A 57671-nucleotide genomic window follows, 5' to 3' on the forward strand; every position below is an offset into this window, starting at 1 on the left:
CAGTCTCCCTTGGAAAAGATGGCCACCGCCTTTTTTAAGATAGCGTTCTCTAATTCTGCATCCCGTAATCTCCTCTTTAGTTCCCTGATTTCTTGCTCTTCAGGACTCAATTTGTCGTTTTTAGGCAATACGGTACCACCATTATATCTGGGATCCATGCGCCATTTACTTAATCTACTGGCATCCATGTCCAGTTCTTTTGCTGCTTCTAATACCGACCCTTTGCTGTAAGAAAGCTCTACTGCCATTTTCTTAAAGGAATCGTCAAATACTCTTTTCATCTGTTAACAAATTTAAATCTATTTTTCAAATCTGTCTCCACTCAAAGGTAGCAACTCCACTCGGTATAAACTGGACCCTGCACGTATTGGTTTCATGGGGTTTTCCGCTGGCGGCACCCTTGCCCTAGCTGTCGGGCTCGCTTGTGACAAGGATGCCCGTCCGGATTTTCTGGCAGCCATTTACCCCTATATCGGAAACATAAAACAGGATACTGTAAGGGAAGATGCCCCGCCTATTTTTATCTGTGTTGCTACCGATGATGATCTGGCGCTCGCACCTCAGTGTGCTGCCCTGTACTCCTCATGGACAAATGCAAAAAGACCGGCAGAATTTCACGGCTATGCCAGGGGCGGACATGGGTTCGGAATGGTGAACAGTCATTTTCCGGTAAACAACTGGATCGAACGTTTCTATGACTGGCTGCAACAACTTCACAAAGTATAGCACCATCGATGCCAGTGGTACTAATTTCGACGATGCGGACCAAAATTTATGTCCAGCTACATTAGGCTGAGAAAATGTTTTAACTGGTTCGTTATCAGGTATCTTGACGTAAGAAGAACCGGAACATCAAGAATATTACCATGGGAGGTTTTGTATTTGCGCTGGTATTACCTGCGATTTTAACCGGTTACTGGGACAGGAAAGAAGTGGTGGACGGAAATGAGGTTCTCATCAGCTGTGCCATGTGCGGATCGATTTAAAAACAGTATTAACTAAAAAAAAATAATCATGAGACTGAAAAACAAAGTAGCCATCGTTACGGGAGCGGCTTCGGGCATTGGGGAGGCCATTGCCTATACTTTTGCCAGAGAAGGTGCGAAAGTGATCGCTACCGACATCCAGGGAGATAAGCTGGCTGAAATTATTGACAACATCCAGGCCGAAGGGCATGAAGCAATAGGATTGGTACATGACGTATCCAGCAGGGAAAACTGGTTCGGGCATGTTGTGGCAACAGTAGTGGGCACATTCGGAAAAATAGATATCCTGGTCAACAATGCCGGAATTTCCGCCAGCCAGCCCTTTGAACTGCAGAGCGAAGAGCTATGGAGAAAGGTCTATGCCATCAACCTGAACAGCGTGATGCTGGGCATGCAGGCGGTACTGCCACATATGCCGGAAACCGGGGGCAGTATCATCAACCTGTCCTCCATTGCTGCCATAACGGGAACTGCCGGAGCAGGAGCATATACGGCCTCCAAGGGGGCGGTATCGGCCATTTCAAGAGCTGCGGCAGTCGATTATGCTGTTCGCAAGATCAGGGTAAATGCCCTTGTTCCCGGAAATATCCTGACCGCAATGAGTGAACCCTTCCTGACCTCACCGGAATATCAGCCCTATTTTTTGGGAAGGATCCCCATGGGGACCTATGGATCATCGCAGGATATTGCCAATGCAGCACTTTTCCTTGCTTCCGATGAGTCCTCCTACATTACCGGTATCGAACTGCCCGTAGATGGGGGCTGGACAGCAAAATAGGATACCGGAAATACACCCGGATGATCTACAGACCCTTTAACCGGAAGTTCGTTCCATCAATTTTTACAACATGAAAAAAAATAGTTCCAATCTATACCTGATAGCCATCATATGCACGCTTACACTCTCCTGCTCGGTGCGGGAGAAAAAGGATGGCATCGGGTCAAAACACTCTTTCGACAGCGCGTGGCGCTTTATCAAAGCGGATCCCGCGAATGCCCAGGATCCCGATTTTGATGATTCCGGATGGAGAAGCCTGGACCTTCCCCATGACTGGAGCATCGAAAAGCTTACCGACAAGAATTCGGATAGTCTGATCGGTCCGTTTTCCGGCAGTTCTGTGGGTAAAACAGGCACCGGATTTACCGTTGGCGGTACGGGATGGTACCGTAAAAATTTTACCCTGGACAGATCTTCCAGTAATAAAATCGCCTACCTGCAGTTTGACGGGGTCTATATGGATGCCGATGTATGGGTAAACGGAAAGCATGTCGGCAATCATCCCAACGGATATACCTCTTTTTGGTATGACATTTCAGCTTATTTAAATCCGGCAGGGCAACCCAATATGGTCGCTGTAAGGGTTAGCAACGAAGGATTCACTGCCCGCTGGTATTCCGGTTCGGGTATTTACAGGCATACCTGGCTTACCCTTGCCGATCCGGTCCATATAGCACCCAAAAGTGTATTTGTAAACCCTTCGGTGGTAGACGGGGAAAAGGCGGTTGTCGACATAACGGCCACCCTGCTCAACAGGGGCAAGGAAAATAAGGAAGTCGATTGTTCGGTGACGATACTTGACAGTTCGGGACAGAAAGTCGGATATTCACGCACGAACCTTCAGGTGTCCACAGGCCATCCGGCCGCTCTCCGCCAATCCATAGAAATTGAACGCCCGCAATTATGGTCACCCGACCGGCCTTATCGCTATACGGCCCTTATTGCCATCAATGCCGAGGATGAAAATGAAGACCGTATCGAGCAGGCGTTCGGGATCCGTACCATCCAGATCGATGCGCAAAGTGGTTTTAGGATCAACGGAAAGAAGATAAAGCTCAAAGGCGGATCCATCCACCACGACAATGGTCTGTTGGGAGCTGTCGCACTGGACCGGGCAGAAGAACGTAAGATCGAGCTTCTTAAGGCAAACGGCTACAATGCCATCCGTCTAAGCCACAATCCCTCTTCCCCTTACCTGCTGGAAGTGTGCGACAGGCTGGGCATGCTGGTTATTGATGAACTCTACGATGTCTGGGAGCGTGAAAAGTTCATGCCACAGGGCTATCACCTGTTTTTTAGGGACCACTGGGAAAAAGATGTTGAGGAATGGATCTCAACGAACCGCAACCACCCCTCCGTCGTCATGTGGAGTATAGGTAATGAGATCATGGAAGCTGCAGATACCTCGGGATTCCGTATCGCCCAAAACCTTGCGGCCAAGGTACGCTCCCTGGACCCCTCAAGGCCGGTGACCGAAGGCATGAACGACATGAAAGGGATATTCAGCGGCAAAGACCACTGGGATGAGCAGGCGGGGCATATGGGACTGCTGGACGTGGTAGGATATAATTATAAAAGCCATAAGTATGAATCCGACCACAAAAAATACCCTCAACGAGTGATGTACGGGAGTGAATCCTACCCATTGAAAGCTTATCAGTACTGGGAGAAAGCCGACCGGCTACCCTATGTGATCGGGGACTTCGTCTGGACGGCGATGGATTATCTAGGGGAGGCCAATGCCGGGAATACCAAATACGTATCTATCAATGCGCCGAAGGAAAAAAGTATTACCGATATGGTAAACGAAGGTGTTCCGATGGATGTCATCGCTAGCTTCGCGGCCGCCCCCGTAAAGTTGCCTGCGGTATTTGTCTCGGGAAGCGGCGATCTGGATATCACCGGTGAGAAAAAACCGCCAATGTACTACAGGGATGTCCTGTGGGACAATAGTCCTGTCGAAATGCTTGTACATGCTCCCATTGCGGATGGTATGGTGGAACAGACCACCGACTGGGGATGGCCGGATGAATGGCCGAGCTGGACGTGGCAGGGCAGCGAAGGAAAAAAACTTCAGGTCAGGGTCTTTACAAAGGGCGACCGGGTGAAGCTGGAGCTGAACGGCAAGCTCATTGGGGAAAGTCCTGTATCAGACAGATCAGAGTTCATTGCTGCATTTCAGGTCCCTTATCAGGCCGGAGAGCTCAAGGCAACCGCCTATTCAAAAGGTAAGGAAATAGGAAGCAGAACGCTCAGGTCGGCGGGACGGCCTGTAGCCGTCAGGCTGACAGCTGATAGGAGCGAGATCAGGCCGGACCGGAATGATCTCTCATTTATAAAGGTTGAGGTAGTGGATCAGAATGGGCTTTTGGTGCCTACAGATGGCATCAAGTTCAAATTTTCATTGAGTGGTGAGGGTGAACTGGCTGCAACGGGCAACGGCAATCCGGTGGACATGGAAAGTGTGAACAGCACTACCGTTGCAAGCTGGAAAGGACGGGCCCAGGCGATCATACGTCCCAATGGAAAGAAAGGATTGGTCACATTAAAAGCTTCCGCAGACAATATCAGCGAGGGACGCATACAGATATTGATCAAAGAGTAACAGTTATGCCCATCTGTCTAGTGTCCCGCAGATGGGCATTAAATAAAAACAAATAACCTAAACTAAAGATATGGGTAAGCCCCGCAGACCTACGGTCTATTCAAAAATCATATTGGGACTTGTGGGAATAATATGTATTACACTGATCCTATACTATGGACAAAATATATTGATCCCCCTGCTCATGGCACTTCTATTCTCGATTTTATTGCAGCCCGTTGCTATCTTTTTCAAAAACAGGTTAAAGTTTCCCAACCTGCTTTCCATCGGAATGACAGTTGCACTTTTTGTACTGGCCGGGATCGGTGTGTTTTATTTTATTTATCTTCAGGTAACCGATATGGTTAACGACATCGATGCGATAAAACGCAATCTGATGGTTCACTACAGCAACATACAGGATAAACTAAGTGTTTACCTGAACATCAGCAGGATACGGCAGGACGAGATTGTGGCGCACACGGCAACGGACCTGGCGGAAAGCGGAAAACAGATTTTAGGTAACGTACTGAGCTCTTTTACCGATTCTCTTATGAATTTTTTTCTCGTACCGGTTTATGTATTCCTGTTCCTGTTATACAGGGTTCATCTGGTGAAATTTTTATCCAAACTTTTTAGGTCACGGGAGCAGCAAAGACTAAAAGAAATCTTATCGATGATAAAGCGCTCGGTTCAGGGCTACATTTGGGGCCTTCTGCTGGAGATGATCGGCGTATCGGCTCTTTCGGCCATTGGTTTTGCTATCATAGGACTTGAATATGCGCTGATGCTTGGCCTTATAACGGGTCTCCTTAACCTGATACCCTATGTGGGGGTCATGATCGCACTGGTGATAAGCATCCTGGTCGCATTGACAGGCAATGTGGACCTGTCGATTATTATCTATGTTATAGCCATTAACCTGATTGTCCAGCTTATCGATAACAATATACTCTGTCCCATGATAGTCAATTCAAAGGTTCAGATCAATGCGATAGTGTCCATTGTCGGCATTATTATCGGAGGTACGCTGGCAGGAATTTCGGGGATGTTTCTGGCTATACCCCTCATTGCGATCATGAAAGTGATTTTTGACCGTATAGACAGGTTGGAACCCTGGGGATATCTCATGGGGGATGAGCTGCCGGAAAATTTTGAATGGCTAGAGAGGATGGGAAATCAGGTCCCTAGTTCCGACACACTACAACCGCACAAAGACAGTACCTCTTCTGATGACGTTTCATCATTAGTTAAAGACAATTCCAAGTGACAACTTTTGAGTTAGAACGTGTTAGGTTAAGTTTCACAAATCTTCGTTTAATACAATTTACGTTTGCTGTCTTTTAGATATTTTGTGGATTTGGTATAATAATAAATAGGGTTGGTATAAAACCAAAAAAAGGTATTCCTAAAATTCATTCATTTGCTGAAAGTTATATACAAATGAATTTAAGATACGACCTCTCCTTGGTAAAAAAAATGGAAACATCATCTTCCGACGGACAAATTCAGGAAGATAAGCTTATGCAGGCGGTAGATGTAAACCGCTTTGCCGAATGTTATGAAAAGTGTTTGAATATGGTTAAACACTTTCATTACAAAATAAACTTTTTAATGGATGAGAACGGTTATAGAATAGGCGTTCTTTTCTGTAGTACCAAAATAATTCAAAGTGCATTTTTCAGTGGGTTGGCAGATAATACAGTTATCGCTTCACCTCAGACATTCAGAGCAGAGTGGCATCTTGATAAACCTTGGTTAGTATTTATTAAAGAAAAAGTACTGATTTGCCTTCAATCAACATCTTTATAAAAAACGTGACCATTCTTCATTAAATCATGAGATTTTTCATTTTATTTTTTTCAAAGACAAATAACGAACATAATCAGATATGTATAGATATCAAAGAATAGCCCTTTTAATAATACTCCTTGGTTGGTCAGCTTCATCCTTCGCTCAGACGAAGGACGACAGTATCCCTCAGAAGGTGGTGCAATATGCAACGGATAAATTCCCCTCTATTAGGGCATTCAACATTGAATATAACTATCAGGCACCTTATCAGTATTCATCAAAACTAAGGGGCAACAAAATGCCCGACAACAAAGTTAAGGGGCTAAACCAACTAAGGGTAAATGCCAATACAACTTTGTTTACAAAAAACAGTTGGATTTTCGGATCTACGATCAACTACCGTTACAGTTCGTTTTCATCAGCAGGTACAAATCCATTTTCCGGCAACCAGGACAATGACAATGATTATCATTATTACTCTGTGGGACTGAATGTGGCCAGAGTTTCAATGTTGTTTGGGAAACCCTTTATTTATTCAGGTAGCATTTTAGGAGAAGGCAGCGAAAAGAATTTTGAACGGTTGAAAGGAGTTGCCACTGGAACATTGGTGTTAAAAGCAAATGCCCAGACCAAAGTGACGGTTGGATTGGTTGCCATGATAGACCCTACAGCAATCATTCCTGTGCTCCCTTCATTTTCTTATGAACATAAGTTCAAAAATGGATGGATGGCCGATATTATCCTGCCGCAAAGAGTTTATATGCGGAAGGGAATGCTTAAAAATGGACGGTTCTCTATCGGGAGTGAACTGGACGGGACTACTTTTTATCTTTATGATCTGTATGGAGACTCCCAAAGATTTCAATATCAGCAGATCGAGATCAACTCAGGCATGATGTATGAACATAACTTTGGGGCATCGTTTATAGGGACGATAAAATCAGGTATAAAAAGCATCCCAACCGGCAGGGTTTTTGAAAAGAATGAGAATTTTAATAATTATGCTCTAGATATCAGACCGCAGTCATCTTTCTATTTGAACCTTGGGTTGTCATTCAATCCGTTTAGAATGAAATAAAGTAAGTATCCCTCAAAACGATTATAATACAACTTTAAAAAATGGGCCTATTTTATCTTCCAAAGGACAAGCGATTATATTCGGCAGCACTCATAGGTATATATGCGGTAGGTATGGTCCTTTTTGTTTTTGTAAAAACAGCAGGAATGAAAGAGTTCACGCATCTCGATGAGGAAACTAGGAGCGCGATTTGGCCGATGTCTATTTATATGGGGATTTTTATCGCTATCGGATTCGCGTTTCTTGATTTTAGGATTTTTCCGCGGCTACAACGTTTAGCATTTGGCAAGTTTATATTCTTTAAATACACCTTAATCTCACTGGTGATTGTAATTGTTGCAATATCTGTTTTTTTAGTATTTGCCTTATTTATAATACACAAACGTAATCCAGAATCGCTTATGCGGCAACTCATGTTCTTTTTGACATCACCTTCATTTCTTTCCCTCTATTTGTACAGTATGGGGTTTAGCATTTTTATGAATATGGCTAAAACCGTTGCAGATTATTTGGGACCGAAAGCGATTACAGGCGCCTTATTTGGAAAATATCACAGACCTGTAGAAGAAGACCTTACATTTATTTTTATTGATATGGCTTCTTCGACTCAGATAGCTGAAAAGATAGGCCATCTAAAGTATAGTCATTTAATACAGAAGTGCTTTCAGATACTTTCAGAGAGTATGGTCAGCTATGATGCGCAGGTCTATCAGTTTGTAGGTGATGAGGCTGTTCTTTTCTGGAGTTCGGAAAAGGCAAAAAAATCATTGGCACCTATATACCTTTTCTTTGATTTTATGAACGGATTGAAAAAGAATGAAGCAGATTTCACAGAAGAATTTGGTATGATGCCGTCATTCAGGGCGTCTATACATACAGGCACCGTAACTGCAACTGAAATTCATACAGTAAAAAAAGATATTGTATATCATGGTGATATACTCAACACATGCGCAAGGATACTGGATCAATGCAGTAAAGTTCGGAAGAATCTTTTAGTATCCGTAAATATCGCAGAATGGATAATGCGTAACAATAGTTTTTATGTGGAAATAATCGACAGCATTTTTCTGAAGGGAAAAAATGAAAAAACTGAAATCTATTGTGTAGAAATGTGAGATACAAACTATTAATGCAAATATTTCAATTGATGATTTACTATCTCTATTTAATACAACAAACAGATTGGTTATTTCATCATATTTTTAAATTTAACAGATTAATACATATGATAGCAGTTTTTAAAACAAATATATTAAATAAGGACAATGCGGAAGAAGTAATTAAAGCCTTACTGAAAAATTATCAAAACTTTATAATTACTGTTGACCTAGAAGACTGTGATAAAGTTTTAAGAGTAGAAGGGAGTCAGTTTGAAAAAACTGATGTTTTAAATATCGTTATTGGGTTAGGGTTTCATTGCGAAGAAATGCAATATTGATTTCTGTGATAATGATTTTCAGTTACGAGGTTAAGAATGTATCCTATAAAGTCGCTAGCCTTACCAAATTCTAATATTATGAAAAATGATCAAAAATGCCTCTTGAACGGGTAAAGCGTTATGAGACTGCAGGTAAACCAGGGAGTATATCCTTAAGATATGGTAATGTCTATTTCCTAAAGTTTGTTATAAAGGAGAGTTACAACCCTATATGTTAAGAAAAACTATTTTTTTTAACATTTTATGAATTTATTATAATTGTAACCAGTAACAAATGAGTCAAAAAAAGTGCACGTTTAAATTTTAAAAATTATTGTTATTATGTCATTCTTGGATCATGTACTCCAGCCTCCTTCTTACGGGTGGAAAGATACAAAAGGAGAACTTATCAAACCAACACGTAGAGAGATACTCCGTGAATTTTTTAAACGATTAAATGTTTTTAAAGATCGTAAAAATTGGCTCCCCTTCTTTAGCTGGTTACAGCTTTCTATTCGATTCCGGGTATCAGGCTGGTTCAGAAATTGAAAGAATTAATCCTTTCTCGGCCTAAGCCTCAACGTATCCTAACCGACAACGGACCAGAGTTTCTCTCAAAAGTTTTTGTTGATTTTTGCAAAGAAAATGACGTCGAACTACAATTTATACAACCCGGTAAGCCTTCGCTGAATGTTTATATTGAAAGACTAAATCGAACCTTTAAAGAGGATGTCTTGGATGCGTACCTGTTTGGATCACTACCGGAAGTCAATGCCATTTCCTACGAATGGCAAATAGATATAACAGTAATCACCCACACAAATCATTAAACGGACTAAGTCCGTGGTTATGTATGAAGGAATCTTTGATTACTTAAAGCACGCTATTATATTTATTCTCTGTTTGAAAAATGGTAAGGCTTCATATTAACGTCTATGTCTTTTTGAATTCGTAGTAGTCCATATAAATATAAACCATATACCAAAAGCGACCGCAAACCCTACCCATGGAGTTTTCATAGATAAAGCTGCAAAGAACCCAATCGTTGCAATGATGCAGGTAATAAAAAACCACATTACATTTTTCATGGTCTAACAAATTTAAGTGTTTAAATATTTATAAAGAATTACATGAGAAAATTATTCCCATGTAATCCATTCTATTTTATTAAGCGGCGATTTTTTTTGTTTCGTTCTCCTTTTGTACTTTCTTCGTCACCTTAATTTCGATTTTTCTTAACAGCGAAATGACATTCCGTTGTACGTCATCCACAATTTTCCAATCTTTGGCAATGTAAATATCTGTTGTGCGATTGCCCTCGTCAACGTGATTGAGAGCAAGAGCTACGTCGTCTTTGGACATACGGCAATCATTCCTTGCTGTATTAGCAAATGTATGTCTCGCCCAATACAAAGTAAGTTCGGGTATGCCAGTCAATTTACGTAATTGCTCCATGCCTTTACACAACGCCCAATTTAAGCAGTCGCTACTTGAATATCGAATTGATAATTGACCTAAATATTTTTCTAATAAAGGTTTTGCTTCATCAATGATCTTGATACTGATAAATGCATTGTCTTTGCGCTTATCCTCTGTTTTAGACCGATTATAGTCCACACGACCATTTCTAATTTCACGATCTGTCAGTTGGTAAAGGTCTACTGCATTTATTCCGCATAAGTAGAATGAAAGCATATAAAGTTCCTTTGCCAACTCCGCACGGCTTCCGGGTTTGGTGACACAATCCCTAATAATCAATACTTGTTCAAGTGTATTGTTCCTTTTCTTAGTAAGGGGTGGTGAACCAACCTTATATTTCTTGAATGGGTAATGATTGATGCGATAAATGCCGAGGTCTTCATTATTATAAAGTTCTCGTGCAGCATTGAATAAAGTGCGTAAATCTCTCATGTGGTTATGAAGTCCACTATCTTTTAAGCCTTTTTTTGTAGTGGTAACAGCTTTACCCAATTGATTGTAACGTGTCATTGTCCGTTCTGATCGTAGGTATCGTTCATACGCTACCAGCATATTGGAGTTGATTTCCTTAATGGATACAACTGGACGTTTGAAATAATCTATCAAACTGTTGAGAACAGTGCTTTGATTTTTTGCCGTTCCTTTTTCTTTTTTTCCTCCTTTTTTTAGGCGTTCGATGTGTTGGGTACAAAACTTAATAAAGTCGATGTTCTCATCCTTATCACGCAGGTAATCCCGCAGTGATTCGGCGGTAAAGTAGTCAAGACGGTCGTCCAAATCACTAATCGTTTTCCGGTGCTCTTTGAGCTCGTCATTGACCTTTTCCAGAATGAAAGGGTCTTTGATCTTTAAATCTTTCGTGAGTTGTTTCTTGACTACATAATGTGCGGTGTCAATAAACTTTCTTTCGCCTTTGTGATAGACACAGATTTTCACGTTGTAAGTGTCATCGGCTTTCTTGTGGTGGGCATAAACTTTTGCGCTTACGGTTGCCATAATTTTTCCAATTGCCACGCAAAATGCTGTTACATATTTGTTACATTTTTGCGTGAAGTTTAACAAAAAACTATGTAAAACCAGCCTACAGGGCGGTTTGCCCGTGACCGCTTCGCCGATGAAATCGGCTCAGAGAAATGAAAAAAAAACCGCTTCAAAATTTCTTCTGAAACGGCTTTTTGTGCGCCCAGCTGGGCTCGAACCAGCGACCAAGAGATTATGAGTCTCCTACTCTAACCAACTGAGCTATAGGCGCTTATGTTATTTTATTTGTCAAAAATTGACAAATATGCTCAAAATTTTTGAGTTTTCACCTTTCTGAAATTTCCTCTACCTTTAGGAGAGGTTTTCAGTACTAAAAAACTCTTTTTTAGTGCCTTAGCCCATGAGATTATGAGTCTTCTACTCTAACCGACTGAGCTATAGGAGCAGGTCTTTTGTTTTGTCAATTTAAACAGCTGTTGTGCCGTTTTGACGATGCAATTATCGATATTTGTATCGATATTTCAAAATAATTCGATGGAAAAAATTAAAAATATTGTTCTTGATTATGGGAATGTGATCTTTATGATCGACTTTGTAAAATTGAAAGATGCTTTTACTCAGTTAGGTATAGAAAATGTTGATGCCGTATTTGGACATCATGGTCAAAGTGCACTTTTTGATAATTTTGATAAAGGAAAAATTGATTCGACGCAATTTCGTGAGGGGATAAGAGAATTAACCCAAAATCCAGCACTGACGGACGCACAGATTGATACGGCCTGGAACAGTTTACTGATCGGTGTACCACAGGGAAATCATGAGATTTTAGTCCAGTTGAAAGATCGATACCGTACCTTTTTGTTAAGTAACAACAATGCAATTCATTATGCCTATTGTATGAATGATATTCATGAGAAATATGGTGTTGCCGACAATGAAGGTTTTTTTGAAAAGACCTATTACTCTCATTTGGTAGGGATGCGCAAACCTGATGCGGAGATTTTTGAATTAGTCATGCAAGAGCAACAATTGGATCCGGCGGAGACTTTATTTATTGATGATAGTCCTCAACATCTGGCGACAGCAAAACAATTGGGTTGGCATACGGCATTGTGTACGAAGGAGAAACCGCTAAGAATTTTGTTGGAAGAATTCGAATTGTTATAAAAAATAATTTTGTTTTCCTTTTTAAAAATAAATAGCTTACCTTTGTCCCACTTTAAATTTAAAAGCGGCGAAAGGAGGTATATATAACGCATGATTATCGTAAATGTAAAAGAAGGAGAATCTTTAGATAGAGCATTGAAACGTTTCAAAAAGAAATTCGAAAAAACTGGAGTTTTAAGAGAGTTGCGTTCACGTCAAGCTTACGAAAAGAGATCTGTAACTCGTCGCATTCAAGTGAAAAAAGCGATTTACAAACAATCTTTGAATCAAGATGTAGCTAACTAATTGATTCGCTGAGAATTTTAAAATATAAAGGGAAAAGCAATGCTTTTCCCTTTTTTTTGTGCTTTTAAGTTTGTAATTTAAGCTATATAGCAAGGGAAAATATGTTGGAAAAGGAGTTTATTCGGTTTTTGCAGATTGAAAAAAGGTATTCAGAACATACGGTTATTGCCTATAAGCATGAGCTGGAGATGTTCCAGTCTTTTTTGGATCGTGAGGGACTGACTGTGCAGGATATCGTATACCGTGATTTACGTCATTATTTCGCGCAAATGGTAGAGTCCGGAAAAAATGCAAGTTCAGTCAACCGGAGTATGTCTTCAATGCGAACTTATTTTAAATTTTTGCAAAGAGAAGAGTGTATCGCGAAAAATCCCATGACGCTCATTAAAGCGTTAAAAACTGCTAAAAAACTACCTGTAGTCGTTGAAAAGGAAAAGCTGGTGCGTTTATTGGATCAAATGGAACAGGAGCAGGATGGATTTGAATCCTGTCGCGATTATATGGTTATGGAATTGTTGTTCGGTACCGGGATTCGTTTGGCCGAATTGTTGAAAATTAAGGAGCAGGATATCGATTTTTTTAATAAAAATATTCTTATATTAGGTAAAAGGAACAAAGAACGCTTGGTTCCGATCAATAATCTTTTATTGAAAGAATTGAAAAACTATTTGCAACAAAAGGCGACGCAATTTGTTGATACTAATAACAGCTTACTAATCGTTACGAAAGAAGGAAAGCCGGCATATGCCAAGCTGATCTATGATATTGTACATCGGCAATTGACGCTGATTTCTACTCAAGGTAAGAGAAGTCCTCATATTTTGAGACATACTTTCGCAACGGCCCTGTTGGACAATGGGGCGGATTTAAATGCAATTAAAGAGCTGCTGGGGCATGCAGGGCTTGCGGCAACACAAGTGTACACGCATAACTCAGCAGAACGATTGAAGTCAATTTATAAACAAGCTCATCCAAAAGCTTAAAAAAAGGAGGAAAAATGAACATTACTGTGCAATCCATTCGATTTACTGCTGATCAAAAGCTAATCGAGTTTATCAAAAAGAAAACAGGAAAATTGGAGCAGTTTTTGGATTCCATTATTGGGGGCGAATGCTACCTGCGATTGGAAAATGTCGATGATGAGGCAAATAAAATTTCAGAAATTAAATTGAATATCCCGGGAAGCCAGCTTTTTGCGAAAGGGCAAGCGAAAAGCTTTGAGGAGGCGACAGATATTGCTGTAGAATCCTTGCGTAGACAGATTAACAAACATAAAACAAAGACGAAAAATACAGTTATCAATGGGCGTAATGAAGTTCTTGCCGTAGAGGAAGAAGAAGAGGAAGAAGAATACGATTAATAACTATTAAAATATAGAAATACATACAGGAGGTCAGTTGCTACTGACCTCCTTTTTTTTACCCGTCTATTGCAATTGGCTAGTAAGAACCTTGCGTGGATTTTCAGGTCTGTTGATCCATGCGAAATTAGGAAGGATTTATTTTGCATGAGTTGTTGGTAGGCTTATTTATATTAAATCAAAATAATCTTCTGTTTTACTTGGATTGATTATAAATAATATTTATTTTTGATCGATTTAAATGATAAGGGAAATAGAAATGTCAGAATTGGTTTGTCCGTTAGCAAATGTTGAGGAAGTTTTTTCAACCACAGCGGGTACAGTCTATCAATGTAGCCGCAAAAATTGTTTCTGGTTGGAATATAATAATGAAACAACCTCTTTCTCGGTATCGGATTTTTTGAAGTTTAAGAAACGTATCGATGCGATTGATGTTGAGCACATGCTTCACGATACAACACGTTCATCGGATTTTGAAATCATCATGCCTTTCCGTACGGAAAGATGTTTCATCTTAGCTGTAGAGGAAGTACTTCAGTTGCGCGAATTGTTAGATGGCGCTAAATTTATGATGGAACTGAATAGCGTCGTTAGAACTTGTTTGCAGGTTTCGCCATTTGCAGTTTTTGCATAAGGCTATACATATAAACGAATTGAAAAAAGCGGTGTACGTCTGTGATGTACACCGCTTTTTGTTTGGAAAGACCTTATTTAATTTTAATTTAAATAAGTGTCAATGAGGCCGCCCGCTGGTTTTATTGACATTCAATGATTTTTAGGCCTTTAAGCCACTTATTGTTTTAATTTATCGCTTATTGAAAGTATCAATATTACGTATTTGTAATTGTATTGATTCTAAACAAGTTGCGGTTTCCATGTCTAATTTAGACTGAATTTGTATTGCATATTCTTGATACAGATTTTGAAGATCTACTGTATCTTTGTAGTGTAATCAGGTGATAATGTGTTTCACCTGTTGATATTTTAGAAATTAAACTTAAGGTAAATATGAAAGATTTATTGAAATTAAAATCTTCTTTGAAAGAAGAGATCGAAAATATATTGAATGCACAGATTAAAGTTGAAGCTCATTCTTCAGCCTTATATTTGGCAATGTCTTCATGGTGTGATGATCAAGGTTTGGAAAATGCTTCAGAATTTTTTGCAAAGCAGTCCAACGAAGAGCGCGAGCACATGTTGAAGCTTTTCAATTATATCAACAACCGCGGTGGTCGTGCAATTTCTCCGGAAGTTACAGGTATCCCTCAAGATTTTGAATCGTTCCGTGGCGTTTTTGAACAAACATTGGAACAAGAGATGTTTGTTACTGAACAGTTCAACAACATCGCCGATAAATGTGCTAAAGCGAAGGATTATGTTACTTTTAATTTTGTACAATGGTTCTTGGAAGAGCAAGTAGAAGAGGAGTTTGTTGCAAGACGTATCCTTGAGTTGTTCGATGTGATTGGTGAAGACGGTACTGGTCGTTGGGAAATTGACAAACACCTCGTTAAGGTTACCTTTGCGGGTGAATAATAAATTGTAAAAAATAGTGTAAAAAACGAGCTGTTGAGAAAACAGCTCGTTTTTTTATATACAAAATCACAACTTTTTACGTTAATAGCTTAAGAATTCTTATATTGAATTGTATTATTGCAAAGTCTATTTGATGGAACTAAGGGGCGGGAATATTATCCGGTTAGTACTTTTTTTAGCTATAACGAACTTGTTTTTTTTACCCAAAAGCGCTTTAGGGCAGGTGTCAAAAAAAGAAGTTTATGGAATTGTTGTAGATACTGCAGGAAGGCCCTTAAATGGCGTCAGTGTTCATCTGACGAGTTCTCGCGATACCTTGTTCTCATCCACTTCCGCAACAGGTTATTTTCATTTTAGTCGTGTACTCGGTAATGATATTCGTATTAGCTGTAGCCAGCTGGGCTTAAGTATATTGGAGCGTAGTTATCCGTTATATAATAGCACGACAGCTAAATTGGATGTCGGAAAATTGACCATGTTTCCCCATGTATCTCTTTTAAAAGAAGTTGTTGTATTGAAATATAAACCCATTGTATATAAGCAGGATACTGTTCAATTTAACCTAGATGCCTTTCAATTTGATCGTCGGGCACTCTTAGAAGAGGCTCTTAAAGCATTGCCCAATATACAGGTGTCCCGTGATGGTTCTGTCTATGCCTTCGGTAAGCCCATATCCTCTGTTAAGGTGGATGGAAAAAAATTTTTTGGTGGCGATGTGCTCACCGCTACACGTAACCTTCCTGCAGATTTTGTGAAAAGTGTACAGGTTATTGATTTTTATGGTGATGAGGCGACCGCAAAAGGAATTAAAAGTGCTGAATCCGAAAAAGTCCTGAATATCGTGCTCAAAGATGATAAGAAGAAAATTACTTTTGGTCAAGCTACGCTTGGCGGTGGTTCGGTAGATCGTTATTTGGGGAGTGCTGGGCTGAATCGTTTCAATGACGGTAAAGAGTACTCTGTTATCGCATCGGTGAATAATACGAATACCAATCTCTTTTCTTTCGGCTCTCCCAATGGAGGGGAGCGGGAACGGGAAATGGGCGAGCTAGCCGACTTTGCGGATCCAACGGATGGGGTCAATAAAATCGGATCTGTCGGGGGGAGTTTCTCTAGTCCACTTTCTAAAACGGTAACAGCAAGCGGTAAATATTCCTTTACGCAGCGCAATAATTATATCCAGGGAAATTCCTTATTACAATCGATATATGGATACGGCAAAGCAGCGAATAATTTGATTAGTAATTATGAAGACTACAAGATAAAATCAATCGATCGTATACATAAAATGGACTGGGATTTTGATATGAAGCTGTCGCCCAAAGATCAGCTTAAAATATCACCCAAACTATCTTGGACCAATTCGACCAGCAATACGTTAAAAGATAGAAGGATTCAAAATAATCGGTTGAGCAGTACGGGAAACTATGGCGCGGCCAATAGTACAGAAAGTCCTGCAGCGGCTTTAGATCTTTTTTACGTGCGAAGTTTTACTAAACCGGGGCGGAAAGTACTTTATACATTGCATACGGATTTTAATTCCCTGGATAAAGATGAGGAAGTGCGCGATTTTAATAGAGCGATCGACAGTAGCACGAATGTGCCAAAAATAACAGAGACTTATCTGAATCAAATGGTCCGTTCCAGCAATGAAAATAAAAATATCCAAAGTCGGTTGTCGTTGGTGGAGCCTGTTGATTTAGGTGGTACCTTGGAGATTAATTACGATTTCGACTATACCAAAATTGATGCTCGCCGCTCCACTTTTGATAATAACAATAATTTTAACAACGGCCCCATACTGGTAGACTCCCTTAGTTTGAAGTACGACTATTCCTTTGCTAGTAATAAAGTCGGCATGATTTATCGGCAAGATTTAAGCGACAAAGTGAAAGTGAACTTCGGTTTTGCTGTTCAGCCTTCCGAATTAACGGGAAGTTCAACGGACAAACTGATAAAAACCTCCTATTCAAATGTTAACCTCGTGCCTTCTGCTGGATTGAAATGGAAGTTTACCAAAGAAGAGGATCTTTCCATGGACTATTATGGACGTAATAACCAGCCTAGCTTCTATCAGATACAGCCTGTGGTAGATAATACCAACACACAAAATATTGTGATCGGAAATAAGGATTTGAAATCCGAATTTGCACATAGTATTGTTTCAAAGTACCGGAAGTCCATTACACGAAGGGGGCAATATTTAGAAGCCAGTCTGGCTTTTAACTTGGTAAATGACAAGATTGTAGCAAACCGGACAATTGAACCCAATTCAACGATACAGAAAACGACCTATCGCAATACAGAAGGTTATTATGATATTAAGAGCTATTATTTGTTTACAGCTTCTTTATTGTCGGATAATTTGCAGATGAGCTTGAATGGTAATGCAGATTATTACAACAATATTTCCTATGTCAATGATAAAAAGAGCTTTGGTGGACACTTTTTGTTTACACAGGCTCTTCAATTCCGCTATACCTGGAGTGATATCTTTGAAGCCGAATTAAATGGAAACTATTCTTTAAACAGGGCGACATTTGACTGGCCTGTACAAGATAATATCACGGCACATTCAGGGATTGTTGGGTTGGGATCTAAAGCGTATTTAGGGAAACATTTTACCATGGGACTTGAGCTTTCTCAAAAATTTAATGCGGGTTATTCGAGCTCATGGAACAATATTAATCCGACGATAATCAATGCCTATATGGAATATACTTTTGGAAGGAATAACTTGGGGATGTTGAGATTTCAGGGATTCGATCTGATGAATCAGAATACTGGTATTTCACGTGCCGTGGTGGGAAATGATATTTTAGATGTTCGGAACAATCGTCTGGCTCGTTATTTTATGCTTTCGCTCAATATAAGATTACAGAAATACCCGAAAAAATCATGATGAAAGCCGTCATTATTACTGAACCGGGGGGACCGGAAGTTTTGGAAGTCCGTGATGTGGAGATGCCGCAGATCGGTGAACTTGAAGTTTTGGTGGAAGTAAAGGCTGCAGGAGTGAATAGACCTGATGTCTTTCAGCGTAAAGGTAACTATCCGGCACCAGCCGGTGTAGATGGGCGAATACCGGGATTGGAAATAGCAGGGATTGTAGTCGCTAAAGGTAAGGATGTGGTCGATTGGGCTATTGGTGATCGTGTATGTGCGCTTGTTGCCGGTGGTGGCTATGCTTCCTATGCGAAAGTCTATCAGGGACATTGTTTACCTATTCCCGACCATTTGGGTTTTGCGGAGGCAGCCTCGCTGCCCGAGACCGTTTTTACAGTCTGGGACAATGTCTTTCGAAGGGGTAAGTTGCAGGCCGACGATCATTTTTTAGTGCACGGTGGTGCTGGAGGGATTGGCAGTACGGCCATTCAGTTAGCGACCTTGTTTGGTGCGGTAGTATATACGACAGTCAGCTCATCTGAAAAGGCTAGCTTTTGTAAATCATTGGGAGCCAGTAAAACAATAAATTATAAAACGGAGGATTTTCTGGAGGCGCTGAAGCCTTTGGGAGTTGATGTTATTTTAGATAGTATTGGCGGATCATATTTTGAGAAAAATATCAATCTATTGAACCCTGATGGTCGATTGGTTTACATTAATGCGATGGAAAGCGCAAGAGTCGAGTTAAACTTGCTCAAATTAATGCAGAAACGGATTGTTCTAACGGGAAGTACGCTGCGGGCGAGAGACCGTGAATTTAAGCAAGTGCTACGGGATGATATCTGGTCTCAAGTATGGCCGAAGCTCAGCGTTGGCGATTTCAAACCTACCTTATACCGCGTGCTTCCTTTTGCGGAGGCTGCTGAAGCCCATCGATTGATGGAAGATTCAAGCTTATTGGGTAAAATTGTCTTAAGTTTTTGATCGCTGAAAGCTGAGCGGTGTAGTGCCAGTTACATTTTTGAAGTATTTATGGAAGCTCGAAAAGTTTTGAAAACCTGATTCAAAGCAGATCTGCTTCACCGTCTGTTTGTTTTCTATTAATAAATTGCAGGCTGTCTTCACACGCATTTCGATCAGAAACTGAAAGAGTGTTTTTCCGATTTGTGATTTGAAATAGCGGCAGAAAGAATTGGGCGTCATTCCCGTTAGGGAAGCAAGTTCCTGCAGCCGTATCTGGTCGCGATAATTTTCACCGATATATTGCATGGCAATCTGCATTCGGTTGGCGTCCTGATCTTGCAGCTGGATGGTAAAAGTGGGGCTCGTTAACAGATCATGTTGTTCTTCGGCCGAAATAAATTGTAAGATTTCTAATAAATGAATAATACGTGTGGTACCTGTTGCTGCCAAGATAGCGTCACTTAATTGCACAGTTTTTAGTCGGCTGCTCTCCAATAATGAAATCCCTCTTTTGGATACACGTATAAGGTCTTTGATGGATTTATTTTCAGGTAAATTAATGAAATCATTTCCCCAAAAGTTTTCCTTAAAATGAATTACACGAATATCTGCGCTTTCTGCTTCTTCCTCTTGAAGATAAATCTCGTCAAATAACCAATAGTGAGGCAGGTTTGAACCAACAAGGGTAATATCGCCTGATTCAAAGCGGCGGACACTATCGCCAATAAATTGGGTGCCTGAGCCTTTGGCAAAATATATTAATTCCAGTTCTTCATGGTAATGCCAAAGATTATGGTATTGGGGCGTATTGTCTCTTCTCACGTTGAACGAATGCTCAAGATTGCTATTTAAATGAAGCAGTTGTGCTTTCATAATTATGAAATATATGCAGTAAAGTTACATAATTCAGTTTAGCTATGGTAATATAGCTTAATAATTTGATAATATACTTGAATATTGTCTAGCATTTTTAAGCTTATTTTACATTAAATAACTACTTATAACCATTTGAAAAATATGACGAATAAAAAGAGTTACGCATTTGCCTTGATTTTGGTGACATCCTTGTTCTTTTTTTGGGGATTTATTCATAACCTTGATCCAATCTTAATTCCGCATTTGAGGAATGCGTTTAGTTTATCCCATTTTCAGGCTTCCTTAGTCGATTCGGCTGTATTTATCGCTTATTTTGTGATGGCGATTCCTGCTGGAATTATCATGAAAAAATATGGCTATAAAGCCGGTATTTTGATCGGATTGATCTTTTTTGCCATTGGCTGTTTTCTTTTTGTACCTGCGGCCAATACGATAAGTTATGTTTTCTTTTTGGGGGCTTTGTTCGTTGTAGCCTGTGGTCTTACCATTCTGGAAACTGCTGCAAATCCGTATGTAGCGATTTTGGGAGATCCAGCTTCGTCGGCACAGCGACTTAATTTTGCGCAGTCCTTTAATGGGTTAGCAGCCTTTGTTGCTCCGATTTTTGGGGGAAAATTTATTTTATCCCATGAACCCAAATCACAGGAAGAACTGGCGCAAATGGCTGAGCAGGCAAAGATGGCGTATATTCAGTCGGAAACAGCTGCTGTGAAATTGCCTTATGTGGTACTAGGGATATTGATCTTATTGATTGCTGCGTTGTTTTTCTTTACCAGATTGCCTGATATCAAAGATGCTGGGGAAGAAGGTAGAGCCGGTTTTTTCCACGCGTTGCGTCATAAAAATGTGCGTTGGGCAGTGGTGGCTCAATTTTTCTATGTCGGAGCGCAAGTTTGTATTTTAAGTTTCCTCGTATTATATGCAACAGAAGCTGCCGGCATATCGGGTAAGGATGGTGCCGATTATGCTGGGTTCGCTGGATTGGCTTTTATGTTGGGCCGGTTTATCGGTACATTTTTTATGCGTTTTGTATCAGCATCCAAGCTTCTGATCATCTATTCCGCTATAGCGATCGTTCTATCCCTATTTGTCATCTTCGGATCAGGTATTCAGACCCTATATGCGCTGATTGGCATTGCGTTTTTTATGTCCATTATGTTTCCAACAATATTTGCGTTTGGTGTACAAGGTATCGGTGCCGATACGAAATCTGCTTCTAGTTTGATCGTCATGTCTATTGTTGGCGGCGCTTTATTGCCTCCAATATTAGGTTTTATCTCCGATAAAACGGGACATTTCCAATATGGCTATTTTGTACCATTGGTTTGTTTTATTGTTGTCTTGTTGTTTGCTTTCCAAAATAGAAATGTCAGTATTGCGGAAACGGAAAATCTTAAATCACATTAATTAGTTAGTAATGAAAAGATATGTCATGGCCTTGGATCTTGTGGACGATCCACAATTGATCAAGGAATATGAGGATTACCACCGCGAAGTGTGGCCGGAAATAAAACGCTCGATTCTGGATGCAGGTATTCTGCAGATGGAGATCTATCGTTTTGAAAATAGATTGTTTATGAACATGGAGGTGGGTGAAGATTTTTCATTTGAGAAAAAATCAGCTATGGATGCTGCTAATGAAAAAGTTCAGGAATGGGAACAGCTGATGTGGAAATATCAGGCGGCTATTCCGGGGGCAAAGCCAGGAGAGAAATGGGTAATGATGACAAAAATATTTGAATTAGTATAATTATGGCTATACAGCGCTATTTACAGATCCATCCAATGGATAATGTCCTTGTTGCATTACAGGACTTGGCTGAGGGAACAACGATTGTTTTTGAAGGTAAGGAATTTACATTAAAGCAAGCTGTTGCTGCCAAACATAAATTCACGATCCAGCCAATGGAACAAGATACAGAGATATTGATGTATGGTGTTCTGGTAGGGAAATTGAATACTCCCTTAGCTGAAGGGGAACTTATTACCACCGAAAACTTGCGCCATGCATCGGAAGATTTTAGAATGGGCAACCGTAAGACAGCTTGGACAAAACCTGATGTTGCTGCATTTAAAGATAAAACGTTCAATGGATTTCATCGTTCAAATGGGACTGTTGGAACGGCCAATTACTGGTTGGTTATTCCATTAGTTTTTTGTGAAAACAGAAATGTATTGACCTTGAAGGCTGCATTTGAGGAAAAGCTGGGCTATAAAGTAAAAGCGAATAATTACATCTCTGAAGTAGAAGATCTCATCGGCTTATATAAGTCCGGTGCTGATGTAAATACGATCCTTAGTCAGGATCTACTTGCTAATTCGACTTCTAGTGAGCAGGAACGCCTATTCAAAAATGTCGATGGAATCAAGTTTTTGAATCATGAGATGGGATGCGGTGGAACGCGTATGGATTCGGATGCTTTATGCGGTCTTTTGGCTGGCTATATTACCCATCCGAATGTTGCGGGGGCAACCGTATTGAGTTTAGGATGTCAGCATGCGCAGGCTTCTATTCTGAAGGCGGAAATTGAAAAGCGAAGCCCGGGTTTTGATCGCCCGCTATATATTTTCGAGCAGCAGAAAGAAGGAACTGAAAAGGAACTTATGCAAAAGGCTATTAAGGCAACTTTTGCGGGGATGATGCAAGCTGATAAAAATGAGCGTAAACCAGCCACATTGGACAAATTGTGTATTGGACTGGAATGTGGTGGCTCGGACGGATTCTCGGGTATCTCTGCCAATCCTGCGCTCGGTTTTGTGTCGGATATTTTGGTGACTTTAGGCGGATCGGTGATTCTGGCGGAGTTCCCTGAGTTATGTGGCGTGGAACAGGAGTTGAGTGATCGTTGTATCGATGAGCCAACTGCGGAACGTTTTATGTCGCTGATGCGTACTTATAATGCAAAAGCCGAAGCTGATGGCTCGGGTTTCTATATGAATCCTTCTCCGGGAAATATTCGTGATGGCTTAATTACTGACGCGATTAAGTCTGCAGGGGCAGCCAAAAAAGGAGGAACCTCACCTGTTGCAGCGGTGATTGATTATCCTGAATTGGCCAACGGTCCGGGGTTAAACTTACTATGTACTCCTGGCAATGATGTGGAAAGTACCACTGCAGAGGTGGCCGCAGGTGCCAATATCGTCTTGTTTACGACGGGCCTAGGTACACCTACAGGTAACCCGATTACACCGGTTGTGAAACTTTCAACAAATACCAAAACTTTTGAGAAAATGCCCGATATCCTGGATCTGAACTGTGGTACCATTATCGAAGGTACAGAGACTATTGAGGAGGCTGCACACCGTATTTTGGATTATGTGATAGAAGTTGCTTCCGGTGAAGTGAAACCAAAAGCGGTGTTGTTGGGGCAAGACGATTTCATTCCATGGCGCAGAGGTGTTTCATTGTAGTTGAGTATAATGAATTTATTGAAAATCCATGACAACTAATTATTTACATATGAAACTTAAACATGTAATCTGTGGTTTGGCCTTGCTGATGGGATCTGTATCCGCGAGCTATAGCCAGCAACATTATCAACCGAGTCCCGAAAATCTAAAAAATAGGGAATGGTTTGAACAATCTCGGTTTGGTGTTTTTATCCATTGGGGGGTATATAGTGTGCTGGGAGATGGTGAATGGGTCATGAACAATCAAAATATCAGTTTGGATGAATATGCATTGCTGCCTAAATTTTTCAATCCAATTTCCTTCAATGCGAAAGAATGGGCGAAGTTATTTAAACAGGCTGGAGCAAAGTATATTACCTTTACCACAAGACATCATGATGGGTTTTCGATGTGGGATAGCCAGATTTCGGATTATAACGTGGTGAAGAAATCGCCTTCAAACGCGATATTGTGAAAGAGTTGGTGGAAGCTTGCCATGCTGAAGGGATAAAAGTGATGTTCTACTATTCACTTTTAGATTGGCACCGGGATGATTATTTACCCGTTGGTAAAACGGGCGGCGGCATTGCGGGCCGCGATTCAACAAAAGGGGATTGGAATCATTATGTCCAGTTTATGAAAAGCCAATTAACGGAGCTGTTGAGCAATTATGGCAACATCGATGGGATTTGGTTTGATGGTCATTGGGACAAGCCCAATGAAGATTGGCATTTCAAAGAAATCTATGAATTGATTCATAAGTTACAGCCGCAATGTTTGGTCGGTAACAATCACCATTTGGCACCATTTGAAGGTGAAGATTTTCAAATGTTCGAACGTGATTTACCTGGGGAGAATACGACTGGGTTCGGCACGAAAGCGCATGATGTTGGGAAATTGCCGAAGGAAGTATGTGGAACAATTGCAGGATCGTGGGGATTTGAGCTGAAAGATCGGACACGAAAATCTTTTCAGGAAGTGTTGAAATACCTGGTCAAGGCAGCTGGTCATGGTTCCAATTTATTGCTCAATGTAGGTCCGATGCCGAACGGTGAGATTCAGGACTATCAACAGGAGCGTTTGAAAGAACTTGGAAAATGGCTATCGGTGTATGGTGAAACAATCTATGGAACAGAGGGGGGAGCGGTGTCGCCAACAGACGATTATGCGTTGACAAAAAAAGGAAATCAGGTGTATCTACATGTGTTTAAAACGGATAAAAAGGAATTGTTGATCAATAATCTGCCTTATCAGGTGAAAAAAGTAAGCACATTTATCGGAAAGAAAGAGATTAAGTTTAGTCATAAGAACAATAGTCTACGCGTGGATTTGCCAACATCGACAGATGAAGCAGATTTGGTATTGACATTAACAATTAAATAACAATGGGAAAATTAGAACAAAAAGTAGCTGTAATTACCGGTGGTGGTAGTGGGATAGGCCGTGCGATCAGTCTGCAATTTGCTGCAGAAGGAGCAAAAGTTCATATTCTGGATTTGAATGAAGACGGTGGTAATGCGGTGGTTGATGAGATCTTGGCTTTGGGTGGCCAGGCTTTGTTTAATCGTTGTAATGTAACTGACCAGCAAGAAATTACTGGTATAGCACAAAATATCGGAAAAATTGATATTTTAGTAAATAATGCAGGTATTGCTCATGTTGGTAATTTGGAAAATTGTCAATCAGAAGATTTTGAGCGTGTTTTTAATGTGAATGTTAAGGGCGCTTATAATGCATTGCATGCTATCGTGCCGATGATGAAAGCGCAGGGTTCTGGAGCAATCCTTAATCTAGCATCCATCGCTGCATGGGTTGGTATCACGGATCGTTTTGCTTATTCGATGAGCAAAGGTGCTATTTACGCGATGTCAATGTCTGTTGCAAGGGATTACATGGCATACGGTATTCGTTGCAATAGCATTTCGCCTGCACGTGTACATACGCCATTTGTGGATGGATTTATCGCAAAAAACTATCCTGGAAAAGAGGAAGAAATGTTTGAAAAATTATCAGCAAGCCAGCCAATAGGCCGCATGGCACAACCGGAGGAAATTGCCAAATTAGCACTTTTCCTGTGTAGTGACGACGCGGGCTTTATCACTGGAAATGACTATCCAATTGATGGTGGTTTTATTAAATTGAACAATTAAAAAGCTAAAAATAAAATATCTATTATCTCAATACTATAAAAATGAAATTAATACGTTTTGGAGCTCAAGGAAAAGAGAAAATCGGTGTTCAGATCGATGGCGTAAATTACGATGTAAGCGCATTAGGTGGTGATTACAATGAGCAATTCTTTGCTGAGGATGGTTTAGCTCGTTTAGAAGAATTTGTGAAGGCAAATGAAGGTAAGTTGATTGAAGTTCCTCAAGGCGAGCGTATCGGAGCACCTTTTGCCCGTCCATCCAAAATTGTTTGTATTGGATTGAACTATTTAGACCATGCAAAGGAGACCAATGCACCTATTCCTGCTGAACCGATTATCTTTATGAAATCGACCACTTCGTTGGTAGGTCCATACGATAATGTGATGATTCCTAAAGATTCGCTAAAAACAGATTGGGAAGTGGAGTTCTGTATCGTGATCGGTAAAAAAGCCTCTTATGTAGAAGAGCATGAGGCCTTGGATTATGTGGTTGGATATGTGTTGCACAATGATGTTTCCGAACGTGAGTATCAGTTGGAACGTGGCGGTACCTGGGATAAAGGAAAAGGATGTGATACTTTCGCACCAATGGGACCCTTCATGGCGACAAAAGAGGAAATCAAAGACATCAACAATGTGCGTTTATGGTTAAAGGTAAACGGAAAAACCTATCAGGATGGCAATACCAAGGATTTGATCTTTTCGGTAGCACATGTGGTATCGTATGTGTCTAAATTTATGACCTTGTTGCCTGGCGACGTTATTTCAACAGGTACACCTGCAGGTGTTGGGTTAGGATTTAATCCACCGATTTACTTGAAGCCTGGCGATGTTATCGAGTTAGGAGCAGATGGTCTTGGGGAGTCCCGTCAGACTGTTGTAGCGTATTCAAAAAATTAATTGCTCATCAGGTTTTCATTTCATTATGCGTATAGATACCCATCAGCATTTCTGGAAATTCGACCCAATTAGAGATAGTTGGATTACCGAAGAAATGCAGGTCATAAGACGTGATTTCAGTCCTTTAGATATTCAGTTTGTGCTTGAACGAAATGGATTCGGAGGGAGTGTTGCTGTTCAGGCAGATCAATCCAAAGAAGAGACTGCTTATTTGGTTCAGCTGGCTAATGATTATCCTTTTATTAAAGGCGTTGTGGGCTGGATTGATCTTCAAGCAGCAGATATTCGACAACAGTTGGATGGCTATCAATCAGACACGGTCATCAAAGGATTTCGTCACATTGTTGAAGGAGAAGCGGATCCTGATTTTCTTATCCGCCCTGCCGTACTAAATGGACTGAAGGCATTGGCAGATTATGGTTATACTTATGATCTGCTCATCCGTCCACGTCATTATGCAGCAACGCTAGACTGTGTGCAGCAAAATCCAAATCTACAATTTGTGTTGGATCATATTGCCAAACCGCCAATCAAGTCGAAGGCATTTGATGAGTGGGCCACGTTTATCGATGCGCTAGCTGCTCTTCCAAATGTCGTATGTAAAGTTTCTGGACTTGCCACAGAGGCCGATTGGGAAGGATGGAAGCTTGATGATTTTAAACAATATCTGGAGCATATCTTTGCACGTTTTGGAAAGGAGCGCATTATGTACGGGTCAGATTGGCCTGTATGTCTATTGGCTGCATCTTACGAAGAAAGTATTGCCATAGTTGAAGATAAACTAGGGCAATTTACAGCTGCAGAGAAGAACGCATTTTGGGCAGAGAACGCTATACGTGTATATAATCTTTAAAAGGAAAAACTTCAGCATGTTATGAAAGGGAAAAATAACATGCTGAAGTTTTTTATTGGCCATGAAGCCGGATAAATGGGCTGAATAACGCCAATATAAAATTAATCAATAACCAGAGAACGAGTTCATTGTTGCGAATGTTAATCACAATCAATGAAACAAACCATTCAATAAAAGTATTATGGATCTTCATTTAAGAGATAAAGTTGTTATTGTTACCGGCGGAGCAAAAGGAATCGGGCGGGCCGTAGTTCATGCGTTAGCTAAAGAACAGGCTATTCCGGTCATTGTTGGCCGTAAACAGGCGGATAATGAAAAAGTCAAGGAAGAAATCAAGCAATTTGGTGTAGATGCACTCTGTATTGAGGCGGAGTTATCTAAACCCGAAGATTGTGAAAGAGCCGTCCAGAAAACATTGGAAGTATATGGCCGTATCGATGGTTTGGTGAATAATGCCGGACAAAATGATGGTGTCGGATTAGCTTCAGGTAATTATGAAAAATTTGTTGCTTCTCTGCATAAGAACTTAATTCACTACTATCTGATGGCACACCACGCTTTGGATGCATTGAAAGCTTCTAAGGGCAGTATTGTGAATATTTCGTCCAAAACTGGCGAAACAGGACAGGGAAATACCTCGGCTTATGCGGCATCCAATGGTGGACGTAATGCGCTTACACGCGAGTGGGCTGTAGAATTGTTGCCTTATTCGATTCGTGTAAATGCCATTATCGTGGCAGAATGTGCCACTCCGCAATACGATACCTGGATTCAAACCTTATCAAATCCGGAGGAGACCTTGAAGAAAATTACGGATCGCATTCCATTGGAGCATCGCATGACGACAGCGGAAGAAATCGCCGATACAACAGTCTTTTTGCTGTCTAACAAGTCAAGTCATACAACTGGCCAATTGATCCATGTGGACGGTGGCTATGTGCATCTGGATCGCTCTATTATTGCTGAATCGTAGCAGAGCAGCGATTGGATTTTGGAAATTAAACTTGTGTGGTTTTGAGGTCACAACTCCGGTTCATTTCCAAAATCCATGATCGTTTTTTGATATTGCCCTTCAATCAATGAAAACATCGCCCATCGAAATCGAGTAGTAGGGATATGGTACATGTTCTACACAGCAGAGGTGAAGGGGAAGTTGTATGAAATGCAGTTAGCTAAAACAAAAAAAGCCTGTTCAATGAACAAGCTTTTTTTGTGGTGCCACCTGGGTTCGAACCAGGGACACAAGGATTTTCAGTCCTTTGCTCTACCAGCTGAGCTATGGCACCAGTTGACCTTTTATTTAAATCTGTGATCATCAGATTGAAGCGTGGTGCCACCTGGGTTCGAACCAGGGACACAAGGATTTTCAGTCCTTTGCTCTACCAGCTGAGCTATGGCACCGCTTTTTTGCTATGGGTTTGTTCCCCTATTGCGATGCAAATATAGTCCGATAATTTGAATTCTAAAACTTTTATGCAGATTATTTTCGTACTTTTTTCGAACGTGTTGATTTTGATCGAGATAAAATTACAAGAAACTAACATATAGGAAAAGGAATAAGCTGTATCTTTGCATTTCAATAATTAGAGATGAGTAAAAGAGGAAGAGTTTTAGTTGCAATGAGTGGAGGGGTAGATAGCTCCGTTGCTTCTGTCATGCTCCACGAACAAGGATATGAAGTTATCGGTATCACGATGAAGACATGGGATTATGCATCCGCAGGTGGTTCGTCGAAAGAGACCGGATGTTGTAGCCTTGATAGTATCAATGACGCTCGTACATTAGCCGTAAACTATGGTTTCCCTCATTATATATTAGATATACGTGATGAGTTTGGAGATTTTGTGATTGATAATTTTGTAGAAGAATATATTGCTGGACGCACGCCTAACCCATGCGTATTGTGTAATACCCACATTAAATGGGAGGCTTTAATGAAACGTGCTGACAAATTGGACTGTGAATTTATCGCTACCGGGCACTATGCCAATATCCGTATGCACGACAATGGTCGCTATGTGATATCAAAAGGTAAGGATGAAAATAAAGATCAATCTTATGTTCTATGGGGCGTGTCTCAAGAAAACCTTGCGCGGACGCAGTTTCCTTTAGGATCTTTCACGAAAAAGGAAATTCGTCAGATGGCTTTGGATATGGGACAAAAAGAATTGGCCAATAAGTCTGAAAGTTATGAAATCTGTTTCGTTCCTGACAACGACTACCGTGCGTTTTTGAGACATAAGGTGCCAACATTGGATCAACAAATTGGTCCGGGTAATTTTATCCTTTCCGATGGTACCGTCGTCGGTAAACATATTGGCTATCCTTATTTCACCATCGGTCAACGTAAAGGCTTAGGTATTGCCTTGGGTAAACCGATGTTTGTGATCGAAATCCTTCCAGAAAGTAATACGGTGGTATTGGGTGAAGAACACGAACTTGAAAAGTCACATGCCTATGTTCGCAATGTGAACTTTGTGAAATATGCCGGACTGGATCAACCGATGGAAGCAATTTCAAAGGTACGTTATAAAGATTCTGGTGCTTTGTCGACCATCTCCCAAGAAGGCGATAAAGTGCGCATTGATTTTGTACACAATGTGAAAGGTATTGCTCCTGGACAATCGGCCGTTTTTTATGAAGGCAATGATCTACTCGGTGGTGGTTTCTTAATGAAATAATAAGAAGCTGGACTGAGATCTAGCATAAGAATTTTAATCCCTATCCTGTAACGACAGTATAGGGATTTTTTGTTTGGTTTAAAATGCGACTTATCTGGGCTTCTAATTCGAAGATATTCACTTTCCGCTATAAAGATTGAGAAATCTTAATTTGATATTACTAATAATTTTAGTAATTTTAACTTATGAATTCGTCAGAATATTTTAAGGGTAGAGGGGCGCAGATCAATCCCAATAACAAATTTTTTTCTAACCAATACGTGCAGGAGCATGTTGAAGGGCTGGATGAGGAGTTTTTGGGGGCCGAAAAAACACAATTTATTCCGACTCATCCAAAATCCATTATTTCCAAGTCAAATAGTCCGGATCTCCGTTTTGAAAGATCCATTAATCCCTATCAGGGCTGTGAACATGGGTGTATTTACTGTTATGCGCGCAATTCGCATGAGTATTGGGGTTTTAGTGCAGGATTGGATTTTGAGCGTAAGATCTTGGTAAAACATAATGCCGCTCAGCTTCTCGAACAGGAGTTTAGAAAATCGAGCTATCAGCCCGATTTGATTATGCTTTCCGGTAATACAGACTGTTATCAACCTATTGAACGGAAGCTGGGTATCACACGTTCGCTTTTAGAATTGATGGTCAAATACCAGCATCCGGTCTCTATCATCAGCAAAAATGTACTGATGCGGCGGGATTTTGATCTTTTGCGTGAACTTGCAGCACGCAATCTGGTTTCCGTTGCAGTAACCATCAATTCGTTGCGCGAGGAGGTACGTCAGAAAATGGAACCACGTACTGCAACGGCATCGGCCCGGTTGAAACTGATCGAGGGATTGACAGGGATTGGTGTACCCGTCATGCTGATGATGGCACCCATTGTTCCGGGGATCAATAGTGATGAGATTTCAGATCTGATTCGTTCGGGGGCAGATGCGGGCGCAATTACAGCCTCTTATACCATCGTGCGGCTCAATGGACAGATCGGTGGTATCTTTAAGGATTGGCTCTATCAGAACTACCCTGACCGTGCTGAGAAGGTATTACATTGGATTGAAGCCTGTCATGGTGGAAAAATTAACGATACCGATTTCGGGCGGAGGATAAAAGGGGATGGTCATATGGCCGAGAGTTTACAGCATTTATTCAAGCTTTCTGTCAAGAAATATATGAATAATGGGACGCTCCCATCCTTGAGAAGGGATCTTTTTCGCTTACCCGATGCAGGCACACAGCTGGGATTGTTTTAGTTATTAGTGTCAAATGGCAGCAGAAAATAAGCCATTTGTGTAATTTTAAAAATGGAAATTAAAACAGAACGGCTCAAGCTCAGATCCGTAGAGAAAATAGATTTGGAAAATATCCATTCCCTATTAATGTACCCTGAATCTGCATTGTTTAATCCGAGTGGATTTCCGGATGGAATAGCCCATACGGCGCAAATGGTGGAAGCTTGGTCAGCGCAAATCCATGAATCCGATGTCCGAAAGGATTATACCTTTTATATAGAAACTCTAGAAGGAAAGGAGTTTATTGGTCTAATTAATATCAGCGTTGTCAAGCTACGCTATCGAAATGCAGAAGTATGGTTTAAGCTTGTTCCGACAATGTGGAATAAGGGCTATGCAACAGAGGCATTGAACCGAATCCTGACATTTGGTTTCAAGGAACTTAATTTTCATAGAATTGAGGGCGGTTGTGCGGTTGAAAATATCGCTTCCGCTAAAGTAATGGAGAAAGTCGGCATGGTCAAAGAGGCTCGCAGACGGAAAATTTTGCCGTTAAAAGATGGTTGGAGCGATAATTATGAATTTGCTATTCTCGAGGAGGAATACCCGCTTTAAATTTTAGCAAAAAAGCCTGATTCATGCAATGAATCAGGCTTTTTTTATTGATAAGATCGAGGTTCTGTGAACTAAGATTTCTTTCTTTTGATCAAAACATAACTCACATAGAGTAATATAAGCCAAGCGGGGATCAATTCTACCGGAAGTTTCATTCCTGTGATCCACATGATGCCAAGTACAGCAATCAAAAAGATCAGACAGATATAGTTACTTAGGGGATATAGAAAGGATGGAAACTTGGTCTGTAAGTGGGCATCGAGTTTATTTTTTCTGAAATACAAATGTGTAATGGAAATCATGACCCAGTTTATAATCAGTGAAGATACCACAAGCGACATCAAGATCTCCAAGGCATTTTTCGGCGCAATATAGTTGATAAATACACAGATCGCAGCGAAAAGTGCCGAGACCAAAATTGCGTTAATAGGCGCATGATTCTTGTTGAGTTTCGAAAGAAAACGAGGGGCATTCCCCTGTTCTGCCAGTCCATATAGCATTCTGCTGTTGCTGTACACACTGCTATTATATACTGATAATGCGGCGGTAAGAACAATGAGATTTAGCGCATTTGCGATAATTTTTGTGAAATAGAAAGTCTTTCCAAAGAGGGTAAATTCAAATCCATTAAGTTTGTCAAATACCAGTACAAAAGGACTTGTATCGGCGGTGATATTCGTCCACGGTGTCAAAGAGAAAAGAATAATGAGTGCACCTACATAAAAGATCAAGATCCGATAGATCACCTGGTTGGTCGCTTTGGGGATGTTCTTTTCGGGATGTTCGGCTTCTGCAGCAGTAATACCAACCAACTCTAGACCACCGAAAGAAAACATAATCAATGCCATGGCCGAAAGGAGACCTTCAAAATTGCCATCCGATGTTTCGCTAAACCAGCCTTTTGGGAAAAAACCGCCATGTGAAGTCAGGTTGCTGAGACTTGCCTGCTCACCTCCAGTACCGCTTACCAGTAAGTATACACCAAAAACAATCATTGCGATGATCGCAATAACCTTAATGATAGAAAACCAAAATTCCGTCTCGCCATAAATTTTGACAGAGGCAAGATTAAGGGCGTTGATTGCAAAGAAGAAAAATAAACTTGATGCCCATAGGGGTATTTCAGGCCACCAGAACTGCACATAAACGCCTATTGCTGTAAGTTCGGCCATGCTTACCAAGATATACAGGACCCAATAGTTCCAGCCCGAAGCATAACCTGCAAAAGAACCCCAATATTTATTGGCGAAGTAGCTAAAACTTCCTGAAACAGGTTCTTCAACGACCATCTCGCCCAATTGGCGCATAATAAAAAAAGCAATAATTCCAGCGAAAGCATAGCCGAGTATAACTGCCGGCCCAGCTAGTGTGGCAGCCTTTCCGATACCTAGAAATAAGCCTGTACCAATTGCACCACCCAGGGCAATTAATTGAATATGTCTATTTTGAAGTCCTCTTTTTAATTCTTCCTTATTGTTCTGTTTCTCCATGTGTATGGTTAATACGGTTACTAGTCTGTTTTGACCGATCCTTGGCAGGGGAAACCTGTGAAGACTTTACTCCTTACCAGAATCGAATTGGTCAAAATTGCTGCCGCTGTATGATGTGCCGACGAATAACGTGGCTCCCAGTGCATCTTTTGCCCTAAGCGCATAAAGTTAATAAAACACTTAGGTATTTGTGCACATTCTGTTGTGCTTTTAATGTATTTCGTTGTTTTTTTATAAACAATGGCGGAAGCCATGTTTTTGGCTAAGAAATAGAAAGCGCCGTAATTTAGAAATACGGCGCTTTATGAATTAGTAGCTAGTGTGATTTTTGGCCACTCTAGCTAATAACGAAATCTTATTTGCAAATGCTACTCAAAAAGATAAATTAATTTGCTTTTTGTGTTTTTTCTCCGCTGCAGTCGCATCCACAGCCTTTCGAGCAGCTCGACTTGCCCTTTAATGATTTTCGGACATTTTTAACGACATACCATACAGCCGCCAAGACGAGAATTCCTACGATGAGATATTGTACTGTTAAATTATCCATAGCTTTTTATTTTAAAAGTTGATAAGCAATTAAGGCACTGAAATAGGCCAAACCTGTCATAAAACCAAGCTGTATTAAAGTCCATTTCCATGAGCCTGTTTCCCTTTTTACTGCCGCAATTGTACTCATACATTGCATAGCAAAAGCATAGAACAGTAATAAGGATACACCGGAAGCTAAATTGTAAGCCGGTAAACCGGTATTCCGGTTAATTTCGCTTTTCATTTTGCCTAATACCGTTGTTTTAGATGCTTCATCTTCGATATCCACTTCATCACCAAGGCTATATACTGTTGCCATTGTGCCCACAAACACTTCACGGGCAGCAAAGGAAGAAATGAGACCTATGCCCATCTTCCAGTCATAGCCCAATGGTTTAACAACAGGTTCAATAGCCATGCCAAGATAACCAAGGAAGGAGTGTTCCAGACGATATGATGAAACTTCATGCTCCAAATCTGCTTCGGACAGGTTGGGGTTATTTTTTGTTACATATTCTTCTGCTTGGCTAAATTTGTCGTTTGGACCAAAACTACCTAATGCCCAGAGTATAACAGAAATGGCTAAAATAATTTTACCTGCGCCGAAGACAAAGCTTGATGCTTTTTCCCAGACATTTAAGGCTACATTTTTCCAATCCGGAGTCTTATAGGTGGGGAGTTCAAAGATGAGAAATGATTTGTGTTTTGATTTGATGACTTTGGTCAGGATAATCGCGGATAGCAAAGCTGCGAATATGCCAAGCAGGTACATCACAAACAATACAATCCCTTGTATTTGAAAGCCTCCTAATTTCGTGTCCGGTATCACCAGTCCGATCAGAACGATATAAATAGGGAGACGTGCTGAGCAGGTCATAAAAGGTGTTACCAGAATAGTGACCAGTCTTTCTTTGCTATTTTCGATGTTACGTGCAGACATGACTGCAGGAACAGCACAGGCCACTCCGGAAATCAATGGAATCACTGATTTTCCATTTAGACCAAAGGGACGCAGCCAGCGGTCCATCAGGAAAACAACACGGCTCATATAGCCCGTTTCTTCCATGATCGAGATAAAGATGTATAAAATAACGATCTGTGGAATGAAGATCACAATTCCGCCAATACCTTTGATAATACCATTGCTGAGCAAGTCGGTCAATGGCCCTGCCGGCAATGCTGTTTGTATATAGGCTGCAAGATCACCAAATAAACCATCGATAAAATCCATGGCTGGTCCAGACCAGGTATAAATTGCCTGGAAGATTAAAAAGAGGATACCAAAGAAGATGACATAACCAAAGATTGGGTGAAGCAGGATGCTATCAATCGTATTGGTTTTGTTTTTATTCGAGGATTCATCCTTTACATAGATTTCAGCAAGGCTGCTATCTAGGGATTTACTGCGCAATATGGCTTCGTCTTTTTGCAGCTTCTCGGCCCGCAATTGATATTTTTCACGGATTTGCTGAATAGCCTGATTTTTTCCCTTCGATAAAAAGGATACTTCGCCTTTGGCCAGGTATTGCCAGGTGTGGTATTCCGTATCTAATGGGAAAAGACGTTTAGTTTCCTCTAATGCTGCATCAGCTTCCGTTGGTAGACTGAATTTGCTGATATACATGGGCGGAACAGCATCAAAGTTTTTGATCAGCTGATCGATACCTTGCCCCGTACGTGCATTGGTTTCGTATACTTTAGTATTTAATAGGTGTTCAAGTTTTTGAACATCGATTGTAATTCCTTTTTCTTTGGCTTCATCAATCATATTGATGACAAAGATGGCCGGCAGACCGAGTTCCCGGGCTTGTTGATAAAGAATAATAGACCGTTTTAGGTTCGTAGGTTCAGCGACGACAACGACGAGGTTTGGTCTGAAACTGCTTTCTTTATTGACTAAAGTGTTGAAAACAACTTCTTCGTCCAATGAACTTGGGAACAGGGTATATGTGCCCGGTAAGTCAATAATACGATAAACTTTGTTGTTGGCTTTAACTTGCCCCTCACGTTTTTCGACCGTAATACCGGGATAATTTCCTACTTTCTGATTTAATTTTGTAATCCGGTTAAATAGAGATGTTTTACCCACATTTGGATTACCCAAAAGTGCAATAATCGGGTTATTCATTATTTCTGATCAATAAGGATGACTTTAGCTTCTGATTTGCGGATAGCAATTAAGGCGTTATTAGCACTAATATTTAGACATATAGGACCGTCCAAAGGTGCGATATGTTTCACCTCTACTTCAGTACCGGGTATAAACCCCAATTCGAAAAATTTAGCTGGAATTTCGTGTGAATCAAAATCTATAATTACCGCTTTTTCCCCTTTTTTTAGCTTATCTAAGCTAGTTCTATTACGCATCTGCCTGTTTTTTTGAATTCTTCAAATATACAGAATTTCTACCATTTAGAATGATTCTAATGTCATAGTTATGTATTTAGTAAAAAACAGCTATCTTTACTATTCAGAACGATTAATTATCAACCAGAATGAAGATTGAGGACGAAATCAAAGTAAGTAAATTCAGCAATGAATGGCATCGTTGTACGGTAAATATTCTTTACACGTACAATTGGATTAACAATGAGCTTGAACAGCGTGCTGCCAAAGAAGGAATCACTTTGAAACAGTTTAATGTCTTGCGCATATTGAGGGGCCAATATCCCAAGCCTGCAACCAATAATCTGATTAAATCAAGAATGTTGAGTACTACACCAGATATTTCGCGTATGATTGATCGCATGGTTTCCAAAGAATTGGTTTCACGTTGTCAATCGGGTGGTGATAAAAGGGCAGTGGATTTGGTTATCACTGAAAAGGGCCTCGAGATTCTTAAGAGTTTAGATGAGGATATGTTGATGAAGGATCTTTTACCCGATCGAATTAGCGAAGAAGAGGCAATGACTTTAAGTGCACTGTTGGATAAACTTCGCGGCTAAAGAAATTAATGCGCATGGTCATGATGTTCATGATCATGCGGTTGTTGATGCTGATCGTGCCCATGATCATGTTCTCCGACAAATAAGAAACTTCCGAGTGCAATAGCAACACCGGCTATCACAGCAATCATTTTCTTTTTATTGAATTTATGATGGTCAATTGAGCCCGATTCAAAAAGTATCGTTGTCGATATGTGCAAGAAGATACCAATAACCACGGCCATGATTTTATCAAAATATTGCTGGATATTGCCTACTTCACCTGCACTGATGGCTTTGCTTAGCAAAAAGCCAAAAGGGGTCATTGCTGCAAATAAAGCTAGTGTAATGAGGATGGTGTTTTTCTTTAAATGCGTGCTTATTAGAATACTTCCCAATGCAAATGCCGCCGGAATGTGGTGGATGGATATGCCTAGTGCAAGTTCAGTCTGATGTGTTGCCGCAAGTGGCATGCCTTCAAGGAAAGCATGAAGACATAGGCTGAACATAATACCTATTGGAAAACGATGATTGTGGTGGTCGTGATCATTGTCGGTATGGATATGGCCATGCTCGATCCCTTGGGAGAACTGTTCAAGAAAGAGCTGGAAAAGAAATCCAGCAAGCACATAAATACCCAATACCTCAGGTGAAGTATTGTTAGACTGATAGACATGCGGAATGAGGTGCAGTACCGTAATAGAGAATAAATAGGCTCCACTGAAAGAAAGGATGAGTTTAAGGAAACTGGTTCCTTTCTTTTGTACAAAAAATACAGCAATTCCACTTGCAAATGCAGGTATGAATAAAATTAAAATCAATAAAATTGAATTCATTATACGTGTTCAGTTTTAAAAAAGCTAGGCACAAACCGTTTGAATAAGTAGCCTGTTGCCAATCCAACCAGGATACCTAAGGCTGAACCACAGAGGACATCAAACGGGTAATGGACACCAACATAAATTTGAGAGACTGAAATTAGGGTTGCCCAGGTAATACAAAGCCAAAGCACATGTTTCCATCTTCTCCGGAAAAGTACAATCCAGAAAAAAGCAAGGGAAAAATGATTGGCCGCATGAGAGGAGGTAAAGCTAAAGCCGGAGCCGCATCGCACCCGGATATTGACATTTTCTTTAAACTCCACGTCGTTACATGGTCTAATCCTTTTTACAGTCTTTTTGATCAAATGAGATGATATACCATCGGAAATTCCGAAGGTAACCAAGGTCATGGCAACAATTAGAATTCCCGTTTTTCCATAGGTCTTTATGAAAAATATGATCAGAAATAAATACAAGGGGGCCCAGGTATATGGATTGCGTAGTATAGGCAATAACCAATCAAACACGGGGTTACTCAAGCCCTGATTAATGGCCAGAAAAATCTCTTGATCGATGTGTACTAATTGTTGAATCATAAATGTTGCTGATGACAATGAAATTCCTAAACTTTAAAAACTCACTTTTCAAAAGTAAAAATAATTTCATTGCAAACGGTTGTTTCTTTTAAAAACAACTTTGTTGCAACAAATATACGTTAAATATTCATTAATTATAATTTTAATTCGATATTTTATTGCCATTGTGCTAAATTTACACGTTAATCAATTCAAAAGAAATGACTTTAATTAAATCAATATCAGGAATTCGAGGTACGATAGGCGGGCGGGCTGGAGAGGCACTTACCCCAATAGATATCGTTAAGTTTACAGCTGCTTATGGCAAAATAATTGTTAAGCAGAGTGGTATCAAAAAAATTGTTGTTGGAAGAGATGCGCGTGTTTCTGGTGAGATGGTAAGTAATTTGGTGATTGGTACCTTGCAAAGCATCGGTGTTGATGTGGTTGATTTAGGTCTTTCAACAACGCCAACGGTAGAGATCGCTGTACCTATGGAAAAAGCTGCTGGTGGTATTATTTTGACTGCTTCACACAATCCAGGTCAATGGAATGCGCTAAAGTTACTGAATGCAAAGGGCGAATTTATTTCAGATGCCGAAGGGCAAGAGGTATTGGCCCTTGGTGAATCCTTAGACTTTGATTTTTCCGAAGTTGAAGCATTAGGACAGGTTCATAAAGACTATTCATATTTACAGAAACATGTAGACGCTGTATTAGCGTTGGAATATGTTGATAAGGAAGCTATTAAAGCCGCTAATTTTAAAGTTGCTTTGGATGCCGTAAACAGTACAGGTGGTACATTTATACCTGCCTTATTGGATGCGCTTGGTGTGCAGACAATCTATAAAATCCATTGTGAGCCGAATGGTCAGTTTCCGCATAATCCCGAACCATTAAAAGAGAATTTGACAGATCTATCAGCTGCGGTTATTGAAAACAAAGCTGATTTAGGGATTGCTGTAGATCCAGATGTAGATCGATTGGTCTTTATGATGGAGGATGGTGAGCTATTTGGTGAAGAATATACCTTAGTGGCAGTAGCAGATTATTTATTGCAGCATAAAAAAGGAAATACAGTTTCTAATTTATCTTCTACACGCGCACTGCGTGATGTGACTAAAGCACATGGTGGCGAATATTATGCCGCTGCTGTTGGTGAAGTCAACGTGGTTACAAAGATGAAGGAAGTGGATGCGGTAATTGGCGGAGAAGGAAATGGCGGTGTTATCTATCCTGCATCTCACTATGGCCGTGATGCACTGGTAGGGGTAGCGATCTTCTTGACACATCTGGCTAAACTTGGTAAAAAAGCCTCCGAATACCGCGCCTCTTTACCGCAGTACTTTATGTCAAAAAACAAGATTACACTGACTCCGGAATTGGACATTGACAACTTATTGGCCAAAATGGAGGAAAAATATAAAAATGAAGACCATTCAACAATCGATGGATTGAAAATAGACTTTGAAAATGAATGGGTTCATTTACGTAAATCGAATACCGAACCGATTATTCGGATTTACTCGGAGGGACCTACGCCTGAAGCTGCTGAGCAGATCGCGCAGAAGATTATCCGCGAAATTGAAGAAATAATTAAATAAAGATAAAAAGCTGCCTATGCAGCTTTTTGTTTTAAGACTGATCTCATCGGAAGAGGATTGTCTTAGCTATTACGAAGTTTTATAATGTATGATTAGAAAGATCATTTTAGGTACGTATTGTTTTCTTAGTTTAATTTTATTTGTCTTTCCGACAAGTGCCCAGCAGCCTATGGACGAAATCAATGGGCTACTGGATCGTTGGCACAAAACTTCGGGTGAGGTAAAGTATGGTCCATTTTTGAATGTTATTGCTTCAGATGGAGTTATTTTGGGTACTGATCATGATGAAAGGTGGGATAAAGCCCATGCAGAGAAGTTCAGCGATCAATATTTCAATCCCAAAAATGCCTGGACTTACACCTATGACAAGCGGCATATCAGCTTTAATGCCGATAGCACGACGGCCTGGTTTGATGAAACGTTTAAGATCAATACCAAGTCCTTTCGTGGCGTGGGCGTATTAAGTAAGCAGGACAATGAATGGAAGCTTCGTCAATACAGCATGTCCATGTCGGCACCTTATGCGGATGTGAAAGCGGCCGTAGGTGGAAAGGCAGGTCAGAAAATTCACAGTAACCTGTTATTGGTGATGGTGCTGTTTTTCTTTATGGCCATGTTATTTGTGCTGAGTCAACGCCTCAAGATCTCTTACCCCATTCTGTTGGTTGTTGGCGGACTTGTGATCTCGTTGATCCCCGGGGCACCTGTCATAAGTGTTGATCCTGATATCGTGTTTATGGTATTTTTGCCACCCTTACTTTTTGAAGCAGCCTGGTATACCAATTGGGGGAATTTTCTAAAGTGGCGACGGTCTATTTTTATCATGGGCTTTGGTTTGGTCTTCTTCACATCGCTGGCGATTGCCTACTTTTCGGTCAGTATTATTCCGGGATTTACCTTGGCGCTGGGCTTTTTACTGGGTGGGATTATCTCTCCTCCAGATGCCGTGGCTGCTAGTTCTGTCCTGAAAGGGGTAAGTATTCCTAAACGTGGAATTGCGATATTGGAAGGGGAAAGCCTGGTGAATGATGCAGCCTCATTGACGGTATTTAGATTTGCATCCATTGCGATTCTTACTGGCCAGTTTGTGATGAGCAATGCGACGACGCAGTTTCTGATGTTATCGGTCATGGGGGTTGTCGTTGGTCTGGTCATCGGTCACATCCTCTATATATTCCTACGTTATGTTGCTAAGTCGTCGAGTATTTCAACACCCATAACCCTTATTGCACCTTACCTGATGTATATTGTTGCGGAGCATTTTGAGTGGTCGGGGGTCTTGGCCGTGGTTAGTGGCGGATTGTTTCTTTCCTTCCGGGCAGGGGATTACCTCAACTATCATACACGGATCCAAACCAAAGAAGTGTGGGCGACAGTGGGTTTTCTCTTAAATGGATTTGTCTTTATCCTCATTGGACTTGAACTCCCGGTGATCATCAATGGTTTGGGGGAATACTCCATGGAGGAAGCTATTGATTATGCATTGGCGATTTGTGTAATTGTTATTGTTTTGCGATTAATCGCCGTTTATCTTTCGGCTTTTGTTCCCAGGATATTATTCAAACGGGTCCGCATCAAGGAAAAGAGTCCAGGGTGGAAATTACCCCTGGTCGTTGGTTGGGCCGGTATGCGCGGAGTGGTTTCTTTGGCATCAGCATTGGCAATACCATTGACTTTATATGATGGAACGGCCTTCCCACACCGAAATCTGATTTTGTTCATTACATTTGTGGTGATTTTAGTGACGCTTGTTTTTCAGGGGCTTACATTGCCTTTGTTGATTAAATTGATAAAAATTGAAGAGGTCGATGAGCAAGCTTCAATGGAGGAGCAAATCGATGAGATTCGGGTACGTCTTGGTAAAGAATCTATTGCGTATCTGGATAAACATTACGCAAAGGAAATGCTGGAGCATGAGACAATTGCCCGTGTTAAAGAGCAGATCATCCGGAGTGTAAATGCATCCGAACGAGCGAAAGAGGAGGATACACGTGCGCAGCTTTCTGCAGTAAGGGGGCTCTATAATAAAATTATGCTGGAACTTTTGGCGCTGCGTCGTGATGGTCTGTACAAGATCAAGGAAAGCAAGGCCTTTGACAGTGATGTTATTAAAGAGATCGAGTATTCCCTGGATTTGGAAGAATCGCGTTTGTCGCGCAAGTAGTTGTTTATAAGTGAGTAAATCTCAGTTTTTTTGCACTGCGAAACCTAGCTCCAGTGTTGCAAAAAATAGTGCGCCGTTGTTGTAAGAAATAGCGTGTAGAGGTGCAAAAAATAGCGAATTTAGCTTATAATGCTAAATTCGCTATTTTTCCTTTATCACCCACTAAAAATATCGCTTGGCCTTTTTTTGCCTTTTGTACGGCATTGAAGCTTTCCTTTCCGATAGGCGTCCAGTTTTTTCCGCCGTCATTAGAGAGGTCTGTACCCGAGGTTCCCGTGCTGATCAGCTGTTTTTTTGAAAGGTAAATAACGGCCGACTTAAAGCCATCGGGAGCTGTTTCTGGCGCAAACCATGTTTTACCGCCATCGTTGGTTAACAGGCTATTTTTGTCTTTGTTTTTATCCTCTTTGTAATCGCCACCGACTACAATACCAGTTTTCGACGAGTAAAATGCAACGGAAAAAGGACCGGTGCTATTTTTCCCCTGAATGATGGGGCAGCTGTAACGTTGCCATGTGTCCCCCTGATCTTTGCTGCTGTAGATATTGGCTGCTGTTCCACCGGTGGCAATCCAGTATGTCCCTTTATTATCGCAGTAGATGGAGGTTCCACTGGCCGCAAAACCGGCCTCTCCTTCGGTAATTGTAAAGTGCATATTCGCGGATATATCTTTCCAGGACCTTCCGAAATCGATGCTTTTTAATAGTGGCATTTTCCCCTGAATGGCGTCGCCAAAGGCAATACCGATCCCTTTTGGTGTAAAAGCAAAACCGTCATAAAATATTTCGGGCCGCTTATCTATGAATACTTCTTTCCAGCTTCGACCGCCGTCATGGGTACTTAAGATGATGGCCGGGGAACCTGCCGAAATAATTAAGGCTTCGTTCTCATCAAATGCTTCGATATCCCTAAAATCTGTTTTTTCGTAGCCAATTGGATTTACCCACTGCCAGTTTTTTCCAGCATCGGTGCTGAGCCCGACGGTACCATTGCTTCCGCTTACCCATACAGTTGTATCATCGACTACACTTAGGCCTCTGTAGCTGCTGTTGCGTTCTTGATTTACGATGTTGATTTTTGCTTGTTGAGCACTCAGCTGGCTCAATAAGAAGGTTTGGATAATAAAGACCAGAAATAAAGGTTTCATGTCGTTATGCTTTTTATTTAAACAAATCTACTCGTCTTTTTGAAATTTTTCCCTGTTTTTTTAAGATTGTTTTGCGGAGCTGAAGAAATCCAACGGTCATTTTCCGTGGTGATTTAAAATAAGGAATGCTCAGTACGACCAACAGCGCGATGCAGGCGGAAGTGCCGAGGGCTCCGCCATAACCAGTAAAAAATTTACTGGTATTGAGCAGTATTGTCGTGAAAATAGCGCCAGCTAGAGCCAAACCGAAATAGGTTGATAACTGGTTTTTGGAGACCATGCCTATAAATGACGCGCCTATAAAAATAGGGGGAATGTACTGTGCGAGATAAGGAGAAACACTTTGTGGGAAGAAATGTAGAAAACCTGCAACAAGTAAGGTCAGCAATGCCGACGAACGTACTGCCCCTTGGTGAAACTTGGTGTTGACATAGTATGTCGCCGTGCTCCCGATGGTGCCAACTAGGTATAAAATGAATGTTTCCATATTACTTAAAAATATATAAAAGGAGGTAAGTCAGTGAAACACCAAGAAAGGCCAATGTGCCTAGTTTACCGCCGACACCATTTAATAAACTTTTCGATACAATCAGAAAGATCGCTGTAAAAATACTCGCTGCTAAAATAAAAGAGAACCCATGAGCCACCTGTGCATTGGACATTCCTACAAATGCGCCGCAATAAATTGCTGCTGGAAGGTGGGGCAGATAAGTCGAATTTTTGTTGATATTTGGAATGAAAGAGGCTATGGTACCTGTCAGCGCTGCCCCCAATACAGGACCCAAACCGAAGATCTGATTGAAATAGTAGGATGAAATCGCACCTATAGGTACCCAAATAGCAATTTTAATCGATTCATATTCATGCCTGTGATGATGAATGGGCGATTTAAGGTAACTGTATAAGATCAGTAAGGACAATAGGCCAATAAAAGCCAATACAATATAAGAATGAGTATTTTCTACAAAGATGGCCACTAAAAAAAGGGCCTGAATGACAAATAATAAGCAGATGCTTATTATCCTAAATTTCTGCCGGGCTTGCATTTAAACAAATTTAGGCAAAGGTACTGATTATTTGTCTATTCTATTGGTAGATTTTCTTTTTATCAATATGGGATCAAGAACAATCTGTTCGATTGCTTCGTACGGATTTTTTTGTTTAACCATTTTCAGAAAGAGTTTTGCACATTCTTCCCCCATTTTGTTGGCCTGTTGGTCAATACTTGATAGTGTAGGGCTGATAAAGGAAGAAAAGGTCTGGTTTGCAAAACCGATCACTCCTGTCGCTGGAATGGCAATATTTGCAGTTTTTAATGCCTGTATGATTCCCACGGCTGTAAAGTCGTCACCACCAATAAAGGCGTCCGGTTGGATTACAGATTTTAGAATCTGTTCGGTTCCTTTGATGCCGGCTTCAATGGATAAGTCGCCGCGAATGATAAAGTCTTCCCGTGAGGAAATCTGCGCGTCTTTTAAGGCTGCTTCGAAACCATGGAAACGATCCTCGAAAATAGCGATTTCTTTGTCCGTTGTGATAAAGGCAATGTTTTTGTAACCCTGTTCGAGCAGGTGCTGTGTTGCAAGGTAGCCTGCTTTAAAATCGTCAAGTTTGACCACAGGAGCAGGAATATCTTTATGGGTACGGTCAAAAATAACCAGGCATTTGCGCTGATTGATCACTTCCTGAAAATGCTGGGTTTCCTGCGTCTCCAGCGACAACGAAGCAATGATGCCGTCTACCTGAGCTTCAAGTAAAGTCTTCACACCATTGACTTCATCTTCAAAAGATTCATTCGATTGATAAAGCAATAGGCTGTAGTTGTGTTTTTTTAACTCTTTTTCAATGCTATGCACGGCTTCTGCAAAAAAATGAATTTGCATGGTAGGAACAATGACACCGATGGTATTGGACTTGCCCGACGAAAGAGAAGAGGCCAACTTATTGACGCTGTAATTCAATTCCTTTGCTTTGTCTAACACCAGTTTTCGTGTCGCCTCACTGATCGTAGGCACATTATTCAGTGCGCGCGATACGGTAGAGACTGTCACTCCAAGCGCACGGGCTATATCATAAATTGTCGTTTTTTTATTCACGCTCCAAAGTAAATAATTTTATTTAATATTTTGATAATTCAGAAACATACCCTACTTTTATGCAACCGGTTGCAGTATAAGGCCGATGTTGTTTTTTATAACCAATTAGAATTGATTACCATGTATTTATTAGGTATAGACGTAGGTACTTCTTCTGTAAAAGTTTCGATTGTTGAGGCATCTTCACAACGTAAGGTTTGCTCGGTGCAATATCCGGACGTAGAAGCTCCCATCATTACGTTGGAGCCCAATTGGGCTGAACAGAACCCGCTCGATTGGTGGGACTACTTTAAACAGGCTCTGTTGAAGGCAAACAGGCTGGGCCTCTATGACCCCAAAGCAATTTCGGCCATTGGCATTGCCTACCAGATGCACGGCTTAGTCGTGGTCGATAAAGATCAGCATGTGCTGCGAAATGCCATTATCTGGTGCGACAGCAGGGCTGTTGAATTGGGAAATATCGCTTTTGAAGAAATCGGAAGGTCTTTTAATTTGAGTCATCATCTGAATTCACCGGGTAATTTTACAGCGTCAAAGTTGGCCTGGGTAAAAGCAAACGAGCCGGAAATTTATGAAAAAATAGATAAGATCATGTTGCCGGGGGATTTCATCGCCATGAAACTTTCGGGGCAGGTGACGACTTCCATTTCAGCTTTATCTGAGGGGATATTCTGGGATTTCAAGGATAATGCATTGTCGCGTACGATCATGGATTACTATGGCTTTGATGATCATCTTATTCCTGAGATCTTACCTGTGTTTTCAACGCATGGTCAAATTAAATCCGCTGTTGCTGAAGAGCTTGGGCTATCTAATACAGTGACCATCAATTATAAAGCCGGCGACCAGCCCAACAATGCACTTTCGCTGAATGTCCTTCAACCTGGTGAAGTTGCTGCGACCGCAGGTACTTCAGGGGTGATCTATGGCGTCAGCGACAAGCTGATCGCCGACCGCGAATCGCGCGTAAATACATTTGCCCATGTGAATTATCAGGAGAATGATATCCGGACAGGGGTATTGCTCTGTATAAATGGAACAGGGATTATGAATAGCTGGGGGAGACGTTTGATGGGCCACGATTTGTCTTATGAGCAGATTAATGCGATGGCTGGCGCATCTCCTATCGGTAGCAAAGGATTGCAGGTTATCCCATTTGGCAACGGTGCCGAACGGATGCTCAACAACCAAACCGTTGGGGCTTCAATTTCAGCGATAGATTTGAATAGGCATGAGACAAGCGATATGCTGCGTGCTATACAGGAAGGTATTGCATTTGCTTTTCGCTATGGTTTGGATATCATGCGCGAAAATAATCTGCATCCAAATATGATTCGTGCAGGTTATGCGAATTTATTCTTGAGCTCCGTTTTCAGGGAGTCATTTGTGGGGGCCACTGACGTTCCTGTAGAAATCTTTAATCATGATGGCAGTATTGGTGCCGCTCTTGGAGCAGGTATAGGAAGTGGGTATTATGCCGATTTTACAGAAGCTTTTCGTTCTTTGAAACCCGTGTATACAGTGGAACCTCAATTTGTAGCGCAATATGAGGAGCACTATCAGCAATGGAAGGAATTATTAAACAAACAAATAAATAACAAATAAGATGAATATTATCAAAGGGAAAAAGGAATTTTTCAAGGGCGTTGGCCAAATTCAATTCGAAGGAAAAGACAGCACAAATCCATTGGCTTTCCGTTATTATAATCCAAAACAAATTGTTGGTGGCAAGACCATGGAAGAGTATTTTAAATTTGCCTGTTCATACTGGCATTCTTTCAACGGTAACGGATCTGATCCATTTGGCGGACCGACACATCAATTTCCATGGGATGAAAGCAACGACGTAATCACGAGGGCAAAAGATAAAATGGATGCAGCATTCGAATTTATTAGTAAAATAAACATACCCTATTATTGCTTTCATGATGTGGACTTAGTTGATTATTCGGATAATGTGGTTGAAAATGAAAAACGTCTGTCAACTATCGTTGATTATGCGAAGGAAAAACAACAGGAAAGCGGTATAAAATTGCTTTGGGGAACAGCCAACCTTTTTAGCCATAAACGCTATATGAATGGAGCTGCAACTAACCCTGATTTTCATGTTCTTGCACATGGTGGCGCACAGGTAAAGGCAGCCTTGGACGCAACGATTGCTCTTGGTGGTGAAAATTATGTGTTCTGGGGTGGAAGAGAGGGGTATATGAGCCTTTTAAATACCAATATGAAGCGTGAGCAGGAACATCTTGCACAGTTTTTACATATGGCCAAGGATTATGCCCGCAAAAATGGTTTCAAAGGAACTTTCTTTATCGAGCCGAAACCATGTGAGCCTACAAAACATCAATACGATTATGATGCGGCTACTGTGCTGGGCTTCCTGCGTCAGTATAATCTTTTGGAAGATTTTAAATTAAATTTAGAGGTAAACCATGCGACATTGGCCGGACATACGTTCCAGCATGAGCTACAGGTTGCTGTAGATGCAGGTAAATTGGGCTCCATTGATGCTAACCGTGGTGATTATCAAAATGGATGGGATACGGATCAATTTCCGAATGATATTAATGAATTGACCGAAGCCATGTTGATTATTTTAGAAGGTGGTGGATTCCAAGGTGGAGGTGTGAATTTTGATGCCAAAATACGCCGCAACTCGACAGATCCTGAAGATTTGTTTTATGCACATATCGGTGGTATGGATCTTTTTGCACGCGCGCTTATTACGGCAGATCGTATCTTGCAAGACTCGGATTACAAAAAAATACGGGCCGATCGTTATGCTTCTTTTGATACAGGCCATGGTGCGTCATTTGAAGAACGGACATTGACCCTGGAGAACTTAAGGGATTTAGCAGTGGAATTAGGTGAGCCGAAAACGATTAGTGGTAAACAGGAGTATTTAGAAAATTTGGTCAATAGATATATATAGTTCTAAAAATATTTCTATATTAGGCGATCAAATTAAACCAATTACCAATACATGAATAATTATTTAAGCACAAAAGATTACATCGTTTTCCTGGTATACTTTGTTATTGTAGCAGGTTACGGATTATGGGTGTATTATCGCAAAAAATCTGAATCTGTAGGTTCCAAAGACTATTTTTTGGCTGAGGGGTCATTGACTTGGTGGGCTATCGGAGCTTCACTTATTGCGTCCAATATTTCGGCCGAGCAATTTATCGGTATGAGCGGTTCCGGATTTAAGATGGGATTGGCTATTGCGACTTACGAGTGGATGGCTGCCATTACACTGATTGTCGTTGCGGTATTTTTTATCCCGGTATACTTAAAGAACAAGATCTTTACGATGCCACAGTTTCTCCATAAACGATATAATGGGACTGTTGCGATGATCATGGCCGTTTTCTGGTTATTGTTGTATGTTGTCGTTAATTTGACATCCATCCTCTATTTGGGAGCCATTGCGGTAAGTAGTATTTCCGGTATCAGTCTGGATGCCTGTATGTATGCCATTGCGATTTTTGCTGTGATCATTACATTGGGAGGAATGAAAGTAATCGGTTATACGGATATTATTCAGGTTTTCTTTTTGGTATTGGGTGGTTTGGCGACCACTTACCTAGCCTTGAATCTCGTTTCAGAGCACTATGGTGGCTCAGGAGTATTGGAAGGCTATCACTTGATGACCGAAAAAGCTTCCGACCACTTCCATATGATTTTGGATCGTAAAAATGAGAACTATCTCGATTTACCGGGGTTAACTGTGTTGATTGGCGGTATGTGGATCGTTAATTTGAATTACTGGGGGTGTAATCAATACATCACGCAACGCGCGCTTGGAGCAGATTTGAAAACCGCGAGAAACGGTATCTTGTTTGCAGCATTTCTGAAGTTATTAATGCCTATCATTGTTGTGTTGCCGGGTATTGCAGCCTATGTAATGTGGAAAGATGGCTTGTTCCAAAATGAAATGATGCAACATGGTGAGGTAAACCCTGACCACGCTTATCCAGTTTTGTTGAATTTATTGCCAGCAGGTTTAAAAGGCTTGTCTTTTGCAGCACTAACAGCTGCAGTGGTCGCTTCTTTGGCAGGTAAAGCAAACAGTATCGCTACAATCTTCTCCTTGGATATTTATAAAAAAGTATTCAATACAGAAGCATCGGACAAGAAATTGGTCAATATCGGCAAGCTAACTGTTGTGGTTGCCATGATTTTGGGTGTGCTGATTGCTCCACATTTGGGTATTGATAAAAAAGGTGGATTCCAATATATTCAAGAATATACGGGTTTTGTATCTCCAGGTATTTTTGCGATGTTCATTTTAGGATTCTTCTGGAAGAAAGCAACTTCAAATGCAGCTTTGTTTGCAACAATTGGTGGTTTTATTTTCTCCATCATCTTCAAGAAATTGCCGGATTGGGTCGATCTGTCATTCTTGTCATCGACAGGTTTCTCCGTTCCAAATCCAACAACAGGAGTCTACGAAATTCCATTTTTGGATAGAATGGGATTCGTCTTCATCATCTGTATTATCGGTATGATTCTCATCAGTATAGTCGACAATAAGCGCGGTGTCGTGCCAGCTGGATTGGAAGTTGATACCACGATGTTTAAACCACACCGGGCGTTTTTGGTCATTGCATTGATCGTAGCGCTATTGGTTACAGCATTATATTCTATTTATTGGTAAACCAATAGCAAATAAGATTTTAAAAACTCCTATCAATCTCGGTTGATGGGAGTTTTTTGTTTGTTTTAAAAATACCTATCTTGGTTTTACTAAAACCATTGCTTAACGAAAGATTGCTTAACGAAAGATTGCTGCTATGAAAAGAAGATCCCCCTTGCTACTGATGACGCTGTTTGGATTGCTCACTACCTGTACGCCGATGATGAGTTCCGCTCAGCGTACACAGAAACCACCTTTACATGGAAAACATTGGATGGCTATTACGGGCAAACCCTTGGCGGCAACAGCGGGTGCCCAGCTATTCCAACAAAGGGGAAATGCGGTGGACGCTGCTTGTGCAATGCTCGCAGCAACCTGTACGATGTGGGATGTACTGAGTTGGGGCGGAGAGACGCAGGCCTTAATTTATCATCCGAAACTAAAGAAGGTCATTGCGATAAATGCCTTGGGGGTAGCACCCAGTGGAGCGACAGTCGATTTTTTTAGATCAAAGGGCTACGAATTTCCACCAGAATATGGTCCCCTTGCTGCTGTCACACCGGGTACACCCGGCGGTTTGTGCTATATGTTGGCTCATTATGGAACGAAAAGTCTAGCAGAAGTATTAGCTCCTGCTCTTGAAATGGCTGCAGGGTACCCGATTGATGCGCAAACTGCAACGAGTATTGAACGTGGCAAAGAGCGCATTAAAGAATGGCCATACAGTAAAAAGGTGTTTTTAGTACATGATGGTAAATCCTGGGAAGCTCCCGAAGCCGGAGAGGTTTTTGTACAGCAGGATCTGCATAAGACCCTATCCAAATTGATAGAAGCCGAAAAGCAGGCTCTTGCAGCGGGTAAAGATCGAAAGGCTGCAATCATGGCTGCTTATGATCGGTTTTACACCGGCGATATTGCAGATGAATTTGTCCGTGGCAGTAAGGAGCAAGGAGGCTTAATCACGAAAGCAGACCTAGCCAATTGGAAACCTATTGAGGAGGAACCATTGCATGTCAATTATAAGGGCATAGATGTGTATAAATTACAAGAATGGACACAGGGACCGGCCATGCTGCAGAGTTTGCAGTTGCTGAAAAACTTCGATCTAAAGGCAATGGGTTATAATTCGGCTCCCTATATCCATACACTCTATCAAGTTATGAACTTGGCCTTTGCCGATCGGGATTTTTATTACGGTGATCCTTACGGTAAACCTAAGACACCTATTCAAGGTCTTTTACATGAGTCCTATGCCAAGGCGAGGGCCGCAACCATTGATCTTAAGCAAAATAACCCAAATGTACTTCCCGGAGACCCTTATCCCTACGAAGGTAAGCAGAATCCGTATCTTTCGTTACTGGAGCAGCGTAAGAAAGAGTTTACGCCACATACGGAGCTGAAAAATGATTTTGTTCCTAAACATGACGCACGCTCAAGTTCGTCGCTAACGGAATTGCCAAAAACAGCTTTTTTGGCATCTTTAACGGTGGATAGTGCTTATGTCGACCGTTTATTGCGGGGAACCACAAGCGTTGAAGCTGCGGATGAAGAAGGTTGGGTTGTTTCGATCACACCGAGTGGTGGTTGGCTCCCTGCCTGTATCGCCGGGAATACCGGGGTGGGCATGAGCCAACGTTTGCAGAGTTTTGTCTTAGATTCGTTGATTAACCCGTTCAATGTGGTCGAGCCGGGGAAAAGACCGCGTGTAACGCTTACGCCTTCGATGGCTTTGAAAAACGGAAAACCTTACCTTTCTTTTGCTGTGCAGGGAGGAGATACACAGGATCAAAACCTATTGCAGTTTTTCTTGAATATGGTCGAGTTTGGTATGACGCCACAACAAGCCAGCGAGGCGGCCAATATCAACAGTAACCAGCTTTGGCTATCGCTGGGAGGAACGAAGACCGATGATCGAAAACCGCGCTCAGGTAGCCTTCTATTGGATAAAAATACAGCACCAGCAATTATTGAACAATTAAAGAAAATGGGGTATAGCATACAGCTCGGTGATCGTACCAGTGGACCTATCAATGCGATTTATTTCGACCAGCAGCACCATACACTTTGGGGCGGCAGTAGCAACAACGGGGAGGACTATGGCATCGGGTGGTAGTTTGTCATTAGCCTGTTGCTCGGTTTTGGTTTTGTTATCTCCGCGGTATTTGTTATCTTACCTACTGATCGGAAACTGATTTTTGTTATGGAGGGTAGTGTCAATAAATATTCGTTTGTTTTTCAGCCTGATGAAGCTGGTATTGTCTTGGTAGATGGCTTGAAGCGACGATTACGTGCATCGTTAGCCGAACTGTTTCCCGACAAAAACAAAGGCTGGTATCCCAGTTGCAATTCCAAAGCCCATGTAACGATATGTGCTTTTGAAGCAGATGGGAGTAAACTGACAATGGCTATTGAGGCTTTGCAGGAGACTTTGGTCTATGAGCGGAGTCAGTATGTTTATTTTGATCATTTTTCATCATTCGCCGGTGGTGCGTACTATATTGCACCGACTGTACATGCCCGGAGTTATCTCAAGGACCGGGCGCGAAAGGTTGTTCAAACTTTAGCGGAGTTTGATTTGATCGAGATTAGCGACGAACCCCATATTTCGATTGGACGACGTCTGGAACCAGAACAGCTTGAAATTGCAAAAGAACAGTTGCGGTCTGTCGACCTGAGCTTTATGTGCAAGGGCGTTCATGTGCGGCAGTTTAAACCTGATTTAGGGCAGTACGAGATCATCGATTTCATCCAATTTGGCAACCAATCAAAGGAAAATTCTGGCCAGCTGGCATTTAAATTCTAATAATATCGCGGTTTAATTGCCTAATAATGTAAAGCTTTTTATCTTTAAGGCCGACAATAGACGATATTGCACTTATAGTACTTTATGCATTACGACGAATCTCATCATAAATCCCTATCTGATATCCATGAAAGTGTAGATGTCAATCAAGGGAAATCCAAATTTAAGAAGATACTTAGTTTCTTTGGTCCGGCTTATCTCATTAGTGTGGGGTATATGGATCCAGGTAACTGGGCTACCGATCTTGCTGGAGGAAGCCAATTTGGCTATACCCTGATTTGGGTGCTGTTGATGAGTAATATCATGGCGCTAGTACTACAGAATCTATGTGCCCGTTTAGGTATTGTACGCGGTAAAGACCTTGCGCAGTGTAACAGGGAAACCTATCCTAAACGGATGAATTTTGTGCTCTATGTACTTGCTGAAATTGCAATTGCAGCCTGCGACCTGGCGGAGGTTTTGGGTATGGCAATCGGTCTTAACCTCCTTTTCGGCATTGATCTGCTCTGGGGGGTAATGATCAGTTTTGCAGATACTTTCTTATTGCTCTATCTTCAGAAGCTAGGGATGCGGAAAATGGAACTTTTTATCATTGGCCTGATTGCGCTTATCGGCATGTGTTTCATGGTAGAAATGTTTTTGGCGAAACCGGATTTTGCCGAGGTGGCCACTGGATTTATACCCAGTATCCCGAATAGTGCCGCACTATATATTGCCATAGGCATTATAGGCGCGACCGTCATGCCGCATAATCTATATTTGCACTCGGCTCTTGTACAGACACGGAAGATTGACCGGAATGAGGTTTCTATTCGAAAATCGCTCAAGTATAACTTTTGGGATAGTGCCATTGCCTTGAACCTGGCCTTTTTGGTAAATGCCGCGATATTGATTCTTGCAGCCTCTGTTTTTCACAAAAACGGTATGCATGACGTAGCCGAACTTGAAGATGCTTACCACCTACTGGGCAATCTTCTTGGAACGGAATGGGCCTCAAAATTATTTGCTGTTGCCTTGATTCTTGCCGGGCAGAGCTCAACGGTGACGGGAACCCTAGCCGGTCAGATTGTGATGGAGGGATACCTTCGATTGCGGATTAGTCCGACTTTGCGAAGGATTATAACCCGGCTTTTGGCGATTATCCCGGCTGTATTGGTGATTCTTATTTCGGGCGAAGGTCGCGTTGGACAGCTGCTGATCTTTAGTCAGGTGATCTTGAGTATGCAGCTCGCTTTTGCCGTCATTCCGTTGATCCATTTTGTGAGCGATAAAGTCAAGATGGGTATTTTTGCCATTAAACCGCTAACAAAAATTGTGGCCTGGCTGATCGCGGCTATTATCGCTGTTCTGAATTTTAAATTGGTCTACGACGAAGTGGTCGGCTGGATTGGTGAAGCTGATAATATTGTGGTAACGGTATTATTGGTGATGGGCGCTGTGGGTTTGTTTGCCTTATTGATGATGACCGTATTATACCCCATTTTACTCAAATCGAAACCAACGGAGCTGGAGGTTCACCCACCATTTGAGGCATTGCATTTTGAAAATAAGGGCTCTTTTAAGAAAGTTGTGATTGCGTTGGATTTCTCAAATTCAGATCAGAAAGTAATCCAATATGCTTTACAGTTGTCGCATGACGACACGACCTTTGTCGTTGTACATATTGTTGAGAGTGCATCGGTGAAATATACCGGGGATTCGACGGATGATTATGAATCGCGTCAGGATTTGGAACGGCTGAAATTGTATGCTGATTTTTTATTGTCGCAAGGACATCAAACTGAATATGAACTTGGATACAATAACCGGATCAAGAGTATTGCAGAAGTATGTGAAAAATACGGCGCCGATCTATTGGTCGTTGGAAGCCATGGGCACAGCGGTGTGAAGGATTTTGTTTTTGGTGAGACAGTTAACAAGCTACGGCATGCGGTGAAAGTCCCTGTTTTTATCGCCCAATAGGTCTTAAGGAGCTATCCCAAAGAGCATCTGTCTATTCACTGTAATTTTATTGCTGAAAAAGTGAAGGGAGGGGTCGGTAAGTGCTAAATAATTTGTACTTTTGCGACATCAAATCAAGATATGAGCGACGCTATTAAACACGAGTGCGGAATCGCACTAATTCGCCTGTTAAAACCCTTATCTTATTATCAGGAAAAATATGGTACGCCATTTTATGGCATCAACAAATTGTACCTATTAATGGAAAAACAGCACAACCGTGGACAAGACGGGGCTGGAATTGCAACCATTAAATTTGATGTTAAACCTGGAAATCGTTACATTTCGCGTTACAGAGCAATGGGTTCAACTGCTGTGGCAGACATATTCGAATATGTACAGAAAAAATTTGCTTCTGTTCAGAAAGCATTTCCAGAAGAGTCAAAAGATACGCAATGGTTAAAAGATAACGTAAGTTTTACGGGAGAAGTACTTTTAGGACATTTGCGCTATGGAACGCATGGAAAGAACAGTATCGAAAGCTGTCACCCATTTTTAAGACAAAACAATTGGATGTCTCGTAATTTGGTGGTAGCGGGTAACTTCAACATGACCAATGTGGATGAATTGTTGCAACAATTATATGAGTTGGGACAACATCCAAAGGAAAAAGCAGATACCGTAACCGTTTTGGAAAAAATTGGCCATTTCTTAGATGATGAGAACCAGGATCTTTTCGATCAATTCAAAAAAGAAGGTCATTCTAATATTGAGATCAGCTCGCTGATTGCTAAAAATATTGATGTTACCAAAATATTGAAGCGTTCGGCCAAAACTTGGGATGGCGGTTACACCATCGCAGGTATCTTTGGTCATGGTGATGCTTTTGTTATGCGCGACCCAGCTGGTATCCGTCCGGCGTTTTATTATCAGGATGAGGAAATCCTGGTTGTAGCATCGGAAAGACCGGTCATCCAAACTGCATTCAATATTCCTATTGGTGCTGTGAAGGAAATTAAACCAGGCCATGCCCTGATCGCTAAAAAAGATGGTACAGTATCCCAAGAGATGTTTAGACAGCCCGTAGAACAACGTTCTTGTTCTTTCGAACGGATTTACTTCTCACGTGGATCAGATGCTGATATCTATCAAGAACGTAAAGAATTAGGAAGATTACTGGTACCTCAGGTATTGGAATCTGTTAAAAATAACATCAAAAATACCGTATTCTCGTTTATTCCAAATACAGCTGAAGTATCTTACTATGGCCTAATGGATGGTATCAATGCCTACGTTCGGGATTTTCAAAAAGATACTTTATTGAATCGTTCAGAAAAAATTTCTGATGAAGAATTGGATGAAATCTTGAGTATTAAACCTCGTTTTGAAAAACTCAACGTGAAGGACGCTAAACTGCGTACGTTCATTACGCAAGATGCGGACCGTACAGACATGGTACAGCACGTATACGATACAACTTACGGTATTGTAAAAGATCACGAAGATACGATTGTTGCCATTGATGACTCGATTGTAAGGGGAACAACATTGAAACAAAGTATTTTAACGATCCTGGATCGTTTGAATCCTAAAAAAATCGTGATTGTTTCATCTGCGCCTCAGATTCGTTACCCAGATTGTTATGGTATCGATATGTCACGTATGGGTGAATTTGTCGCATTCGAAGCCGCAATTAATCTCCTAAAACAACGTGGTATGGCACATATTATCGATGAAGTTTATCAAAAATGTGTATTATCAATGACTCAGGACGTTAATGATATCGATAATTATGTCAAAGCGATCTATGCACCTTTTACTGATGAAGAGATTTCGGAAGAAATTGCTCGTATCGTAAGACCTCACCACCTGAAAGCAGAGCTTGAAGTAATTTACCAAACTTTGGATAATTTACACAAAGCTTGTCCAGACCATAAGGGTGATTGGTATTTCTCCGGTGATTACCCAACACCTGGTGGAAACAAGGTTGTCAATAAAGCTTATATGAACTGGATTGAAGGAAAGAATGTAAGAGCATATTTCAGCAGCTAAGTTCAAAATTATAATAGGAAGGGATGCATTTATGCATCCCTTTTTTTTTATATTCGTACCAATTAATTTCAATATCCTAAATTAAAAAACCGATTAAAGCAAGGGAATTGCTGTCCGTAAATAAATCTATCATGAAGCATATTTTTAAGAGCCTCTATTTTCAAGTCATCGTGGGTATACTTGTGGGGATCATCTGTGGTATCTATTACCCCGATTTTGCTGTTAAGCTAAAACCATTAGGAGATGCTTTTATTAAACTGATCAAGATGGTTATTGCGCCATTGATTTTTAGCTCCATTGTGATCGGGATAGCGGGAATGCAGGATACGAAAAAAGTGGGGAAAATCGGTTTAACTTCCATTATCTATTTCGAGATCATGACAACGATTGCCCTGATTATCGGTCTGGTCTTTGTTAATTGGATACAGCCGGGTACCGGGATGAACGCCGATCCAGCGAGTCTTGATGTATCTTCGGTATCCCATTATATTTCAGAATCCAAAGAGCCACATAGTTTTATGGATTTTATCATCGGGATCATTCCAGGTAATGTGATTGCTGCGGTAGCGTCTGACAATATGTTGCAGGTGCTCGTTTTTGCAGTGCTATTTGGGATCGGTATGACAAAAATAGGGCAGAAAGCTTCCGAGCCTGTGCTCAATGTATTGCAATCTTTTCTGAAGGTTCTCTTCTCCATTATCAAAATGATCATGTACCTGGCTCCAATCGGGGCAATGGGAGCAATGGGTTTTACGATCGGTAAGTTTGGAATCCAGGCCTTATCTAAACTCGGTATGCTGATGTTGAGCTTCTACCTGACCTGTTTTATCTTCGTGATCATCGTGATTGGGGCCGTATTGTATTTTTATCTCAAGGTGAATGTTTTTAAGTTTT

Annotated in this window: 54 protein-coding genes and 3 tRNA genes (1 of these 57 running past the window's edge); 40 read left to right on the forward strand and 17 right to left on the reverse strand. The window is 41.1% G+C overall.

Annotated elements, in window-relative coordinates; translation table 11 throughout:
* A partial coding sequence (locus IQ31_RS20265; RefSeq protein WP_070565777.1) for a transposase occupies nucleotides 1–281 on the reverse strand: 281 nt, incomplete at its 3' end.
* A gap of 70 nt (nucleotides 282–351) precedes the next feature.
* Between IQ31_RS20265 and IQ31_RS20270 the strand changes: the two genes are divergently transcribed.
* From IQ31_RS20270 to IQ31_RS28270, 9 genes are all read left to right on the forward strand, one after another.
* Complete coding sequence (locus IQ31_RS20270; protein ID WP_280176862.1) at nucleotides 352–726, forward strand: alpha/beta hydrolase; 375 nt, start codon at nucleotides 352–354, stop codon at nucleotides 724–726.
* A gap of 288 nt (nucleotides 727–1014) precedes the next feature.
* Nucleotides 1015–1764 carry an SDR family NAD(P)-dependent oxidoreductase gene (locus IQ31_RS20275; protein ID WP_145329665.1) on the forward strand — a complete coding sequence of 250 codons (750 nt, stop codon included), beginning with the start codon at nucleotides 1015–1017 and terminating at the stop codon, nucleotides 1762–1764.
* A gap of 70 nt (nucleotides 1765–1834) precedes the next feature.
* On the forward strand, nucleotides 1835–4369 hold the full coding sequence (locus tag IQ31_RS20280) for a glycoside hydrolase family 2 TIM barrel-domain containing protein (protein ID WP_145329669.1): 2535 nt from the start codon (nucleotides 1835–1837) through the stop codon (nucleotides 4367–4369).
* Between the two features lie 70 nt (nucleotides 4370–4439).
* Nucleotides 4440–5618: an AI-2E family transporter gene (locus IQ31_RS20285; protein WP_145329672.1), complete on the forward strand. Its 1179-nt coding sequence runs from the start codon at nucleotides 4440–4442 to the stop codon at nucleotides 5616–5618.
* 209 nt (nucleotides 5619–5827) lie between these two features.
* Nucleotides 5828–6160 carry a hypothetical protein gene (locus IQ31_RS20290; RefSeq protein WP_145329675.1) on the forward strand — a complete coding sequence of 111 codons (333 nt, stop codon included), beginning with the start codon at nucleotides 5828–5830 and terminating at the stop codon, nucleotides 6158–6160.
* A 79-nt stretch (nucleotides 6161–6239) separates the two neighbouring features.
* Complete coding sequence (locus tag IQ31_RS20295) at nucleotides 6240–7220, forward strand: hypothetical protein (RefSeq protein WP_145329677.1); 981 nt, start codon at nucleotides 6240–6242, stop codon at nucleotides 7218–7220.
* Nucleotides 7221–7261: 41 nt separating this feature from the next.
* Complete coding sequence (locus tag IQ31_RS20300) at nucleotides 7262–8338, forward strand: adenylate/guanylate cyclase domain-containing protein (protein ID WP_145329679.1); 1077 nt, start codon at nucleotides 7262–7264, stop codon at nucleotides 8336–8338.
* Nucleotides 8339–8448: 110 nt separating this feature from the next.
* Nucleotides 8449–8661, forward strand: a complete 213-nt coding sequence (locus IQ31_RS20305; protein WP_145329681.1) for a hypothetical protein — start codon at nucleotides 8449–8451, stop codon at nucleotides 8659–8661.
* A 524-nt stretch (nucleotides 8662–9185) separates the two neighbouring features.
* On the forward strand, nucleotides 9186–9470 hold the full coding sequence (locus IQ31_RS28270; protein WP_158638930.1) for an integrase core domain-containing protein: 285 nt from the start codon (nucleotides 9186–9188) through the stop codon (nucleotides 9468–9470).
* Nucleotides 9471–9807: 337 nt separating this feature from the next.
* Here IQ31_RS28270 and IQ31_RS20320 read toward each other — a convergent pair whose 3' ends face one another.
* Together IQ31_RS20320 and IQ31_RS20325 are read right to left on the reverse strand one after the other, a co-directional pair.
* Nucleotides 9808–11115, reverse strand: coding sequence for a phage integrase SAM-like domain-containing protein (locus tag IQ31_RS20320; protein ID WP_167512269.1), 1308 nt, complete (start codon nucleotides 11113–11115; stop codon nucleotides 9808–9810).
* A gap of 182 nt (nucleotides 11116–11297) precedes the next feature.
* Nucleotides 11298–11371: transfer RNA gene (locus IQ31_RS20325), tRNA-Ile, on the reverse strand.
* 263 nt (nucleotides 11372–11634) lie between these two features.
* Between IQ31_RS20325 and IQ31_RS20330 the strand changes: the two genes are divergently transcribed.
* From IQ31_RS20330 to IQ31_RS20365, 8 genes are all read left to right on the forward strand, one after another.
* Nucleotides 11635–12267 (forward strand): HAD family hydrolase, encoded by a 633-nt coding sequence (locus IQ31_RS20330; RefSeq protein WP_175441966.1) that lies wholly within the window; start codon nucleotides 11635–11637, stop codon nucleotides 12265–12267.
* 90 nt (nucleotides 12268–12357) lie between these two features.
* Nucleotides 12358–12552 carry a 30S ribosomal protein S21 gene (rpsU, locus tag IQ31_RS20335; RefSeq protein WP_046672133.1) on the forward strand — a complete coding sequence of 65 codons (195 nt, stop codon included), beginning with the start codon at nucleotides 12358–12360 and terminating at the stop codon, nucleotides 12550–12552.
* A gap of 101 nt (nucleotides 12553–12653) precedes the next feature.
* Entirely contained in the window at nucleotides 12654–13535 is an 882-nt protein-coding gene (locus IQ31_RS20340) for a tyrosine-type recombinase/integrase (protein ID WP_120336217.1), read from the forward strand.
* Between the two features lie 14 nt (nucleotides 13536–13549).
* Nucleotides 13550–13912 carry a ribosome hibernation-promoting factor, HPF/YfiA family gene (gene hpf / locus IQ31_RS20345; RefSeq protein ID WP_088162635.1) on the forward strand — a complete coding sequence of 121 codons (363 nt, stop codon included), beginning with the start codon at nucleotides 13550–13552 and terminating at the stop codon, nucleotides 13910–13912.
* 259 nt (nucleotides 13913–14171) lie between these two features.
* Nucleotides 14172–14546 (forward strand): DUF6686 family protein, encoded by a 375-nt coding sequence (locus IQ31_RS20350; RefSeq protein ID WP_120336218.1) that lies wholly within the window; start codon nucleotides 14172–14174, stop codon nucleotides 14544–14546.
* A gap of 374 nt (nucleotides 14547–14920) precedes the next feature.
* Complete coding sequence (locus IQ31_RS20355; protein WP_145329685.1) at nucleotides 14921–15448, forward strand: ferritin; 528 nt, start codon at nucleotides 14921–14923, stop codon at nucleotides 15446–15448.
* Between the two features lie 223 nt (nucleotides 15449–15671).
* Entirely contained in the window at nucleotides 15672–18350 is a 2679-nt protein-coding gene (locus IQ31_RS20360) for a TonB-dependent receptor (RefSeq protein WP_244294546.1), read from the forward strand.
* Nucleotides 18347–19318, forward strand: a complete 972-nt coding sequence (locus IQ31_RS20365) for an NAD(P)H-quinone oxidoreductase (RefSeq protein WP_313262546.1) — start codon at nucleotides 18347–18349, stop codon at nucleotides 19316–19318. Before IQ31_RS20360 ends, IQ31_RS20365 begins: the two co-directional genes overlap by 4 nt.
* Here the strand turns inward: IQ31_RS20365 and IQ31_RS20370 are convergent.
* Nucleotides 19307–20170, reverse strand: a complete 864-nt coding sequence (locus IQ31_RS20370) for an AraC family transcriptional regulator (protein ID WP_145329689.1) — start codon at nucleotides 20168–20170, stop codon at nucleotides 19307–19309. The genes IQ31_RS20365 and IQ31_RS20370 overlap by 12 nt on opposite strands.
* 144 nt (nucleotides 20171–20314) lie before the next feature.
* On the opposite strand from IQ31_RS20370, the gene fucP reads away from it, so the two are divergent.
* From fucP to IQ31_RS20410, 9 genes are all read left to right on the forward strand, one after another.
* The gene (gene fucP / locus IQ31_RS20375; protein ID WP_145329691.1) at nucleotides 20315–21580 is read left to right on the forward strand and encodes an L-fucose:H+ symporter permease; all 1266 of its coding nucleotides are present in this window, start codon (nucleotides 20315–20317) and stop codon (nucleotides 21578–21580) included.
* A gap of 10 nt (nucleotides 21581–21590) precedes the next feature.
* A complete protein-coding gene (locus tag IQ31_RS20380) occupies nucleotides 21591–21923 on the forward strand; it encodes an L-rhamnose mutarotase (RefSeq protein ID WP_046672141.1) in 333 nt (110 codons plus the stop codon).
* 2 nt (nucleotides 21924–21925) lie between these two features.
* A complete protein-coding gene (locus tag IQ31_RS20385) occupies nucleotides 21926–23584 on the forward strand; it encodes a UxaA family hydrolase (RefSeq protein WP_145329693.1) in 1659 nt (552 codons plus the stop codon).
* A gap of 49 nt (nucleotides 23585–23633) precedes the next feature.
* A complete protein-coding gene (locus IQ31_RS28100; protein WP_208734330.1) occupies nucleotides 23634–24038 on the forward strand; it encodes an alpha-L-fucosidase in 405 nt (134 codons plus the stop codon).
* Nucleotides 24035–24946, forward strand: coding sequence for an alpha-L-fucosidase (locus tag IQ31_RS20390; RefSeq protein ID WP_208734331.1), 912 nt, complete (start codon nucleotides 24035–24037; stop codon nucleotides 24944–24946). The genes IQ31_RS28100 and IQ31_RS20390 overlap by 4 nt, the downstream gene beginning before the upstream one ends.
* 2 nt (nucleotides 24947–24948) lie before the next feature.
* Nucleotides 24949–25713 (forward strand): SDR family NAD(P)-dependent oxidoreductase, encoded by a 765-nt coding sequence (locus IQ31_RS20395; protein WP_145329695.1) that lies wholly within the window; start codon nucleotides 24949–24951, stop codon nucleotides 25711–25713.
* A gap of 41 nt (nucleotides 25714–25754) precedes the next feature.
* Entirely contained in the window at nucleotides 25755–26612 is an 858-nt protein-coding gene (locus IQ31_RS20400) for a fumarylacetoacetate hydrolase family protein (RefSeq protein WP_145329697.1), read from the forward strand.
* A 25-nt stretch (nucleotides 26613–26637) separates the two neighbouring features.
* Complete coding sequence (locus tag IQ31_RS20405; protein ID WP_145329698.1) at nucleotides 26638–27465, forward strand: amidohydrolase family protein; 828 nt, start codon at nucleotides 26638–26640, stop codon at nucleotides 27463–27465.
* Between the two features lie 181 nt (nucleotides 27466–27646).
* Nucleotides 27647–28438 carry an L-fucose dehydrogenase gene (locus IQ31_RS20410; protein WP_120336224.1) on the forward strand — a complete coding sequence of 264 codons (792 nt, stop codon included), beginning with the start codon at nucleotides 27647–27649 and terminating at the stop codon, nucleotides 28436–28438.
* Nucleotides 28439–28678: 240 nt separating this feature from the next.
* Here IQ31_RS20410 and IQ31_RS20415 read toward each other — a convergent pair.
* Nucleotides 28679–28751, reverse strand: a tRNA-Phe gene (locus tag IQ31_RS20415).
* A gap of 42 nt (nucleotides 28752–28793) precedes the next feature.
* Nucleotides 28794–28866 (reverse strand) — tRNA-Phe (locus tag IQ31_RS20420).
* A gap of 188 nt (nucleotides 28867–29054) precedes the next feature.
* On the opposite strand from IQ31_RS20420, the gene mnmA reads away from it, so the two are divergent.
* The 3 genes from mnmA (at nucleotide 29055) to IQ31_RS20435 (ending at nucleotide 31990) form a co-directional block, all read left to right on the forward strand.
* On the forward strand, nucleotides 29055–30146 hold the full coding sequence (gene mnmA, locus IQ31_RS20425; RefSeq protein ID WP_046672147.1) for a tRNA 2-thiouridine(34) synthase MnmA: 1092 nt from the start codon (nucleotides 29055–29057) through the stop codon (nucleotides 30144–30146).
* A 185-nt stretch (nucleotides 30147–30331) separates the two neighbouring features.
* Nucleotides 30332–31396 carry a PA0069 family radical SAM protein gene (locus IQ31_RS20430; RefSeq protein ID WP_145329700.1) on the forward strand — a complete coding sequence of 355 codons (1065 nt, stop codon included), beginning with the start codon at nucleotides 30332–30334 and terminating at the stop codon, nucleotides 31394–31396.
* Nucleotides 31397–31447: 51 nt separating this feature from the next.
* Nucleotides 31448–31990: a GNAT family N-acetyltransferase gene (locus IQ31_RS20435; protein WP_145329702.1), complete on the forward strand. Its 543-nt coding sequence runs from the start codon at nucleotides 31448–31450 to the stop codon at nucleotides 31988–31990.
* A 71-nt stretch (nucleotides 31991–32061) separates the two neighbouring features.
* Here the strand turns inward: IQ31_RS20435 and IQ31_RS20440 are convergent, their stop codons facing one another.
* The 5 genes from IQ31_RS20440 to IQ31_RS20460 all read right to left on the reverse strand — a co-directional run bounded on the left by IQ31_RS20440 (nucleotide 32062) and on the right by IQ31_RS20460 (nucleotide 36375).
* Entirely contained in the window at nucleotides 32062–33480 is a 1419-nt protein-coding gene (locus tag IQ31_RS20440) for an amino acid permease (RefSeq protein WP_145329704.1), read from the reverse strand.
* A 20-nt stretch (nucleotides 33481–33500) separates the two neighbouring features.
* Nucleotides 33501–33734 (reverse strand): hypothetical protein, encoded by a 234-nt coding sequence (locus IQ31_RS27705; protein WP_145329706.1) that lies wholly within the window; start codon nucleotides 33732–33734, stop codon nucleotides 33501–33503.
* A gap of 131 nt (nucleotides 33735–33865) precedes the next feature.
* The gene (locus IQ31_RS20450; RefSeq protein WP_145329708.1) at nucleotides 33866–34027 is read right to left on the reverse strand and encodes a FeoB-associated Cys-rich membrane protein; all 162 of its coding nucleotides are present in this window, start codon (nucleotides 34025–34027) and stop codon (nucleotides 33866–33868) included.
* 6 nt (nucleotides 34028–34033) lie between these two features.
* The gene (gene feoB, locus IQ31_RS20455; protein ID WP_145329710.1) at nucleotides 34034–36136 is read right to left on the reverse strand and encodes a ferrous iron transport protein B; all 2103 of its coding nucleotides are present in this window, start codon (nucleotides 36134–36136) and stop codon (nucleotides 34034–34036) included.
* Entirely contained in the window at nucleotides 36136–36375 is a 240-nt protein-coding gene (locus IQ31_RS20460; protein WP_046672175.1) for a FeoA family protein, read from the reverse strand. The genes feoB and IQ31_RS20460 overlap by 1 nt, the downstream gene beginning before the upstream one ends.
* A 128-nt stretch (nucleotides 36376–36503) precedes the next feature.
* Between IQ31_RS20460 and IQ31_RS20465 the strand changes: the two genes are divergently transcribed.
* On the forward strand, nucleotides 36504–36953 hold the full coding sequence (locus IQ31_RS20465; protein WP_075993915.1) for a MarR family winged helix-turn-helix transcriptional regulator: 450 nt from the start codon (nucleotides 36504–36506) through the stop codon (nucleotides 36951–36953).
* A 5-nt stretch (nucleotides 36954–36958) separates the two neighbouring features.
* On the opposite strand, the gene IQ31_RS20470 is transcribed toward IQ31_RS20465, so the two are convergent.
* Together IQ31_RS20470 and IQ31_RS20475 are read right to left on the reverse strand one after the other, a co-directional pair.
* Nucleotides 36959–37768, reverse strand: coding sequence for a ZIP family metal transporter (locus tag IQ31_RS20470; RefSeq protein ID WP_075993914.1), 810 nt, complete (start codon nucleotides 37766–37768; stop codon nucleotides 36959–36961).
* On the reverse strand, nucleotides 37768–38349 hold the full coding sequence (locus tag IQ31_RS20475; protein ID WP_075993913.1) for a phosphatase PAP2 family protein: 582 nt from the start codon (nucleotides 38347–38349) through the stop codon (nucleotides 37768–37770). The genes IQ31_RS20470 and IQ31_RS20475 overlap by 1 nt, the downstream gene beginning before the upstream one ends.
* Nucleotides 38350–38549: 200 nt before the next feature.
* Between IQ31_RS20475 and glmM the strand changes: the two genes are divergently transcribed.
* Together glmM and IQ31_RS20485 are read left to right on the forward strand one after the other, a co-directional pair.
* A complete protein-coding gene (gene glmM, locus IQ31_RS20480) occupies nucleotides 38550–39932 on the forward strand; it encodes a phosphoglucosamine mutase (protein ID WP_120336231.1) in 1383 nt (460 codons plus the stop codon).
* 88 nt (nucleotides 39933–40020) lie between these two features.
* Nucleotides 40021–42096: a Na+/H+ antiporter gene (locus IQ31_RS20485; RefSeq protein ID WP_145329712.1), complete on the forward strand. Its 2076-nt coding sequence runs from the start codon at nucleotides 40021–40023 to the stop codon at nucleotides 42094–42096.
* Nucleotides 42097–42220: 124 nt separating this feature from the next.
* Here the strand turns inward: IQ31_RS20485 and IQ31_RS20490 are convergent, their stop codons facing one another.
* From IQ31_RS20490 to IQ31_RS20505, 4 genes are read right to left on the reverse strand one after another with little or no spacing between them, the layout of a single operon-like run.
* Nucleotides 42221–43243, reverse strand: coding sequence for a WD40/YVTN/BNR-like repeat-containing protein (locus IQ31_RS20490; RefSeq protein WP_075993911.1), 1023 nt, complete (start codon nucleotides 43241–43243; stop codon nucleotides 42221–42223).
* 13 nt (nucleotides 43244–43256) lie between these two features.
* Complete coding sequence (locus tag IQ31_RS20495) at nucleotides 43257–43730, reverse strand: hypothetical protein (protein ID WP_145329714.1); 474 nt, start codon at nucleotides 43728–43730, stop codon at nucleotides 43257–43259.
* 1 nt (nucleotide 43731) lies between these two features.
* Nucleotides 43732–44289 (reverse strand): hypothetical protein, encoded by a 558-nt coding sequence (locus IQ31_RS20500; RefSeq protein WP_075993909.1) that lies wholly within the window; start codon nucleotides 44287–44289, stop codon nucleotides 43732–43734.
* A gap of 27 nt (nucleotides 44290–44316) precedes the next feature.
* Complete coding sequence (locus IQ31_RS20505; protein ID WP_145329716.1) at nucleotides 44317–45339, reverse strand: LacI family DNA-binding transcriptional regulator; 1023 nt, start codon at nucleotides 45337–45339, stop codon at nucleotides 44317–44319.
* Between the two features lie 120 nt (nucleotides 45340–45459).
* Between IQ31_RS20505 and IQ31_RS20510 the strand changes: the two genes are divergently transcribed.
* The 8 genes from IQ31_RS20510 to dctA all read left to right on the forward strand — a co-directional run.
* Nucleotides 45460–46944 (forward strand): xylulokinase, encoded by a 1485-nt coding sequence (locus IQ31_RS20510; protein WP_070563795.1) that lies wholly within the window; start codon nucleotides 45460–45462, stop codon nucleotides 46942–46944.
* Between the two features lies 1 nt (nucleotide 46945).
* Nucleotides 46946–48274, forward strand: coding sequence for a xylose isomerase (gene xylA, locus IQ31_RS20515; RefSeq protein WP_075993907.1), 1329 nt, complete (start codon nucleotides 46946–46948; stop codon nucleotides 48272–48274).
* Between the two features lie 51 nt (nucleotides 48275–48325).
* On the forward strand, nucleotides 48326–50002 hold the full coding sequence (locus IQ31_RS20520) for a sodium/sugar symporter (RefSeq protein WP_088162628.1): 1677 nt from the start codon (nucleotides 48326–48328) through the stop codon (nucleotides 50000–50002).
* Nucleotides 50003–50138: 136 nt separating this feature from the next.
* Nucleotides 50139–52094 (forward strand): gamma-glutamyltransferase family protein, encoded by a 1956-nt coding sequence (locus IQ31_RS20525; RefSeq protein WP_208734333.1) that lies wholly within the window; start codon nucleotides 50139–50141, stop codon nucleotides 52092–52094.
* Nucleotides 52095–52181: 87 nt separating this feature from the next.
* On the forward strand, nucleotides 52182–52784 hold the full coding sequence (locus tag IQ31_RS20530) for a 2'-5' RNA ligase family protein (RefSeq protein ID WP_145329718.1): 603 nt from the start codon (nucleotides 52182–52184) through the stop codon (nucleotides 52782–52784).
* 84 nt (nucleotides 52785–52868) lie between these two features.
* Nucleotides 52869–54746 carry an Nramp family divalent metal transporter gene (locus tag IQ31_RS20535; protein WP_145329720.1) on the forward strand — a complete coding sequence of 626 codons (1878 nt, stop codon included), beginning with the start codon at nucleotides 52869–52871 and terminating at the stop codon, nucleotides 54744–54746.
* Nucleotides 54747–54866: 120 nt separating this feature from the next.
* Complete coding sequence (locus IQ31_RS20540) at nucleotides 54867–56777, forward strand: amidophosphoribosyltransferase (RefSeq protein ID WP_088162625.1); 1911 nt, start codon at nucleotides 54867–54869, stop codon at nucleotides 56775–56777.
* Between the two features lie 131 nt (nucleotides 56778–56908).
* Nucleotides 56909–57671, forward strand: partial view of a C4-dicarboxylate transporter DctA gene (dctA, locus tag IQ31_RS20545; protein WP_145329722.1) — the 5' portion only. Its footprint extends 500 nt past the window's final position; the window shows 763 of its 1263 coding nt (coding positions 1–763); its start codon is at nucleotides 56909–56911; its stop codon lies beyond the right edge, outside the window.

Origin of the sequence: Sphingobacterium siyangense, assembly GCF_007830445.1 — a bacterium.
Lineage (GTDB): Bacteria > Bacteroidota > Bacteroidia > Sphingobacteriales > Sphingobacteriaceae > Sphingobacterium > Sphingobacterium siyangense.

What these genes read in the sequence shown, in the direction of transcription:
- IQ31_RS20485 (WP_145329712.1), top strand. Translation starts at nt 40,021, where the DNA reads ATGATTAGAAAGATCATTTTAGGTACGTATTGTTTTCTTAGTTTAATT.
- IQ31_RS20320 (WP_167512269.1), bottom strand. Translation starts at nt 11,115, where the DNA reads ATGGCAACCGTAAGCGCAAAAGTTTATGCCCACCACAAGAAAGCCGAT.
- IQ31_RS20385 (WP_145329693.1), top strand. Translation starts at nt 21,926, where the DNA reads ATGGCTATACAGCGCTATTTACAGATCCATCCAATGGATAATGTCCTT.
- IQ31_RS20380 (WP_046672141.1), top strand. Translation starts at nt 21,591, where the DNA reads ATGAAAAGATATGTCATGGCCTTGGATCTTGTGGACGATCCACAATTG.
- glmM (WP_120336231.1), top strand. Translation starts at nt 38,550, where the DNA reads ATGACTTTAATTAAATCAATATCAGGAATTCGAGGTACGATAGGCGGG.
- IQ31_RS20410 (WP_120336224.1), top strand. Translation starts at nt 27,647, where the DNA reads ATGGATCTTCATTTAAGAGATAAAGTTGTTATTGTTACCGGCGGAGCA.
- IQ31_RS20430 (WP_145329700.1), top strand. Translation starts at nt 30,332, where the DNA reads ATGAATTCGTCAGAATATTTTAAGGGTAGAGGGGCGCAGATCAATCCC.
- IQ31_RS20290 (WP_145329675.1), top strand. Translation starts at nt 5,828, where the DNA reads ATGGAAACATCATCTTCCGACGGACAAATTCAGGAAGATAAGCTTATG.
- IQ31_RS20395 (WP_145329695.1), top strand. Translation starts at nt 24,949, where the DNA reads ATGGGAAAATTAGAACAAAAAGTAGCTGTAATTACCGGTGGTGGTAGT.
- IQ31_RS20510 (WP_070563795.1), top strand. Translation starts at nt 45,460, where the DNA reads ATGTATTTATTAGGTATAGACGTAGGTACTTCTTCTGTAAAAGTTTCG.
- IQ31_RS20495 (WP_145329714.1), bottom strand. Translation starts at nt 43,730, where the DNA reads ATGGAAACATTCATTTTATACCTAGTTGGCACCATCGGGAGCACGGCG.
- IQ31_RS20405 (WP_145329698.1), top strand. Translation starts at nt 26,638, where the DNA reads ATGCGTATAGATACCCATCAGCATTTCTGGAAATTCGACCCAATTAGA.
- IQ31_RS20440 (WP_145329704.1), bottom strand. Translation starts at nt 33,480, where the DNA reads ATGGAGAAACAGAACAATAAGGAAGAATTAAAAAGAGGACTTCAAAAT.
- IQ31_RS20520 (WP_088162628.1), top strand. Translation starts at nt 48,326, where the DNA reads ATGAATAATTATTTAAGCACAAAAGATTACATCGTTTTCCTGGTATAC.
- IQ31_RS20490 (WP_075993911.1), bottom strand. Translation starts at nt 43,243, where the DNA reads ATGAAACCTTTATTTCTGGTCTTTATTATCCAAACCTTCTTATTGAGC.
- IQ31_RS20470 (WP_075993914.1), bottom strand. Translation starts at nt 37,768, where the DNA reads ATGAATTCAATTTTATTGATTTTAATTTTATTCATACCTGCATTTGCA.
- IQ31_RS20300 (WP_145329679.1), top strand. Translation starts at nt 7,262, where the DNA reads ATGGGCCTATTTTATCTTCCAAAGGACAAGCGATTATATTCGGCAGCA.
- IQ31_RS20355 (WP_145329685.1), top strand. Translation starts at nt 14,921, where the DNA reads ATGAAAGATTTATTGAAATTAAAATCTTCTTTGAAAGAAGAGATCGAA.
- IQ31_RS20400 (WP_145329697.1), top strand. Translation starts at nt 25,755, where the DNA reads ATGAAATTAATACGTTTTGGAGCTCAAGGAAAAGAGAAAATCGGTGTT.
- IQ31_RS27705 (WP_145329706.1), bottom strand. Translation starts at nt 33,734, where the DNA reads ATGGCTTCCGCCATTGTTTATAAAAAAACAACGAAATACATTAAAAGC.
- IQ31_RS20365 (WP_313262546.1), top strand. Translation starts at nt 18,347, where the DNA reads ATGATGAAAGCCGTCATTATTACTGAACCGGGGGGACCGGAAGTTTTG.
- IQ31_RS20530 (WP_145329718.1), top strand. Translation starts at nt 52,182, where the DNA reads ATGGAGGGTAGTGTCAATAAATATTCGTTTGTTTTTCAGCCTGATGAA.
- IQ31_RS20460 (WP_046672175.1), bottom strand. Translation starts at nt 36,375, where the DNA reads ATGCGTAATAGAACTAGCTTAGATAAGCTAAAAAAAGGGGAAAAAGCG.
- IQ31_RS20275 (WP_145329665.1), top strand. Translation starts at nt 1,015, where the DNA reads ATGAGACTGAAAAACAAAGTAGCCATCGTTACGGGAGCGGCTTCGGGC.
- IQ31_RS20450 (WP_145329708.1), bottom strand. Translation starts at nt 34,027, where the DNA reads ATGGATAATTTAACAGTACAATATCTCATCGTAGGAATTCTCGTCTTG.
- fucP (WP_145329691.1), top strand. Translation starts at nt 20,315, where the DNA reads ATGACGAATAAAAAGAGTTACGCATTTGCCTTGATTTTGGTGACATCC.
- IQ31_RS20340 (WP_120336217.1), top strand. Translation starts at nt 12,654, where the DNA reads ATGTTGGAAAAGGAGTTTATTCGGTTTTTGCAGATTGAAAAAAGGTAT.
- IQ31_RS20350 (WP_120336218.1), top strand. Translation starts at nt 14,172, where the DNA reads ATGTCAGAATTGGTTTGTCCGTTAGCAAATGTTGAGGAAGTTTTTTCA.
- IQ31_RS20330 (WP_175441966.1), top strand. Translation starts at nt 11,635, where the DNA reads ATGGAAAAAATTAAAAATATTGTTCTTGATTATGGGAATGTGATCTTT.
- IQ31_RS20285 (WP_145329672.1), top strand. Translation starts at nt 4,440, where the DNA reads ATGGGTAAGCCCCGCAGACCTACGGTCTATTCAAAAATCATATTGGGA.
- IQ31_RS20475 (WP_075993913.1), bottom strand. Translation starts at nt 38,349, where the DNA reads ATGATTCAACAATTAGTACACATCGATCAAGAGATTTTTCTGGCCATT.
- IQ31_RS20535 (WP_145329720.1), top strand. Translation starts at nt 52,869, where the DNA reads ATGCATTACGACGAATCTCATCATAAATCCCTATCTGATATCCATGAA.
- IQ31_RS20280 (WP_145329669.1), top strand. Translation starts at nt 1,835, where the DNA reads ATGAAAAAAAATAGTTCCAATCTATACCTGATAGCCATCATATGCACG.
- xylA (WP_075993907.1), top strand. Translation starts at nt 46,946, where the DNA reads ATGAATATTATCAAAGGGAAAAAGGAATTTTTCAAGGGCGTTGGCCAA.
- IQ31_RS20370 (WP_145329689.1), bottom strand. Translation starts at nt 20,170, where the DNA reads ATGAAAGCACAACTGCTTCATTTAAATAGCAATCTTGAGCATTCGTTC.
- IQ31_RS20435 (WP_145329702.1), top strand. Translation starts at nt 31,448, where the DNA reads ATGGAAATTAAAACAGAACGGCTCAAGCTCAGATCCGTAGAGAAAATA.
- IQ31_RS20500 (WP_075993909.1), bottom strand. Translation starts at nt 44,289, where the DNA reads ATGCAAGCCCGGCAGAAATTTAGGATAATAAGCATCTGCTTATTATTT.
- IQ31_RS20305 (WP_145329681.1), top strand. Translation starts at nt 8,449, where the DNA reads ATGATAGCAGTTTTTAAAACAAATATATTAAATAAGGACAATGCGGAA.
- IQ31_RS20540 (WP_088162625.1), top strand. Translation starts at nt 54,867, where the DNA reads ATGAGCGACGCTATTAAACACGAGTGCGGAATCGCACTAATTCGCCTG.
- IQ31_RS28100 (WP_208734330.1), top strand. Translation starts at nt 23,634, where the DNA reads ATGAAACTTAAACATGTAATCTGTGGTTTGGCCTTGCTGATGGGATCT.
- hpf (WP_088162635.1), top strand. Translation starts at nt 13,550, where the DNA reads ATGAACATTACTGTGCAATCCATTCGATTTACTGCTGATCAAAAGCTA.
- IQ31_RS20465 (WP_075993915.1), top strand. Translation starts at nt 36,504, where the DNA reads ATGAAGATTGAGGACGAAATCAAAGTAAGTAAATTCAGCAATGAATGG.
- IQ31_RS20525 (WP_208734333.1), top strand. Translation starts at nt 50,139, where the DNA reads ATGAAAAGAAGATCCCCCTTGCTACTGATGACGCTGTTTGGATTGCTC.
- rpsU (WP_046672133.1), top strand. Translation starts at nt 12,358, where the DNA reads ATGATTATCGTAAATGTAAAAGAAGGAGAATCTTTAGATAGAGCATTG.
- IQ31_RS20295 (WP_145329677.1), top strand. Translation starts at nt 6,240, where the DNA reads ATGTATAGATATCAAAGAATAGCCCTTTTAATAATACTCCTTGGTTGG.
- mnmA (WP_046672147.1), top strand. Translation starts at nt 29,055, where the DNA reads ATGAGTAAAAGAGGAAGAGTTTTAGTTGCAATGAGTGGAGGGGTAGAT.
- feoB (WP_145329710.1), bottom strand. Translation starts at nt 36,136, where the DNA reads ATGAATAACCCGATTATTGCACTTTTGGGTAATCCAAATGTGGGTAAA.